This window comes from Ruthenibacterium sp. (assembly GCF_017421385.1).
Classification (GTDB): domain Bacteria; phylum Bacillota; class Clostridia; order Oscillospirales; family Ruminococcaceae; genus Ruthenibacterium; species Ruthenibacterium lactatiformans.
Window position 1 is genome coordinate 1 of the sequence record NZ_JAFOIN010000022.1, and the last position, 54693, is coordinate 54693.

65 protein-coding genes (1 of these 65 only partly in view) are annotated in these 54693 nt (G+C 57.8%); 14 read left to right on the top strand and 51 right to left on the bottom strand.

Going from position 1 to position 54693, the window contains the following annotated elements; translation table 11 throughout:
• The first annotated feature begins 237 nt into the window (after window positions 1-237).
• Genes IIY41_RS14125 through IIY41_RS02440 form a run of 3 tightly spaced genes read left to right on the top strand, consistent with a single transcriptional unit; the run spans window position 238 to window position 2256 of the window.
• The gene (locus IIY41_RS14125) at window positions 238-516 is read left to right on the top strand and encodes a recombinase family protein (protein ID WP_502709814.1); all 279 of its coding nucleotides are present in this window, start codon (window positions 238-240) and stop codon (window positions 514-516) included.
• The gene (locus IIY41_RS02435; RefSeq protein ID WP_502709815.1) at window positions 513-1901 is read left to right on the top strand and encodes a DUF4368 domain-containing protein; all 1389 of its coding nucleotides are present in this window, start codon (window positions 513-515) and stop codon (window positions 1899-1901) included. The genes IIY41_RS14125 and IIY41_RS02435 overlap by 4 nt, the downstream gene beginning before the upstream one ends.
• A gap of 28 nt (window positions 1902-1929) precedes the next feature.
• Entirely contained in the window at window positions 1930-2256 is a 327-nt protein-coding gene (locus IIY41_RS02440; protein ID WP_287399547.1) for a hypothetical protein, read from the top strand.
• A gap of 67 nt (window positions 2257-2323) precedes the next feature.
• On the opposite strand, the gene IIY41_RS02445 is transcribed toward IIY41_RS02440, so the two are convergent.
• The 5 genes from IIY41_RS02445 to IIY41_RS02465 all read right to left on the bottom strand — a co-directional run bounded on the left by IIY41_RS02445 (window position 2324) and on the right by IIY41_RS02465 (window position 10069).
• On the bottom strand, window positions 2324-2767 hold the full coding sequence (locus tag IIY41_RS02445) for a PH domain-containing protein (RefSeq protein ID WP_009322295.1): 444 nt from the start codon (window positions 2765-2767) through the stop codon (window positions 2324-2326).
• Window positions 2768-2780: 13 nt separating this feature from the next.
• Window positions 2781-4385, bottom strand: a complete 1605-nt coding sequence (locus IIY41_RS02450; RefSeq protein WP_287399549.1) for a hypothetical protein — start codon at window positions 4383-4385, stop codon at window positions 2781-2783.
• Window positions 4378-5103 (bottom strand): ABC transporter ATP-binding protein, encoded by a 726-nt coding sequence (locus tag IIY41_RS02455; protein ID WP_287399597.1) that lies wholly within the window; start codon window positions 5101-5103, stop codon window positions 4378-4380. Before IIY41_RS02455 ends, IIY41_RS02450 begins: the two co-directional genes overlap by 8 nt.
• Before the next feature lie 679 nt (window positions 5104-5782).
• Window positions 5783-6937, bottom strand: a complete 1155-nt coding sequence (locus tag IIY41_RS02460) for a Gfo/Idh/MocA family protein (RefSeq protein WP_287399551.1) — start codon at window positions 6935-6937, stop codon at window positions 5783-5785.
• Window positions 6938-6964: 27 nt separating this feature from the next.
• On the bottom strand, window positions 6965-10069 hold the full coding sequence (locus tag IIY41_RS02465; RefSeq protein WP_287399553.1) for an alpha-mannosidase: 3105 nt from the start codon (window positions 10067-10069) through the stop codon (window positions 6965-6967).
• 307 nt (window positions 10070-10376) lie between these two features.
• Between IIY41_RS02465 and IIY41_RS02470 the strand changes: the two genes are divergently transcribed.
• From IIY41_RS02470 to IIY41_RS02500, 7 genes are all read left to right on the top strand, one after another.
• Window positions 10377-12128, top strand: coding sequence for a sensor histidine kinase (locus IIY41_RS02470; RefSeq protein WP_155202592.1), 1752 nt, complete (start codon window positions 10377-10379; stop codon window positions 12126-12128).
• A 20-nt stretch (window positions 12129-12148) separates the two neighbouring features.
• Window positions 12149-13195 (top strand): response regulator transcription factor, encoded by a 1047-nt coding sequence (locus IIY41_RS02475; protein ID WP_050004782.1) that lies wholly within the window; start codon window positions 12149-12151, stop codon window positions 13193-13195.
• A gap of 279 nt (window positions 13196-13474) precedes the next feature.
• Window positions 13475-14809: an ABC transporter substrate-binding protein gene (locus IIY41_RS02480; RefSeq protein WP_139056065.1), complete on the top strand. Its 1335-nt coding sequence runs from the start codon at window positions 13475-13477 to the stop codon at window positions 14807-14809.
• Between the two features lie 164 nt (window positions 14810-14973).
• Window positions 14974-15897, top strand: coding sequence for a carbohydrate ABC transporter permease (locus IIY41_RS02485; protein WP_172726133.1), 924 nt, complete (start codon window positions 14974-14976; stop codon window positions 15895-15897).
• Window positions 15898-15904: 7 nt separating this feature from the next.
• Window positions 15905-16768: a carbohydrate ABC transporter permease gene (locus tag IIY41_RS02490; RefSeq protein WP_050004784.1), complete on the top strand. Its 864-nt coding sequence runs from the start codon at window positions 15905-15907 to the stop codon at window positions 16766-16768.
• Window positions 16769-16801: 33 nt separating this feature from the next.
• Window positions 16802-18697 (top strand): glutaminase domain-containing protein, encoded by a 1896-nt coding sequence (locus tag IIY41_RS02495; protein ID WP_058723175.1) that lies wholly within the window; start codon window positions 16802-16804, stop codon window positions 18695-18697.
• A gap of 135 nt (window positions 18698-18832) precedes the next feature.
• Complete coding sequence (locus IIY41_RS02500; protein ID WP_009322284.1) at window positions 18833-19888, top strand: Gfo/Idh/MocA family protein; 1056 nt, start codon at window positions 18833-18835, stop codon at window positions 19886-19888.
• Window positions 19889-20140: 252 nt separating this feature from the next.
• Here IIY41_RS02500 and IIY41_RS02505 read toward each other — a convergent pair whose 3' ends face one another.
• The 5 genes from IIY41_RS02505 to IIY41_RS02525 all read right to left on the bottom strand — a co-directional run bounded on the left by IIY41_RS02505 (window position 20141) and on the right by IIY41_RS02525 (window position 25425).
• Window positions 20141-21055 (bottom strand): glycoside hydrolase family 43 protein, encoded by a 915-nt coding sequence (locus IIY41_RS02505; protein ID WP_009322283.1) that lies wholly within the window; start codon window positions 21053-21055, stop codon window positions 20141-20143.
• An 863-nt stretch (window positions 21056-21918) separates the two neighbouring features.
• On the bottom strand, window positions 21919-22422 hold the full coding sequence (locus IIY41_RS02510) for a hypothetical protein (RefSeq protein WP_009322282.1): 504 nt from the start codon (window positions 22420-22422) through the stop codon (window positions 21919-21921).
• Between the two features lie 71 nt (window positions 22423-22493).
• Window positions 22494-23672, bottom strand: a complete 1179-nt coding sequence (locus tag IIY41_RS02515; protein ID WP_050004789.1) for a cation:proton antiporter — start codon at window positions 23670-23672, stop codon at window positions 22494-22496.
• 35 nt (window positions 23673-23707) lie between these two features.
• Window positions 23708-24040, bottom strand: a complete 333-nt coding sequence (locus IIY41_RS02520; RefSeq protein ID WP_009322280.1) for a P-II family nitrogen regulator — start codon at window positions 24038-24040, stop codon at window positions 23708-23710.
• Between the two features lie 161 nt (window positions 24041-24201).
• On the bottom strand, window positions 24202-25425 hold the full coding sequence (locus tag IIY41_RS02525; RefSeq protein WP_009322279.1) for a 6-phosphofructokinase: 1224 nt from the start codon (window positions 25423-25425) through the stop codon (window positions 24202-24204).
• A gap of 260 nt (window positions 25426-25685) precedes the next feature.
• Between IIY41_RS02525 and IIY41_RS02530 the strand changes: the two genes are divergently transcribed.
• The 3 genes from IIY41_RS02530 to IIY41_RS02540 are packed head-to-tail and all read left to right on the top strand — an operon-like array spanning window position 25686 to window position 27651.
• Entirely contained in the window at window positions 25686-26711 is a 1026-nt protein-coding gene (locus tag IIY41_RS02530) for a DUF4349 domain-containing protein (RefSeq protein ID WP_055079618.1), read from the top strand.
• A gap of 31 nt (window positions 26712-26742) precedes the next feature.
• A complete protein-coding gene (locus IIY41_RS02535; protein ID WP_055079617.1) occupies window positions 26743-27357 on the top strand; it encodes a hypothetical protein in 615 nt (204 codons plus the stop codon).
• Window positions 27358-27378: 21 nt separating this feature from the next.
• Window positions 27379-27651, top strand: a complete 273-nt coding sequence (locus IIY41_RS02540) for a hypothetical protein (RefSeq protein WP_154524070.1) — start codon at window positions 27379-27381, stop codon at window positions 27649-27651.
• A gap of 182 nt (window positions 27652-27833) precedes the next feature.
• Here IIY41_RS02540 and IIY41_RS02545 read toward each other — a convergent pair whose 3' ends face one another.
• The 3 genes from IIY41_RS02545 to IIY41_RS02555 are packed head-to-tail and all read right to left on the bottom strand — an operon-like array spanning window position 27834 to window position 29449.
• The gene (locus tag IIY41_RS02545) at window positions 27834-28406 is read right to left on the bottom strand and encodes an AAA family ATPase (RefSeq protein WP_155201614.1); all 573 of its coding nucleotides are present in this window, start codon (window positions 28404-28406) and stop codon (window positions 27834-27836) included.
• 39 nt (window positions 28407-28445) lie between these two features.
• Window positions 28446-28991: a flavodoxin domain-containing protein gene (locus IIY41_RS02550; protein WP_009322274.1), complete on the bottom strand. Its 546-nt coding sequence runs from the start codon at window positions 28989-28991 to the stop codon at window positions 28446-28448.
• Entirely contained in the window at window positions 28988-29449 is a 462-nt protein-coding gene (locus tag IIY41_RS02555) for a MarR family winged helix-turn-helix transcriptional regulator (protein WP_009322273.1), read from the bottom strand. Before IIY41_RS02555 ends, IIY41_RS02550 begins: the two co-directional genes overlap by 4 nt.
• 119 nt (window positions 29450-29568) lie before the next feature.
• Here IIY41_RS02555 and IIY41_RS02560 point away from each other — a divergent pair, with 119 nt between their 5' ends.
• Window positions 29569-29838, top strand: coding sequence for a GNAT family N-acetyltransferase (locus IIY41_RS02560; RefSeq protein WP_009322272.1), 270 nt, complete (start codon window positions 29569-29571; stop codon window positions 29836-29838).
• A 67-nt stretch (window positions 29839-29905) separates the two neighbouring features.
• On the opposite strand, the gene IIY41_RS02565 is transcribed toward IIY41_RS02560, so the two are convergent.
• From IIY41_RS02565 to IIY41_RS02750, 38 genes are all read right to left on the bottom strand, one after another.
• Window positions 29906-30358, bottom strand: coding sequence for a hypothetical protein (locus IIY41_RS02565; RefSeq protein WP_009322271.1), 453 nt, complete (start codon window positions 30356-30358; stop codon window positions 29906-29908).
• 28 nt (window positions 30359-30386) lie between these two features.
• Window positions 30387-32645 carry a transglutaminase-like domain-containing protein gene (locus IIY41_RS02570; RefSeq protein WP_287399566.1) on the bottom strand — a complete coding sequence of 753 codons (2259 nt, stop codon included), beginning with the start codon at window positions 32643-32645 and terminating at the stop codon, window positions 30387-30389.
• A 139-nt stretch (window positions 32646-32784) separates the two neighbouring features.
• Window positions 32785-33765, bottom strand: a complete 981-nt coding sequence (locus IIY41_RS02575) for a DUF58 domain-containing protein (protein WP_287399568.1) — start codon at window positions 33763-33765, stop codon at window positions 32785-32787.
• Complete coding sequence (locus tag IIY41_RS02580) at window positions 33762-34679, bottom strand: AAA family ATPase (RefSeq protein ID WP_287399570.1); 918 nt, start codon at window positions 34677-34679, stop codon at window positions 33762-33764. Before IIY41_RS02580 ends, IIY41_RS02575 begins: the two co-directional genes overlap by 4 nt.
• Before the next feature lie 626 nt (window positions 34680-35305).
• Window positions 35306-35647: a 50S ribosomal protein L17 gene (gene rplQ, locus IIY41_RS02585; protein WP_009322266.1), complete on the bottom strand. Its 342-nt coding sequence runs from the start codon at window positions 35645-35647 to the stop codon at window positions 35306-35308.
• A gap of 21 nt (window positions 35648-35668) precedes the next feature.
• Complete coding sequence (locus IIY41_RS02590; RefSeq protein WP_009322265.1) at window positions 35669-36622, bottom strand: DNA-directed RNA polymerase subunit alpha; 954 nt, start codon at window positions 36620-36622, stop codon at window positions 35669-35671.
• 81 nt (window positions 36623-36703) lie between these two features.
• Window positions 36704-37330, bottom strand: a complete 627-nt coding sequence (rpsD, locus tag IIY41_RS02595; protein ID WP_009322264.1) for a 30S ribosomal protein S4 — start codon at window positions 37328-37330, stop codon at window positions 36704-36706.
• 17 nt (window positions 37331-37347) lie between these two features.
• Window positions 37348-37758 carry a 30S ribosomal protein S11 gene (gene rpsK / locus IIY41_RS02600; protein ID WP_009322263.1) on the bottom strand — a complete coding sequence of 137 codons (411 nt, stop codon included), beginning with the start codon at window positions 37756-37758 and terminating at the stop codon, window positions 37348-37350.
• Window positions 37759-37779: 21 nt separating this feature from the next.
• A complete protein-coding gene (gene rpsM, locus IIY41_RS02605; RefSeq protein WP_009322262.1) occupies window positions 37780-38148 on the bottom strand; it encodes a 30S ribosomal protein S13 in 369 nt (122 codons plus the stop codon).
• A 101-nt stretch (window positions 38149-38249) separates the two neighbouring features.
• Window positions 38250-38363, bottom strand: a complete 114-nt coding sequence (rpmJ, locus tag IIY41_RS02610) for a 50S ribosomal protein L36 (RefSeq protein ID WP_009322261.1) — start codon at window positions 38361-38363, stop codon at window positions 38250-38252.
• A 34-nt stretch (window positions 38364-38397) separates the two neighbouring features.
• Complete coding sequence (gene infA / locus IIY41_RS02615) at window positions 38398-38616, bottom strand: translation initiation factor IF-1 (RefSeq protein ID WP_009322260.1); 219 nt, start codon at window positions 38614-38616, stop codon at window positions 38398-38400.
• A 4-nt stretch (window positions 38617-38620) separates the two neighbouring features.
• Complete coding sequence (gene map, locus IIY41_RS02620; RefSeq protein WP_287399573.1) at window positions 38621-39379, bottom strand: type I methionyl aminopeptidase; 759 nt, start codon at window positions 39377-39379, stop codon at window positions 38621-38623.
• Window positions 39376-40014 (bottom strand): adenylate kinase, encoded by a 639-nt coding sequence (locus IIY41_RS02625; RefSeq protein ID WP_009322258.1) that lies wholly within the window; start codon window positions 40012-40014, stop codon window positions 39376-39378. The genes map and IIY41_RS02625 overlap by 4 nt, the downstream gene beginning before the upstream one ends.
• 32 nt (window positions 40015-40046) lie before the next feature.
• On the bottom strand, window positions 40047-41366 hold the full coding sequence (secY, locus tag IIY41_RS02630; RefSeq protein ID WP_009322256.1) for a preprotein translocase subunit SecY: 1320 nt from the start codon (window positions 41364-41366) through the stop codon (window positions 40047-40049).
• 1 nt (window position 41367) lies between these two features.
• Window positions 41368-41805: a 50S ribosomal protein L15 gene (gene rplO, locus IIY41_RS02635; protein ID WP_287399574.1), complete on the bottom strand. Its 438-nt coding sequence runs from the start codon at window positions 41803-41805 to the stop codon at window positions 41368-41370.
• 21 nt (window positions 41806-41826) lie between these two features.
• On the bottom strand, window positions 41827-41991 hold the full coding sequence (gene rpmD / locus IIY41_RS02640; RefSeq protein WP_040909768.1) for a 50S ribosomal protein L30: 165 nt from the start codon (window positions 41989-41991) through the stop codon (window positions 41827-41829).
• Window positions 41992-42257: 266 nt separating this feature from the next.
• A complete protein-coding gene (rpsE, locus tag IIY41_RS02645; RefSeq protein WP_009322250.1) occupies window positions 42258-42758 on the bottom strand; it encodes a 30S ribosomal protein S5 in 501 nt (166 codons plus the stop codon).
• Window positions 42759-42769: 11 nt separating this feature from the next.
• A complete protein-coding gene (rplR, locus tag IIY41_RS02650; RefSeq protein WP_009322248.1) occupies window positions 42770-43129 on the bottom strand; it encodes a 50S ribosomal protein L18 in 360 nt (119 codons plus the stop codon).
• Between the two features lie 18 nt (window positions 43130-43147).
• Window positions 43148-43693: a 50S ribosomal protein L6 gene (rplF, locus tag IIY41_RS02655; RefSeq protein WP_009322246.1), complete on the bottom strand. Its 546-nt coding sequence runs from the start codon at window positions 43691-43693 to the stop codon at window positions 43148-43150.
• Window positions 43694-43709: 16 nt separating this feature from the next.
• Window positions 43710-44108 (bottom strand): 30S ribosomal protein S8, encoded by a 399-nt coding sequence (gene rpsH, locus IIY41_RS02660; RefSeq protein ID WP_009322244.1) that lies wholly within the window; start codon window positions 44106-44108, stop codon window positions 43710-43712.
• Window positions 44109-44163: 55 nt separating this feature from the next.
• Complete coding sequence (locus tag IIY41_RS02665; protein WP_009322242.1) at window positions 44164-44349, bottom strand: type Z 30S ribosomal protein S14; 186 nt, start codon at window positions 44347-44349, stop codon at window positions 44164-44166.
• 15 nt (window positions 44350-44364) lie between these two features.
• Complete coding sequence (gene rplE / locus IIY41_RS02670) at window positions 44365-44904, bottom strand: 50S ribosomal protein L5 (protein WP_009322240.1); 540 nt, start codon at window positions 44902-44904, stop codon at window positions 44365-44367.
• A gap of 18 nt (window positions 44905-44922) precedes the next feature.
• Window positions 44923-45237: a 50S ribosomal protein L24 gene (gene rplX / locus IIY41_RS02675; RefSeq protein WP_009322238.1), complete on the bottom strand. Its 315-nt coding sequence runs from the start codon at window positions 45235-45237 to the stop codon at window positions 44923-44925.
• A gap of 14 nt (window positions 45238-45251) precedes the next feature.
• Window positions 45252-45620 carry a 50S ribosomal protein L14 gene (gene rplN, locus IIY41_RS02680; RefSeq protein ID WP_009322236.1) on the bottom strand — a complete coding sequence of 123 codons (369 nt, stop codon included), beginning with the start codon at window positions 45618-45620 and terminating at the stop codon, window positions 45252-45254.
• Between the two features lie 30 nt (window positions 45621-45650).
• On the bottom strand, window positions 45651-45905 hold the full coding sequence (gene rpsQ, locus IIY41_RS02685; protein ID WP_009322234.1) for a 30S ribosomal protein S17: 255 nt from the start codon (window positions 45903-45905) through the stop codon (window positions 45651-45653).
• Window positions 45906-45921: 16 nt separating this feature from the next.
• Window positions 45922-46122: a 50S ribosomal protein L29 gene (gene rpmC / locus IIY41_RS02690; RefSeq protein ID WP_009322233.1), complete on the bottom strand. Its 201-nt coding sequence runs from the start codon at window positions 46120-46122 to the stop codon at window positions 45922-45924.
• Window positions 46123-46545, bottom strand: coding sequence for a 50S ribosomal protein L16 (gene rplP, locus IIY41_RS02695; protein WP_009322231.1), 423 nt, complete (start codon window positions 46543-46545; stop codon window positions 46123-46125).
• A complete protein-coding gene (rpsC, locus tag IIY41_RS02700; RefSeq protein WP_009322229.1) occupies window positions 46545-47252 on the bottom strand; it encodes a 30S ribosomal protein S3 in 708 nt (235 codons plus the stop codon). The genes rplP and rpsC overlap by 1 nt, the downstream gene beginning before the upstream one ends.
• Window positions 47253-47266: 14 nt before the next feature.
• Entirely contained in the window at window positions 47267-47602 is a 336-nt protein-coding gene (rplV, locus tag IIY41_RS02705; RefSeq protein ID WP_009322227.1) for a 50S ribosomal protein L22, read from the bottom strand.
• 22 nt (window positions 47603-47624) lie between these two features.
• Window positions 47625-47900: a 30S ribosomal protein S19 gene (gene rpsS, locus IIY41_RS02710; protein ID WP_009322225.1), complete on the bottom strand. Its 276-nt coding sequence runs from the start codon at window positions 47898-47900 to the stop codon at window positions 47625-47627.
• A 14-nt stretch (window positions 47901-47914) separates the two neighbouring features.
• Window positions 47915-48745 (bottom strand): 50S ribosomal protein L2, encoded by an 831-nt coding sequence (rplB, locus tag IIY41_RS02715; protein WP_009322223.1) that lies wholly within the window; start codon window positions 48743-48745, stop codon window positions 47915-47917.
• Window positions 48746-48855: 110 nt separating this feature from the next.
• Complete coding sequence (gene rplW / locus IIY41_RS02720) at window positions 48856-49152, bottom strand: 50S ribosomal protein L23 (RefSeq protein WP_009322221.1); 297 nt, start codon at window positions 49150-49152, stop codon at window positions 48856-48858.
• A complete protein-coding gene (gene rplD, locus IIY41_RS02725) occupies window positions 49152-49775 on the bottom strand; it encodes a 50S ribosomal protein L4 (protein WP_009322220.1) in 624 nt (207 codons plus the stop codon). The genes rplW and rplD overlap by 1 nt, the downstream gene beginning before the upstream one ends.
• Before the next feature lie 14 nt (window positions 49776-49789).
• The gene (rplC, locus tag IIY41_RS02730) at window positions 49790-50422 is read right to left on the bottom strand and encodes a 50S ribosomal protein L3 (protein WP_009322218.1); all 633 of its coding nucleotides are present in this window, start codon (window positions 50420-50422) and stop codon (window positions 49790-49792) included.
• A gap of 117 nt (window positions 50423-50539) precedes the next feature.
• A complete protein-coding gene (rpsJ, locus tag IIY41_RS02735; protein WP_009322216.1) occupies window positions 50540-50851 on the bottom strand; it encodes a 30S ribosomal protein S10 in 312 nt (103 codons plus the stop codon).
• A 449-nt stretch (window positions 50852-51300) separates the two neighbouring features.
• On the bottom strand, window positions 51301-53064 hold the full coding sequence (locus IIY41_RS02740; RefSeq protein ID WP_050004798.1) for an Rqc2 family fibronectin-binding protein: 1764 nt from the start codon (window positions 53062-53064) through the stop codon (window positions 51301-51303).
• Window positions 53065-53469: 405 nt separating this feature from the next.
• Window positions 53470-54216, bottom strand: coding sequence for a Nif3-like dinuclear metal center hexameric protein (locus tag IIY41_RS02745; protein ID WP_287399581.1), 747 nt, complete (start codon window positions 54214-54216; stop codon window positions 53470-53472).
• Window positions 54204-54693: the 3' portion of a class I SAM-dependent methyltransferase gene (locus IIY41_RS02750; RefSeq protein WP_287399583.1), read on the bottom strand. Its footprint extends 215 nt past the window's final position; 490 of the gene's 705 nt are visible here — the last part of the coding sequence; its start codon lies beyond the right edge, outside the window; it ends in the stop codon at window positions 54204-54206. The genes IIY41_RS02745 and IIY41_RS02750 overlap by 13 nt, the downstream gene beginning before the upstream one ends.

Genomic DNA, 54693 nt, shown 5'->3' on the forward strand with positions numbered 1-54693 from the left:
ACCATCCGCACTGCCCCCGCCTTGAAGGCCTCATCGTAACGCGGCGGCGCTGGGTGCTTTCGTTCTTTGGTTGACATTTTTCATTACCCCTTTCCATTATACAGATTGTTTTTCTGTCCGGCAAATCGGGTATGGGGGCAAAACGATAAAGCTGGATAACAGCCCGTGTTTGTGGTATGCTGTGGGTGCAGGAAAATTTCCAAACGCGGGTTGTTTCACATCGAAGGAGGTTCTTTTTTGAAACAGCCTATCTACAATACAGCATTATATCTAAGACTGAGCCGTGACGATAAAACCTACGGCGACAGCGTAAGCATTGAAACGCAGCGTGCCATATTACAGCAGTATGCACAGGATAACGGTCTGCATGTCGTGGACGAATACGTGGACGATGGATGGAGCGGTACAAATTTCGAGCGTCCAGATTTCCGGCGTATGATGAAGGATATCGAACTCGGGAAAGTCAACTGCGTGGTCACAAAGGATCTCAGCAGGTTGGGCGTGAACACATCATGATGGATTACTACCTTGAGTTCATATTCCCGGAAAAGCGCGTTCGGTACATTGCGGTGGCTGAGAATGAGGATACGGAAAAAGTTCTCAGTGATTTCGTTCCTTTTAAAAACCTGTTCAATGAATGGTTCGCAAAGGACACCAGCCGAAAAGTGAAGGATGCGTTACGCACCAAATTCAAAAACAAGGAGCGTGTCTGCGCATATGCCATCCTCGGATACAAAAAAGACCCGTCTGCCAAGAACCGGATCATCCCCGATGAGGAAACAAGGTGGATCGTGGAAAAAATCTATGAGACTGCCTATTACGGGGCCGGTGTGGCGAAAATCACACGGATACTGACAGAGGAAAAGGTGCCCACTCCCAGCTGGCTGAATTACCAGCGGTACGGGAATTTTGCGAATATCTACAAAAATGCGCCGGAGTCCAAAAAGTATGCATGGACGATCGCCCAGGTCAAGAGCATCCTCAAGGATGAGACGTATATTGGAAACACCATCCATTACAGAGAAACAAACATCTTATATAAAAACAAAAAGCGTATCCGTAAGCCACAGGAACAATCGCTACGGGTCGAGGGAACGCATGAGGCGCTTATTTCCAGAGATGTATTTGACCGTGTCCAGGACTTGAGCGCGAAGCGACGCAGAAGCCAGAAAAACGCGGTCACGCAGATTTTTGCAGGGCTGGTAAGATGCGCGGACTGTGGATGGTCGATGCGGTTCGCTACGAACCGGCAGAACAAAACGCCGTACAGCTATTACTCCTGTACCTATTACTCACAGCATGGGCGTGGTTGGTGCTCCTCTCACTATATTCGCTATGATGTTCTGTACGCTTATGTGCTTTCCCGTCTCCAATACTGGTGCCGACAGGCGCAAATAGATCGCAAACGGCTGCTGGAGAAAGTGAAAGACAATGTTGGGGGCGAGTGCACAGCACAGACCAAAGCAAAACTGACAGAACTCAACCGTCTGGAAAAGCGTCGGAGTGATGTAGATTCCCTGTTCACACGCATGTATGAGGATCGGGCTGCAGACCGAATCACGGAACGCAATTTCACCATGCTGCTGGAGAAATACCAAGCAGAACAACAGCAGCTGGAGATCCGGATACAGGACCTCAAGGCGGAACTCTCACTGCAAAAACAAGCGGCGAACAACGCCGAAAAATGGCTGGCCATTGTGGAGAAATATGCGACTCCCACGGAACTGACCGCCGAACTGCTTAATGCCCTTATTGACAAGATCCTTGTCCATGAGGCTGAGGTGGGACCCGATGGCATTCGCCAGCAGGAAGTCGAAATTTTTTACCGCTTTATTGGCCGTTTAGACGGCCAATCCCTCAGCCGTTCCTCTATCCCCGACCCGGTGTCTTTGCCTGTGTGATACCGGACTGAATTATCCGGATATTGTATTGTTCCAGCCCATCTCCGAGTTGCTTGGGCGTCCGCTTTTGCAGCTTTTCTGCAAGGACGGGCTTTCCGCCGAGCAGGCCGTGGCGGCGGCGGCGGCGCTTTCCGCACAGGAAAAGCAGGCCGTCAGGCGCGACATGAAATGGCACGCGGTATTCCGCCTGGCGGCCGCCCTGACGCTGTCCGCTGCGCTGGTCTATGTTTCCCGCGTGCTGGATCTGCACGGCATTTACGGCTGGCCGCAGGGGTGTACCATGGGAATGCTGCCTTTCACCGGCTGGCTTGCGGGCGACGCTGTTTTTACGCTTCGGCAGATAAAAAAGCTCTGACAGGGTGGAAGAACGCCAAAAGGCCCGGCGCTGTTGCGCCGGGCCTTTTGGTGAGCGCCGCACCGGATTATGTCTTTGCGCGCGATGCCAGCTCTTCATAAACTTCCTTTGTCTTTTCCTCTGTTTCGCCGTTGAATACAGTGGTCTCATCCGCTCCGTGCCGCACGACAACGGCGCAGCGCACACGGTTGTGGAGGTACAGCCGGTATGCGCCGAATTCATCATTGGTAAAGGTACCGCTGGATATTTTTCCGGTCCCGGTCCCCCAGGTACGGCTTCCCTTGTCAAAAACATCGCGCCATTCCACGCCGGTGATCTCCGTGTATGGGATAGACGCCCTGTCCCCGATCCCTCCGGAAAGCTCCAGCGCCGTTCCGGTGAGCTTTACACTCACACCGGAAAACACGACGACGGCCATGGCGAACACGATGGACGCAATGCCGATCACGCCGCCGATCACTCCGCCGGCCTTCTGTATCCGCGCCTCCCGTTTTTTCATGTTCTCCGCCACTGTTCCCGCCTCCTTACAGCTTCTGCAGGATACGCGCGCCGGAACCGCACAGCCAGTGCCAGCCCAACGCCGCGCCCGCCAGCAGCACCGCGGCCGCGGCCAGGCTGAACCACACGAAGCCCAGCAGCTTGCCGCCAACAGCCCACAGCAGTGCGCCAAGCCCCACGACCAGCATGCCGCCGAAAATGCCGATCATTGATGAGGCAGACTGCTTCACCACAATGGTGTCGTTTTCACAATCCAGACGCGGCAGCCACAGGTTGACGGCCAGCCCCGCCACCGGAATGAACAGTCCCATGCACACACACAGTGCCAGCAGCGCCAATGCGTCCGGCGCGGACAGGCCCAGCCCAAACCACAGCAGAAGCACGCTCAGCGTCGCGGGCACGTCGGACACCAGCACGTTCACCAACGCCTTTGCGCCAAACAGCTCACGGGGCGGGACGGGCGCTTCCTTCAAAATCCACAGCGTACGGCCCTCTAGACTGATAGAGACACACGCGGGATTCACTGTCGCCTGCATCAGGCAGACAACGGCCGCCAGCATGGGAGCCACCGCCTGCACGCCGCCCATCTGCGCAACAAGCAGCGCCGCCTGTCCCCGCACGAACAGCACGTATACCGAAAAGCCCAGCAGCATCACCGCGCCGATCCCGGTGTTCAGCAAATAGATGGTGGTGCCAAAATAGCGGCCGCATTCCTTTTTGAACAGCGCCGCAAACCGGCCTCCGGCCTTGACCTCACGCAGCCTGTAATCGCTGCGCGTCACATGGCTGGCAAGGCTGGACAGGATTCGCTTGTACTGCGTGCTCATACCCCAGACAAGCGCCAGGAAGGGCGCCAGGCTGATGAGCAGAAAGCCCAGCAGCGCGCCCCAGCTGCCCACAAGGCCGTCCAGCAGCAGGCCCAGCGGCAGCAGCCAGGTATGCAGCGTGCGCCGCACGCCCTCGATGTTTTGCAGCAGCGCCGCCGCCAACGCATTGATCTGCAGGCTCCCCACCAGCACCACCCCCGTCAGCACGATGCTGAGCACCGTGCCCACCAGGGATTTGTGCTTCATACGGCCGGAAAAATAGGCGATCACCCAGCCCCCCAGCAATGCCAAAACGGAAGGCAGCAAAGGCAAAAATAATGCGGCGGCAAGCAGCCGCACACAGAAGCCCGCAGCCTGCCCCGCTCCCAGCCCCGCATACACCAGATAAGCCGCGCCTGTGGGCAGCATCCACAGCCCGCAGAACACAAGATTTTCCAGGTACAGCGCCAGGATCTTGCTCAGCATCACGGTAAAGGCCGGCACCGGCAGCGCCAGCACGATATCGCTGTCCTTGCCGCCGAACACAAGACCGCTGGCTGCGAATAATGTAAACATCAGCGACATCACGCAGGCCATCAGCGCCATCAAAGGCAGCACCATCTCCACGATGCCCACCTCCGCCAGCATGGAGGCCAGCAAAAAGCTGTACACGCCGGAAAGGTACAGCGCCAAAAAGGCCATCAGCAGCAGCGCGCCCAGGCCGCCCGCGGCCTTCTTTTTGCTGCTGCCCGCTCCGCTGCGAAACGAAAACGCCCGCAGCATCGCGCGGAAATTCAGCTTCAAAAGCACCCACAGTTTACGCATATGCACCGCCCTCCTGCGCCAGCTCCAGGAACACCTGTTCCAGACTCTCATCTCCAACAACGGACGCCGTGGTGCCCATTTTCACCAGTCGGCCGCCTTTTATAATGGCAATGCGGTCGCACAGCTTTTCCGCTACCTCCAGTACGTGCGTGGAGAAAAACACCGCGCCGCCTGCCGCGCAGATCTCGCGCAGAAAGCCCTTGAGCACGAACGCGGCCTGCGGGTCCAGCCCGACAAAGGGTTCATCCAAAATCAGCAGCCGCGGCGCGCGGATAAGCGCCGAAATGACAGCCAGCTTCTGCTTCATGCCGTGGCTGTATCCGCCGATGGGGCTGCCCAGCGCGCCCGTCAGCTCGAAGGCATCCGCATACTTGCGGATACGCTCTTCGCGCACGTCTTTCGAGATACCGTAGATGTCCGCAATGAAAGCCAGATATTTGATGCCCGTCAAAAATTCGTACAGATCCGGATTGTCCGGCAAAAACGCCGTCACCTGCTTTGCCGCCACGGGTTCGTCCTTTACGGAATGCCCGTCGATGACGATCTCTCCCTCGGTAAAATCCAAAATGCCCGCCACGGCGCGCAGTGTTGTGGTCTTGCCTGCGCCGTTGTGGCCGATAAAGCCCATGATCTCGCCTGCATTGACGGTCAGCGACAAATTGTCAACAGCCTTTTTGCCGCCTGCATACGTTTTTGAAAAGTTGGTGATGGTCAGCATGATACCCTCCGTTCCGTCCGGCTGTGCGGACAAAAGGCGCGGCATTTTGCCGCGTCTCATTTAGATGAATTTCTAAATGTAGTATAACACAAAACCCGCACCTGTCAATAGGTGCTGCACGATAAAGACGCATTATAAATATGGGGATATACTGTTTTGGGAAGACGCAGGCAGCAGAGTTACCCGCACCGTTCTTCCGCTATACCGCAGCGGCAGTGTCAAACAGGTGATTCTCCATATTCAGTTCTTCATCGGGGAGCTTTCATCCCCTGATCGGAAAGCTGTCCTTTCCCTTCGCCTCCGCTACAAGCCTACATTTTCCCTCGGCGTTTTTCTATATTTTATTCCTGGCGCTCACACATACATTCGCAAATAACCAGAAGAAGGGGCCGTGGCCAACCGCATAGCTTTCTTCATGGCGCCGATGCCGTGGAACATGCGGGCCAGCCCGACAAACGGGTACGCGCCCGGCTCATACTTGCCAAAGCCAGGGGTAGGTCACATAGGCAGCGGCCGAGCAGGGGCTGGACAAGTTCATCCTGTCCCGCCCCTGCCCGGCCGCTCTCCGACTCACCCAATCAAGAAACCTGGAATGAAATTTCATGTGGCATCTGTGTCTCAATTTACAAAGGCAGGCCAAACGGGGCCTGCCTTTGTAAATTGTTGAAATGGCGCGCTGTCAACCCAGCTGAATCCCCAGCTCGGAGGGCAATGCCCGGTTTTCCGCACAGTGAACCAGCATCTGCTCCAGATTTTTAACACAATAGAAATCATCCGTATCCGTATGCACCGGCTGCACCAGCTCGGAACGCACCGGAGTGATAGGGTTTTGCTGCACCAGACGTACCGCGTGGATATGCGGCAGATCCGCTTCCACACCGCAAAGTGGCGGGTCACCGCTGTCAACCGCCTGAATCGCATCCATCAGCTTCTGCATATCGGCGCCTGGGGCCACGCCGCTGTAATCAAAGGCGCTTCCATCCGCCATCACTCCGCGAAATACCGGCTTTTCCCGGGTGTAAGTGATGGTGGCGTTTTCAAATTCCAACACGCCCACCGGCCCCCAAAACTCTGTGCGGATCGGGTGCGCCGTATAGTACAGGAGCGGCAGCCCCTGTGCCGTTTGAAACCGCAGCGCGGCAATGTCATAGTTTTCAATCGTGGGATTCGCGCGGTACAGCTCCGCCTGCACGCTCTCGATGTCACAGGCTGTACGCATTGTCGGTCCCAGCAGAAAGGTCAGCATCTGAAAATGATGGGCACACGCGTTTGTAAAGGGACTGTCGAATACTTCCCGCCCCTGGCAGGTGATCCGCCCGGCCCAATTGTTGCGTGCATAGTAAGCGGCGCCGCGGCGGAAGCCATGGTAGACGGCGATGTGCTTTGCCTTGCCGAAACGCCCAAGCAAAATATCGCGCTTGAACGCCTGTACGTCCCGGCGGTAATTGAGCTGATAGCCGATGCAAAGGAATTTTCCCGTCTTTTTACTGGCTTCCTGCATGGCGGCGGCTTCCTTTACGGTCAGGCAGAGCGGCTTCTCGCACAAAACGTTCACGCCATGCTCCAGGCAGGAAAGTACCATATCGGTATGGAAATGCACCGGCGATACGAGCACCGCCAAATCGGCGCTGTCTTTGGCAAAAAATGCGTCCAGAGTAGGATAAACAGGGATCTGCCGCTGCCGTATCTGCGGCACGCGCTCTGCAAGATTGGGATCAATATCACAAATGGCCGTAAGCTCCGCCCCCATATCCTGAGACGTCAGAGCTTCTACATACAGCCTGCCGTATCCGCCCGCCCCTACAAGCACAACGCGCGGCCTTGTTTTTGACATAGCAATCTTCTCCTTCTTTCCAATTGGTTATTCCCGCAGCTTTATGCGGTAGGTGCTCACTTCAAAGGGCCGGACGTGCAGCTCGGCCTTCAAGGCTGCGGCCCTGCCGACAGGCGTTTCCAGCAGGTCGCAGGGTATCAGCGTCTCCACCGGCAGATCGGAGCGGATGTGGAAATACGTATCAGCCTTCTTGCTTTCGTACAGGCGCAGGATCAAATCTCCGCTTTCATCATCCGCCCGCTTCACCGTGTCGATGACAACGTTCGCCGCGTCGGTGGAAAAGGCAGAAAAGGCCTGCAGGCTTCCCGCTTCAAGCCAGACGGGGTCGTTGAAGGCCGCCGCCTGCTGTACAACAGGCGCCTGTGCAAAGCTCTCGCTCCAAGCCGTAAACCCGTAGCGGAAGCGATGCTCCCCCTGGTCACTGGCCATCTCCGGAGAGGCCGCAGCCCGCAGCAGCGTCAGCTCAATGCTGTTCTGCTCTACTCCGACGCCGTATTTGCAGTCGTTCAAAACCGCACATCCATGGCTGTTATCGCACAGGGCCGTGTAACGGTGGTTGCATACCTCAAACCGCTGCTGGTCATAGCCGCGGCTGCGATGCGTCGGACGTTCCACATAGCCGAACTGAATCTCATGGATCGCATTTTCAGCCCGCACGTCTACCGGGAATTCCACCTTCAGCAGACGGTGAAGCTCCCGCCATTGAATCGTGGTGTCGAACTCCGCCACCGGACTTCCTGTACGCAGGGTGATGACCTGCGTAACCGCCGAGCGGCCAATGCTCCCGGTCCAGCGAACTGAGACGGAAAAGCCTTCCTCTTTCAGCAGTTCAAGCGTGTCGGCCCGTGCGGTGCAGGCCTCTTGTTCGCGGTAGTTGCTGTCAATGTCCCATGCGTCGAAGATGCGGGGTACGTCCTTGTACATCCGCAGGACGTTCATCGGACGGCCCGCCGCCATCTCACGCCCATCCAGCGTATAGGAGATCACATGTCCCTGCCGGTCCACCTGCATCGCCACGCGTTCGTTCTGCAGAAGGACGCCAGTCTCCAACTGCTTTGCAAACGCCCTGGGCTGGCTTTGGCCGCCCCCTGCGGGCAGCAACGTCACCGCCCCCAGAGCGGGCAGCGTTACCAACGCCTGCGTGCCGCACACTGCAACCGGCTCACCCTCGGCAGTCTGCGCACCGTGCGCGAAAGCCCGGGGCAGAGCAACGAGTTCCTCGCGCGCAAAGCTCAAGCCGTTGAAGACCGTTACGGCATCGTCCTGTTTCACAGGGCGGAGCAAGGCCCGGCGGGCGTCGGTGCACAGCGTCTGCGCGTCCCGCTGTAACGCTTCAAGCGCCTGGTTCGCTTCATTATATACCCTGGCAATGGAAGACCCCGGCAGAATGTCGTGAAACTGGTTGAGCAGCAGCGTTTTCCATAGCCTCCGCGCCTGTTCGGCATCATATGGGTGGCCGTGCCGCGCCGCCAATGCACCCCACAATTCCATGTGGTGAAGCGCGCGCTCACTGAGGCGATTGTTTTTCTTCACAGAAGCCTGTGTGGTGTATGTACCGCGGTGAGCGTTGAAGTACAGCTCTCCATCCCAGGTGTTTTGAGGCCCGCCCTTGGCCTGCAGGGCCTCAAAGAATTCCAGCGGGGAACACATCTCTACCTTGGGCATCCCTTCAAGGTCGCGTTCCCGCAGGGCATACTCAATGTGGTCCCGGCACGGGCCGCCGCCGCCGTCTCCGTAACCGAAGGGGATCAGGAAATCTTCCAGATGCCGCTTTTGCACCCGCTTTTTCCAAACGCCGCATAATTCCTTCGGATCGGTCCGGTAGGTGTAATTGGTAGGCAGAAAGGACACGACCTGGCTGCCGTCCATGCCCTTCCAATTGAAGTAATGATAGGGAAACGGGTCGCCTTCGTTATAGCTCCAGAAAATTTTCTGGGTAACCAGATACCGAACGCCGCAGCCTGCCAAAAGCTGCGGCAGAACCGCGGAGTAGCCGAACGTGTCCGGCAGCCACAGGACCTGGCTGTCAATACCCAGCTCATCGCGGTAGAAGCGCTTGCCAAACACCAGCTGCCGCACCAGCGCCTCGCCGGAAGGGATGTTGGTATCCGGTTCCACATACATGGCGCCCTCCGCGATCCAGCGGCCGGACCGGACGGCGCTGCGGATGCGTTCATACAGCTCGGGGTAATGCTCCCGGCACATCTCGTAGGCGGCCGGCTGGCTTTGGATATAGCGGTATTCCGGATATTGTTCCAAAAGACGCAGCTGGGCGGCAAATGTACGCGCCGTCTTTCGGTGAGTCTCTTGCATAGGCCACAGCCAAGCCAGATCCAGATGAGAATTGCCCACTGCCGCCATCAATGGTGCCGTGGAACCATTGTGGCATTCCAGCAGAGGCCGCAGCGAGGCACGGGCTTGGCGGTAACACTCGTCCCGCGTTTCAGCCGGTTGTTCAAAATCGACGATGCGCGTATACCGCTCCAGGCCGTCGGCGATCTGTGAAGCCCGCAGCGAATCTTCCGGCAGCTCATCCATCAGCATGGACAGAGTGGAAACATCCATCCAGAGCTGGTAAGCATTTTCGTTCCAGATGCCAAAGGTATTGCGTCCCATCCGGCTGCGGCAGCCTTCCGCCGCAGGGTCCTGCAAAGTTCCGGGAAGCACCGGTCCTGTGCTGCAGCCTCCCACATCCGGAAAATAATGCCCCGCGTACACCTCAAACAGAAGTGAAAAACGCTCCCCCGGTTGGGCACAATGGGTCAAAATATTGTCACAGATATAATGGTGCGGTACACTGACCCATTCGGCCCGGCGGGTGCCAAACGCTTTTCCGTTCACAAAGAGCGTGGCCTCGCCTCCAAGGTCCAGCTCCATGGCAACCGTTTTGTTGGCTGCCGCTTCCGGCAAGGTGATGTCGGCGCGGCACCACATATATTCCCAAGTGTGCCCCCAGGCCATTCCTTCCTCCATCGGGCAAAACGGTCCCTGCGCGGCCTGGCCGGGCGTAAGATGCCGTATGGTGGTAAAACCGTCAAATTGGATGCTTTCAAGCGGACTGTAAAAATCGCTGGCCAAGACACGCTGCCAATGGGCCAGCCGATCCCTGTATTCGGAATGAAGCAAAGACATGGCGTATTCCCCCTTAAGATATGTGTGATACGGAAAGGCCTTCCGACACTGGAAAGCGGATTTCTGATATGATACAATTTACATATTAAATTCAATAAAACCTCTCCGGGCATAGCATACAGGAGATTATAGGGATACACAATTCACAAATTCGTAAATTGTTGACAAAATTTCGACTTTGTCTTTCGGAGGCATGCTTTTGGGCAGCAGGATGCGAAAAGGCTCGAAAAAATGAACAGAAAACCGAAAATCTGAATTGACATTGATATACCCGCTTATTTATCCTAATATAAAAAGGAAGAAGTTTATGCAAAAATTGATTCGGTTCTGGCAGAATCTGCGCTTACGCGCAAAGTTTTTGCTGATTCTGCTGGTTGGCATTGTGCCGGTCGGCATTGTCGCCATCGTGACCCTCTATATCCCGCTTCGAGCCTACGACAGACAGCTCTACAAAAGCAGCGCTCAGATGATTTCCCTGTTCGCAGAGCAGATTCAGGACGAACTGATGAACTTTGAGGATATCAGCTACCGCATCCTGACAGATACTGCCCTTCAGGAAAACCTGTCCATCATAAAGGAGGCAGCCCCCGGCACACTGACGTGGATCAATGCTCAGACAAAGGTCGCAAACCGGGTGGCCTATTACAGCCTGTGGTTTTCGAACGCCGTCAGCTTTCAGCTAAAAACCAGCAGGGGCAATTCTTACAATCACTTTTTTGAAGCATCTGCGGGCAGCGACGAATTGACAGAAGAACGGATCACCGCCGCTGTCAACCATCGGGGGCGTTTTGTCTGGCTTACGGAAGAGGGGGCGCAAACCCGTCTGTTTCTTGTACGGGAGATTCGTGAAATGCAGGATATGGACCTGGATACCCTGGGCTGCCTGCTGATCGAAGTGGATTTCCCCGCACTGGTGGAGCAATACAACCACAGCATGGCACAGATGGGCGTGATGCCGCGGTGCGCTGTTTATAATGACGGGCTTTGTCTGTACGCCAGCGACGCGGCCATCCAGACTCTCGGTGTGGGCGAAGACGGCTACACCTATATGAAGCTGGACGGCCAGCCGATGCTCTGTGTCCGTTACACGTCCAGCAATGGGATGAAGTATGTGACATTAGTGGATTACAGCGGCATCCGGGCCACCACGCTGGTAGCGGTCAGCGTTACCATCCTTTGCATTCTTGCCGCAGTACTTTTAACATTGGCCGTCAGCACCGGGTTGATCGATAACATTCTGAACGATCTGCAGCTCCTTTTGCAGAAATTTGACGCCTTTGCCATCAGCGGAGAGCCAATCACCACCCATAACAGCCCATATCAGGGGCGGCTGGACGAGATTGGCGACCTGCACCGCGGTTTTGATTGGATGACCCGCGTATGGACTCGAGTCAACCATGAAAAAGAAGAACAGCGTCATCTTTTGCAGGAAAAGCAGATCCAGCAGCTGCGTGCCCAAATCCGGCCGCATTTTTTATATAACACTTTGGAATCCATCTACTGCCTGGCCCAGAATCTGGAGGACCAGCGCATCGCAGTGATGACCAACGCTTTGGGCAAGCTGCTGCGTTCCTCCCTGAATGACAAGCGGGATGTAATTACCGTATCCGAGGACTTACAGGTCACGCGCGATTACCTGAGTATCCAGCAAATCCGCTATGGCGAACGGCTGCAGGTGGAGTATGATTTTCCGCAGGATATCCTAACCTGCCGGATTCCGGCCATGACCATCCAGCCGCTGGTGGAAAACGCCATTCACCATGCTGCCGAAAAAATGCTGGACGTCTGCGTCATTCGTGTCAGCGGTGCTGCAACGGCGGATGGTGTGGATATTATCGTGCAGGACAACGGCCCTGGTACAGACGAAGACATTCTTAACAAACTGGAAAGCGGCGAGGTGCAGCCGGAGGGGCTGGGCATTGGAATGCGCAACATCCACAAGCGCGTACAGCACGCCTTTTCCGAGCAGTATGGGCTGCGTGTCTGCAGTGAGGAGGGCCAAACACAAATTATCGTTCATTTGCCGGATACCCGGCCCGAGCCGCATAACAAAGCATGAAATAGAGAAATGAGGATACCGTGTATAAACTGCTATTGGTAGATGACGAGCCTATCATCCGTGAAGGGCTGGAACGGATTATTGATTGGGAAAAGCTGGATCTTAAGCTGACGGCCTCCTGTCCCAATGCAATTGCAGCACTGGACAGCATGACCGACGATATGCCGGATATTCTTCTGACCGATATCCGGCTGCCGGGCATGACCGGGCTGGAATTGGTTCAGCGTGCGGTGACGCTGCACCCCATGCTTCAAACGCTGATCCTCTCTGGCCATGATACCTTTCAGTATGCACAGCAGGCGCTGAAATACGGCGTTATCGAATATCTGCTTAAACCCTGCTCTCAGAAAGAGATGGAGGAAGCGTTGCTGCGCGCCTGCCAAGCCGTCGACCGGCAGCGGAAAAAGGTGCTTTATCTGTATGAAGAGCGGCGTCAGCGCATCAAATCGCTGGTAGACAGCTTCAATGCCTTGCGGGAGAGCGAGGCGGATGCTGAACAGCTGGAAAAGCAGGTCGGAGAGCTTGTCAAAACAGTGGAGGATCCCAGCCTGCTGCAGGAAACGCTGGTTGCCGTAGTGATCGGCTGCATGGGCGCGGGCCAGGCTGAATGGGGCATGAACATTATTACCGACGCCCTGCATGACCGAAGGTCTCTGGAGGAACTCATCAGCCGTACTTTGCTGCGGCTGCGCAGGGAAGGGAGCGCCGCTCGCAGCAACGATTTCGTGCAACAGATAATCTCCTATACGAGTGTCCATTATGCCGACGAGTCGCTTTCCTTACAATATCTGGCGGACAAAGTCGTGTATATGAACGCGGACTACATCGGCCGTGAATTTACCCGTGCCATGGGGCAGAAGTTCAGCAGCTATTTGTTGGGCATACGCATGGAGCATGCCAAATCGCTGATGCGCGCAGATCGCTCGCTTCACAGCTATGAGATTGCTGAGAAAGTTGGTTTGGGCGATAACCCCCACTATTTCAGCCAGCTGTTCCGTAAATATACCGGTACAACGCCTAAAGACTACCGCCGTTTTCTGGATGAACAGCCGGGCAGGCCGGAGTAAGGGATAACCGCGCCTTTCCCAAAAAGCATATCAGGATCCGTTCAGGCGGGGCCAAAGTATGGCGCGCTCTTTCTTTGGCCTTTTGGGGGCGCCGGGCAAAAAGGCAAGACAAAAACCCGAAAAAACGTACAAAAAAATCAGAAATATGAATTAAGTTTTAGGGAAATCACCGCTATAATATGGATATCGCGAATAGAGATGAGCCAAACGCATCTTCCGCGAGCGGGCTGTGTTTCCGCTCATCCCTATATCACAAATCATACGGAGGTGCTCTCTAAAGTGAAGAAGAAAATAATCGCTACCCTGTGCGCCGCGTTGATGCTTTCCGGCGTCATTACCGGCTGCAGCGGTTCTGCCTCCAGCGGCTCACAGGCCGCTGCCAGTACCGGCACCAGCGCCAACACCGCATCCGGCGCCGAAGGCAAGACCACCCTGAACGTTCTGTGGTGGGGTTCTCAGACGCGCCATGAAATGACGACTGAGATGCTGGAAAAATTTGAGGAGCTGAATCCCGACATCGACGTGGTCATGGACTACTCCGACTGGGACGGCTACTGGACCAAGCTTCCCGCTCAGGTTGCAGGCGGTCAGACGCCCGACGTGTTCCAGATGGACTACGCCAAGCTGGCGGAATATGTAGAAAACGGCGTTACCGCCGATTTGAGCAGCTATATTGCCGACGGCAGCCTGGATATGAGCAACGTAGAGCAGAATATTCTGGACTCCGGCACAGTGGACGGCAAAGTCTACGCGATCTCTACTGGTACGAATGCGCCTGTTATGCTGTATCGCAAGGACATTTTGGATGAGTTGGGCTTGAGCTTGCCGATGAATCCCACAATGTCCGAGTATATCGAGGTTTCCAAGAAAGTCTACGAGGCCACCGGCCTGCGCGACACGTTCGTGACGAGCTGCTCTGCCGATAACCTGCGCTTTATCGTGCGCAACTATGGCCTGAACCTTTACAACGAAGATGCCTCCGCGCTGGGCTTTGACGATCCAAAGTATGTCGTGGATATGTGGGAGCTGGCCGTACAGTCTCAAGAGGAAGGCTGGGGCTTGATGATCGGCGAAGAGACTGCTACCACCGCCTTTGATTCCATGGTATCGGATTCCTGGAGCCGCTATCAGAACTCCAACGAGCTGCAGGCGTACCGCGATGCCACAGGTAAGGATATCAGCATGGTCATGATTCCCAACCGCGACGACGCCACCGCTTCTGCTACTTACCTTAAACCCGCCATGTTCTGGTGCGTGGGCGCCGACAGCGACGTGAAAGATGCCGCGATCCGCTTTATCAACTTCTTTGCCAACAATGAAGCCTGCTACGACATTGTCGGCATCGAGCGCGCGGTTCCCATTTCCTCCAAGATGCGCGAATATGTTGCTCCTACGCTGGATGACGTCAGCGAGGAAGTTGTTGAGTTCATCGACTATGTCAGCCAGCCGGAGATGGCTTCCCCGCTGATGAATCCCGATCCTGCGGCGCACAGCAAAGTCTCCGATCTACTGACTCAGTACTCCGATCAGGTCCGCTACGGCGAGATCACCGATCTGGAAACGGCTGCCCAGCAGTTCATGGATGAAGCAAACGCGATTCTGGCTGCGGAATAAACGGCCTTTACAAGGCCAAAGGCGTCTGAGCCGCATCATCCAGGTCCGGCGTTCTCCATAAGGCCGGACCGGTATACAAAGATACGATGCTCTATCGCGCCGAAGGGAGCTCCTTCGGCGCGTTTCTTAAAGTCTCCCCAAAATCTGTGAAAGGAGCCGTTGTCATGACGAAAAACACCGGTCTCAAACACAAATGCGGCACTTTGCTGGATCGGGACAATGTGGCGGGGTACGTGTTTATCCTTCCTTTTATCATCGGTCTCGTCGTATTTACCGCCATTCCGTTCTTTACCTCGCTGTATCTGGCATTTACGAAGTACAACGTCTTGTCCGACCCCAAATGGGTGGGACTTGCAAACTTCAAAGAGATGTTTTTTGAGGACGAGCTGTTCTGGACCTCTTTTAAGGTAACCTTCAAGTTTGCCCTCATCCAAGTACCTGTCAAACTGACGGTTGCCCTGCTTGTAGCCATGGTCCTGGCCCGTGCGACCCGCGTGACCAGTTTCTACCGCGCGGCGTTCTATATCCCCTCGCTGATGGGCGGCAGCGTTGCCATCGCTCTGCTGTGGAAGCAGCTGTTTTCACCCAAGGGAGTCATCAATCAAATTTTGGGCTTCTTCGGCCTTTCGGATGATACGGCATGGCTTGGCAATCCCAAAACCGCGCTGGGAACGCTCATTGCGCTGGGCGTCTGGCAGTTCGGTTCTTCGATGCTGATTTTTCTGGCGGCCATTAAAAACATCCCGTCAAGCTATTATGAAGCCGCCATCGTGGACGGCGCCGGCCCTGTGCGCCGATTCTTTTCCATTACGCTTCCTCTGCTGACCCCCATTATCTTCTTCAACCTCATCAACCAGGTGATCGGCGCTTTCCAGGCGTTCAACTCCAGCTACCTGATCACCAAGGGCAAACCGCTGAACACCACGCTGTATTATGGAGTTCATCTGTACAACAAAGCCTTTAATCAGTTCGAGATGGGCTACGGAAGCGCCATGGCTTGGTTCATGCTGCTGATCATCGCTTTCTTTACGGCTCTGATTTTCCGCTCCTCCAGCGCCTGGGTTTATTATGAATCGGAAGGAAGGTAAAACAGAGATGATCAAATCTATCACACATAGCTTTTCCGCACAGCGCAAGCTCGGCACCTTTTTTTACCACGCTCTGATGATCGTCGTCAGCTTCCTGATGCTGTACCCGGTTCTGTGGCTGGTGGCCTCTTCTTTTAAACCCAACGGTGACATTTTTTCCACCGCTACGTCATTGTTCCCCGAAAACTTTACACTGGAGCATTATATCAACGGCTGGAAAGGCTTCGGAGGTTATACGTTCACAACTTTTTTCTCAAATTCACTTTTGGTAGCGCTTCTGTCTGCCGTGGGCATGATGGCTTCCTCCGCGCTTGTCGCTTTCGGCCTTGCGCGTATCAAATTCAAGGGCCGCAATATCTGGTTCGTGCTGATGGTCGTCACCATGATGCTGCCCGGCCAGGTTATGATGATCCCGCGCTTTGTGCTGTTCAACAGCATGGGCTGGGTGGGTACCTATCTTCCCATGATCGTTCCCTCCTTCTTTGCCAGCGGGTTCAATATCTTCCTCATCATGCAGTTCATTCGCGGCATTCCCCGTGATATGGACGAAGCGGCCAAAATCGACGGATGCAGCTGGTACGGTGTATTTTTCCGTATCATTGTCCCCATGATCGTGCCTTCGCTGGTAACGGTTGCCGTGCTGACCTTCATGTCCAGCTGGGAGGATTTCATGGGCGCTCTGCTTTACCTGAACAAACCGGAAACCTACACCGTCGCATATGCGCTGAAGATGTTCAACGACAGCTCCATGTCGGATTACGGCGCTACCTTTGCCATGTCCGCCGCCTCGCTGGTGCCGATACTGGTCCTCTTCTTCTTCTTCCAGAAAAATCTGGTGGAAGGCATCTCCATCCAAGGCCTGAAAGGCTGATTCTCATCAACGATAGACAAGGAGGCACATTTTATGCCTTGTATTGACCGGCTCCCTGCAATCCCTCTGCTGGCGTCCGACCCATACCTTTCCATTTGGATGCCCGCAGACACCATGACCCAAACAGACGCCTGCCACTGGAGCGGCCCCGCAAAGCCGATTCGCGGCGTGCTGACCGTAGACGGCGTGGCCTGCCGGTTTCTCGGTGCGGGCCCCGAGCCCGAGGCCGGCCTGACTGAGTTAAAGGTGACAGCCACCCGTACCTGTTTTACCAGTGAATTTGCCGGCGTGCGGCTTGAGACCTGTTTTGCTTCGCCGGCTCTTCCGCAGGATCTGGATCTGCTCAGCATGCCCGTCACCCTGGTGACGCTGTCCGCAGTTTCTCTGGATGGCGCAGAGCATGACGTTCGTGTGAAACTGCATCTGTCCGACCGGCTGTGCTATGATGGAGATATCCGCCCCGCCATGTCCGGCGCGTCTTTTGTTCTCAACGGCAAAAATACCGCCTGGTGCGGGCAGACTACCCAGAAGCCGCTGAGCCACTCCGCCGACCATTCGACCATCGACTGGGGCTATCTGTACCTGAGCGCCGACGGCGAGACCACGCTTGTGGGCGACGGCCTGCAGACCTGCTGTTCTCTCTCAGCGGGCGGCCCTGCCGCGCAGCTCATCATCGCCTACGATGACATCGCCTCTATCAACTATTTCGGCGATCTGTGCAAGCCCTGGTACCGCCGGGATGGCCGGCAGATCACCGATGCGATCCGTTGTGTGCAGGAACATTTTGACACGATCCTGAACGACTGCACCCGGCTGGACGCGCGGCTGGCAGAGGATGCCCGCAGCGCGGCGGGCGAGGACTACGAGCGGCTCGTCAACGCTGCGTGGCGCCACACCTTTGCCGCCCACAAGCTGATTGCCACGCCGGCGGGCGAGATGGCGTTTCTCTCCAAGGAGAACGACTCCAACGGCTGCATCGGCACCGTGGATGTGAGCTATCCTTCCATCCCGATTTTTCTGAAGTATTGCCCGGAGCTGGTCAACGCTCTGTGCCGGCCCGTGTTGGAATTTGCCTCTATGCCGGTGTGGACCGAGGATTTTGCCCCCCACGATGTGGGCCGCTATCCTCTGGCCACCGGCCAGGTCTATGCCGCCCGCAGGCACGTCGGTCAGGGGGAGTGCTATCCGCCCTACTACCTCTATCCCGCCGGGACCGATGTGTGGGACGTCCGCTATCAGATGCCGGTGGAAGAATGCGGCAATATGCTCATCATGCTGGAGGCAGGCCGCGCCTTTGGCGCAGACCCCGCGCTGGCCAAGCAGTATCGCTCCCTGCTGGACACCTGGGTGCAGTACCTTGTAAAATACGGGGAGGACCCCGACGAACAGCTTTGCACCGATGACTTTGCCGGGCATCTGGCCCACAACGTGAACCTGGCCGCCAAGGCCATCATCGGCGTGGCCTGCTATGCCCGCCTGACCGGCGAGGAGTCCTATGCGAAACAGGCTAAGACCATGGCGGAGCATCTGCTGGAGAAAATCGGCGACAAGGGCAATACGCCTCTGACGCTGGACGGCCAGGGCTGGAGCATGAAATACAACCTGCTGTGGGATAAGGTGCTGGGTCTCGGCCTAATGCCGGAGAGTTTTTACGCGGCGGAGACTGCCAGCTACCTGCCCCGCATCAACACCTACGGTCTGCCGCTGGATTCCCGCGCCGATTATACCAAGTCGGACTGGATCTGCTGGACGGCCCGCATGGCGGACGACGCGGCCGTTCGCACCGCATTGATCGCGCCCATTGCGAAGGAACTGCGGGAAACCACATCCCGCGTCCCCTTCTCCGATTGGTACGACACCAAAACCGGACGCTATGTGGCCTTTATCGCCCGCAGCGTACAGGGCGGCATCTTTGCACTGATGCTGTGAAATCCATAAAAAGCAGCCGCCGCACAGAACAGCTGTTCTGTGCGGCGGCGTCTTAAACGTTTGAAGCCTTAAGGGCGGGGACCGAGAGGAAACAGCTCCCCCCTTCCCCGCAAAATGCAAAGGAGATGCTATAAAATGGAACTGCATCTGCCCCCGAAGCCCACCCCCACAGTATTGCCGGGAGAATTTCGGTTTGCTGCGGCCGGATTGGCCCATGGACATATTTACGGCATGGTGAACGGCCTGCTGGACGCCGGAGCGGAGCTGGTGGGCGTGTGGGATGAGGACTTGAAGAAAGTTTCCGCATTCCAAAGTGCCTTTCCGCAGGCTCATGCTGCATCCTGTCTGGATGAGCTGCTGGATGCCCACGACATTTCCCTGATCGTCAGCGCCGCGGTTCCCAGCGAACGTTGTCCGCTGGGGCTTCGCGTCATGGCGGCAGGCAAGGACTACTTTGTTGACAAAGCCCCCATGACCACGCCGGACCAGCTGGCCGCAGCCCGGCGTGCCGTGGTGGAAACCGGCCGGAAATATATGGTCTATTATTCCGAACGACTGCACAACGAGGCTGCAACGCTTGCCGATGAGCTGATTCGCCGGGGCGAGATTGGACGTGTTCTGCATATGGAGGGCTTTGGCCCCCACCGGCTGGGAAACGCCCGGCCGGATTGGTTCTACCAAAAGGCCTGTTGTGGAGGCATTCTTTGTGATATCGGAAGCCACCAATTGGAACAGTTCCTCTATTTTACCGGAGCGGAAGATGCTGATATCACCTTTTCCCGCAAAGCCAACTACGCCCATCCCGGCCACCCGGAGTTCGAAGATTTCGGCGAATGTACAGCTGCCGCCTCCAACGGCGCGACCGGCTACTTCCGGGTAGACTGGTTCACACCGGACGGTTTGCGCAATTGGGGAGATGGACGCACCTTCATCTTGGGCACTGACGGTTATATTGAACTGCGCAAATATATTGATCTGGCCGCTGACAAAAAGCAGGAAAACATGGTTTATTGGGCCAACCGGAAGGGAGAATTTCGGTTTGATGCCACCGGACAGGTGGGGTTTCCCTTTTTCACCCGGTTGATCCGGGACTGTATCGACAGGACCGAGACCGCCATGACACAGAAGCATGCTTTCAAGGCCGCCGAACTTTGCCTAAAGGCACAGGCTCTGGCTGACGAAGAAATATAAGGCAATACCGCACAATTCTAAGTGTCGAATCGCGCCGGCAGATTTTTGTGACAGCTGCCGGAAAATCTGCAAGCGAGACGACCCTTAAGGCATCAGCCGTGAATTGTGCGGTGTTGCCATAATGCAAAAGCAAGGGCCGCCCTTCTAATTCCAGAAAGGCGGCCCGTTTTTTATTGCGGATATCCCTCTTGCCTCCGCGGACAGGGGACAGCTCACGAAGCCGAAAAAGAGCCGCATGCGGTTTCCCGTATTTTACTCGGTTTCAACAATCAGCTTTCCGTCCGGCGTGAAATGCGCGGGAGAGATAAATGCGATACGGTCCCGGCCGGTTGCCCTGGTCCGTCCGTGATAGCAAATCATCAGGGTACCATCCGTAGTGCGGAACATACAGCTGTGTCCGGTGCCCGTAACATGACGGCTCCGTTCCAGAATAGGGTTTTCTTCCGCTTTGGCATACGGGCCTAATGGGTGCGCTGAAGTAGCATAGCCCACTGCATAATCCGGCCCTGCAAAAAAATTGCCGGAATAGGTCATGTAATACCGGCCTTCATGCCTCATCAGATAAGAACCCTCATTCCAGCGCCGGCCGGTAGCCGCCGCGCTGCGTCCCTCCCATTCCTGCTCGGGGCGCAGCAGCAAAACAGGCTCTCCCTTCACACCGGAAAAATCCGAAGCCAGCTCAACACCATAGATCCAACTCTCCTCCAGGCCGTCGACCTTGTGCTCGTAGCAGCAGCGGGAGTAATACAAATAATATCGCCCATCTTCGGCGAATACGTTCGCGTCAATGATAGGGTAGCCGGGGTCAAAAATCGGATGGTCGGAAATATCCGTAAAGGGGCCGGACGGGGTGCTGGCCCGCGCCACGCCGATGCGGAAGTTTTCCAAAGCGCCGGTGGGGTTTACTTTCCAGTCTGCGCTGTAAAACAGATAGTATATGCCGTCAATCTCATAGCATTCCGGTGCCCAGAAGCATCCCACGCCCCAGCGGGAGGTTTCTTTGCCCAGAGCGGTGCCGCAACGCTCCCAGAGCTGCAGATCTTCGGAAGTGTAGATAGGAAAACCGCTGCCGTCCTCGCTCGTACAGTAGAGGTAATAGCGCCCATCCGCAGCGCACAGAATGAATGGGTCGGCGGCCGGGAACGGCAGTCGAATTGTTTTTTGCATATCGGATTCTCCTCGTTGCCCTAAAAAATCATTTCCAATGTTCCCATGCCTTCGGCGGCCCTGCCCATTATAACGCCGCTGCTGTCTTTCCGGCGGAAGACGGCTCGGCGTTTGCTCTGCTGGCTCTGGCAGCATCTTCTGTCGATAAAAAACGGCTCTGTTTGTCGGCCCAAATAGGAGCGCTGGATATGGAATTCTATGTTCGGAAAGATCATGAGCTATTTTTCCGATTTTGATTGTATCATGTAAAATACCGCAAAAACAATTCAAAAAACCTATATAGAAAAATTGTCTTTTCCATGCTTCGACTCAGCCTTATTCGAAAAGTGCCAACATACCCGATCTGTGGGGCCTTTTCCGCCATGCTTTGCTTATTTTCATAACCTATGTTCAATATTCCTGCGCCAAATCTTTGTTTTGCGCAAAACTCCCTTGCTGTTTCGCATGCCGTTAATTTTCCCTGGCTTAAACAGACTCTTGATTTCGAAAATAGCCGCAAATTGTTTTCAGGCCATTTGGGCCACTCTCCCGGCTGTGGCTGGCGCGATAAATTTTATTGCGGAGCAATAAAAAATTCAGAATGGGTTTCCCCCGGTTTATGAGAATCTATTCGGTACTCCCCAACATCTTTGGCGGCCAATCGGTCGATCAGTTTGGCCTGACAGCAACCGCTGTGTATCGGTTCCCTTCGTGTCCTGCAGCTGCACTTCCCCTCATTTTTCAAACGCAAAAATCCATTCGTCTCTTTGCCTGCAAGACAACAATGCAGACAGAGCGTTTGACGGTGCTTTCCTCCCCGGCTATTCCGTATCGGTTCGCTGCAACTTCGCTATAGCTCAAAAAACAGTCTTACCCGATTCCGCTTACAGATGCGGGCCGGGTTTTGGTAATTGTTCAGCGTTTTTTCCGTTCCGCCCGCACACACTGAAATATAGCTTCGCACCGGGCAGGAAAAACAGACAGGCCAATAGTCCCAGCTGTGCTGCCTGCCCTGCCAGAAACAGCGCCGCATAGGCTGCCGGGCCTCCTCCGTAAGAAAAATATTCCAGCAGCGCGGGCACCGTCTGCACAGCCGACACCGCCATGGCGAGCATGGCAAGCCCCGCAAGCGCACGCATGCCGGAAAGAATAAACGCGGCTACCAGAACACTGACGGCGAGCCCCACCGCTCCGCTGATCCAAAAATCCGCGTTCTGCGGGCCTGCCAGCAGCGCCGCGGGCATCAGCAGCGCGCGCACCGCCAGCCACGCGCCCAGCAGTACAAGCACCTGGCGTTTTGCCATTGCAAGCGCCGGGTCGCGGCGCGCCGGCCGCGGCAGGGCCGCGGCCTCCTCCCGTTCTGCATCAAAGGCCTGTCTGGGTTTCATTTTCTTTCGCTCCCCCCGGTATTTGCTTGTCGCACTTTACCGGCGCGGCCGCACAGGCCGCACCTTGCCCGTTATTGTCCCGGCTCGATCTCTCCCGCCTTCTGCAGCGTCCATTTTGCGACACCCGGGCCCACAAGCTCATAGATCAGCGTACCGCACAGCACCACGGCGCGCACGACCTCGGCATATTGCGGTACGACCTGCTGCGCCACCACGGTAAGGCCAATGGCAACGCCCGCCTGCGGTATGAGCGCCGGGCCAAGCCAGCGGCGCACATTGTGGTCCGCCTTCATAACGGTGGCGCCAAACCATGCGCCCGCCATTTTTCCCATCACGCGCAGCACCACATAGATCACGCCCACAACGCCGATGGACGGCAATATCGCCAAATTCAGCCCCGCGCCGGAAAGCACAAAAAACATCATAAAAACAGGCGGCGTCACATGATCGCATAAGGACATGACCTCGCTCGAGTTTTTGCACAAATTGGCGAACACTGCCCCCATGGCCATGGTCGTCAGCAGCGCCGAGATATTCAGCGCGTTGGCCACAGCGCTCGTCACCAGCACAAAAGCGATGGCCAGCACCATGCGGTTTGACTGTACCTTAAAGAACCGAAGCATCACAGTGAACAGCACGCCCAGCAGCGCGCCGCCCAGCAGCGCCTCGGCAATCTCCAGCACGGGCTTCAAGATGCTCAGCACCAGCGAAACGTCCGCCGTGCTGGTCAGCGTCTGCGCCACGGCCACAGCAATGCCGAATGCAATGAGCGCCGTAGCGTCGTCGATGGCGACAACACTGAGCAGCGTTTCGGTAACGGGCCCTTTGGCCCTGTACTGCTTGATGACCATAATGGTGGCTGCAGGCGCGGTAGCCGCCGCAATAGCGCCCAACACCAATGAAAACGGCAGCGTCTGCCCGCTGAGAACCAGCCCCAGCGTCACGAACAAAACAGCCACAAAGCTCTCAAATATGGCAATGACGATGGGCGTCATGCCCACACGCTTGAAATAGCTGAGCTTGAACTCACTGCCGATGGAAAATGCGATAAAGCCCAGCGCCACGTCCGATACGAGCGAAAGCCCGGCCACCGCGTCCGCCGAAAGCAGGCCCAGCACTGACGGCCCTATGATGAGCCCGCCGATGAGATAGCCCGTCACGTCCGGCAGTTTGAAATAGCGAATAATCTTTGCGAAGATCAAGCCGCAGAACAGCAGGATCGCAAAGTTAAAAAGCGTACCCAATTCCATTGTCTCTCACACCATAACGTCCGCAGGGGCTGCCCTTACTGGATGCCTTTCACAAAATCCACCGGCAGCGTAAACGCGATGCCGCTGTTGGGGGTATTGAAGCTGCCCGCCACCTCTTCCACGGCGGCAACGGCACGCTCCACATCCTCGTCTTTCAACACCATAAATACCGTCCGGTTCTCCTCACGGTCCGGCTCCATCATGGCCCGCAGCGAACCCAGAAACGAACCGTCGCAGTATTTGTCCAACGTCATGGCCATACCCCGGCTGGAGAGCACAGTCGCTCCGCGCAGGCCTGCATGCTCCAGCTTATTCAGTGCAGGCTCCAGCTTTTCTACCCGGTTCAGCACAAAAATCAGCATTTTCATATTCCCGGTCTGACCCCTTCCGATTCTTTATCCCTGTTTCCATCTATCAGTATAGCACTCTGCCGCACAAAAAAAAAGGGCTGCGGCGCGTACAGGCGCAAAAACAGCGCGCCGCAAGTCAAATTTTTGTATGCGGCGCGCCTGTTTTTTGATGCCGTGTCCTATTTGATATAAATGTGGCGCGGCAGGCCGTCCACATAAATAGGGGTAAGCTCCGCCTGAATGAGCGGCCGCATATATGCCAGAAATTCCTGTGTCACACCTACGCCGTCCGGTGTGATCCACTCGCCCGGAACCTTTTTTTCAAAATTCGCGATGGTATGGATATCGTGCAGCTCGGTGGTGCACTGGTACGGGTCGTTGGAAAGGCGGCGCAGGCCCACCATCTCGCCGCTGTGCCCCTCGAAAGCAGCCTTGGCCGCCGCGCCGCCCACCTGGAACGCCTCGGTGATGTCCACACGGCTGGCCATGTGGCTGCTGCACCGCTGCAGGGTGGAAAGCTCGATGGCGCGTGCCTTGCAGCCCAGCTCCCGCACGGCTTTGTTCGCCAGAAAGCGCGCCGCGCCCGTCAGCGTTTTGTGCCCGAACGCATCCACCGGGCCAAGCTCTTCCGTCAGCTCGCATACATAACGGCCGTCGTGTACGCGCACGCCCTCAGACACCGCGATGACCACGCCTGCCTTGGCGCGCTGCAGGACGTCCAGCCGCTCGATGAAATGGTCGATGTCAAAGGCCACCTCCGGCAGGCAGATCATATCCACGCCTTCGCAGTCCTCCGCTTTGGCCAATGCCGCCGCACCCGTCAGCCAGCCCGCATTACGCCCCATCACCTCAACAATCGTGACGTTGCGCGTGCCGTATACCAGGCTGTCGCGGGTGATCTCCTTCATAATAGCGCCGATGTACTTGGCCGCGGAGCCGTAGCCCGGCGTGTGGTCGGTGTTCATCAAGTCGTTGTCGATGGTCTTGGGCACGCCCATGAACTTGATGTCGCTGCCTGTCATGCAGGCATAGTCCGAAAGCTTGGAGATGGTGTCCATGCTGTCATTGCCGCCAATATAGAAAAAGTAGCCCACATCCAGCTTTTTCAAAATACCAAACAGCTTTTCATACAAAGCCGGGTCCTCTGCCGGGACGGGCAGCTTGTACCGGCACGAGCCCAGGTATGAGGCGGGCGTGCGCTTGAGGATCTCAATGTCCAGATTATCCCGCAGCGTGTCCGAAAGGTCCACCACCTGTTCTTCCAGCAGGCCCTTCACACCGTACCGCATGCCGTAAACATGCTGTGCACCGCGGCTTTTCGCCGCCTGGAACACACCCACCAAACTTGAATTGATAACCGCGGTGGGGCCGCCGCTCTGCCCGACGATCGCATTTCTACCCATTTTTTCCACTCCTTTGCGTTCCGCGCCCGGCCGGCATTTTCCGGCAAAGCGCGCCCTTGTCGCGGACGCACGGCACGCCCGCCCTGTTTTTTTACGTGTTCCAGTATAGCATGTTTTTCTCCCTGCCGCGAGTGCGCACGCCAAAAAATACACGCTTGTTACAAATTTGATAACGATTTGACATCGTTCCGACGCAATATCTGCGGCTTGTACGCCGTATATAGAGTAGCAGAACCTGACACAGAAAGGAAGGGAACTCGATGAAAAAGACGTTGTTCAGTATTCTTTTTTCACTGGCGCTCGCCGCCTCTCTGGCGGGATGCGGAGGCGCGGCCAGCAGCACGGCCGCGGCCCGTGCTTCTTATTCCTCGATGGACAGCGCGCCCCAGGCATATGCCGCGGATGCAGGCGGAACCGCCGCCGAAGCGGCCGGGACCTCGGACCCGTCCGACGCCGTGCAGAACAGCGCGGATCTGCTGCCCCAGGACGGGCGGAAGATCATCCTGAACGCCACGCTCTCCATCGAAGCGCTGGACTTCAACGCCACCTGTACGGCGCTGGCGCGGGCCGCCCAGTCCTGCGGCGGATATGTCTCCTCCACCAACATCGATACGCCCGCTTACGAGGGTGCATACCGCACCGCATATTATCAGTTCCGCATCCCGGCAGAGCAATACAGCGTCTTTCTGGAGGGCGCCGGCAGCGCCGGCAACCTGGTGAGCAAGCAGGAATCCACCCAGGATGTGACCAGCGCTTATGTGGATGTGGAGGCCCGCCTGAAAAGCCTGAAGCTGCAGGAGGAGCGCCTGTACGCGATGATGGAGCAGGCCGGTGATCTGGAAACGCTGCTCGCCATCCAGAACCAGCTCACAGAAGTGCAGTACCAGATCGAGAGCTATACCGCCCAGCAGCGCACCTATGACGATCTGATTTCTTATTCTACCGTAGATGTAACGGTAGAGGAGGTAAAGCAGATCACCGAAAAAACCGAGACGTTCGGCGACCGCGTATCCGACGCCTTCCGCCGCAGCTGGCGCGACTTCGGCTACGGTGCACAGGACTTTGCCGTGGGCTTTGTCGCTGCGCTGCCCACGCTGCTGGTGTTGGCCGTACTGGCCGCAGTGGCCGTGACGGCCGCACGCGCGGCCGTCCGCCTTCATAAAAAAAGGCTGGCCGGCCGCCCGGCTCCTGCACCCCGCACGCCCGCCGACTATGCGCCGCAGAACGGCAATGAGGCTGAAACAGGCAAAGACGCTCCGCCGTCCACACCGCCCAAATACAAATAAACGTACAAAAGTACACCGGGAGGGCAGTTCCATGAAACGCACGACATTCGCTGCAGCTTGTGTGCTTTGCCCTGCTTTGCTGCTGGCTGCATGCGCGCCGCAAGGCGCGGCTTCCGCCTCCGCATTCGGCGACAGGCCTCCCATGGACGAAAGCATTTCCGCCTCCAGCGCCGACGCTCTGCCTGCGGAAGACGGGTCGATCCTGCTGGCGGAGGGTGCCGTGACGCTGATGCTGTCCGCCGAAAACCTTCCGCCGCCTGGGGAAGCTTCTTCCGATGCGTCCGGCCTTGCGGAAAGAGACAGCTCTATCTCCTACACCATCACCAACACCAGCGGGCTGGAGCTGGGCGTCATACTCATTCCCCGCCTGGAACGCTGGACGGATGGCGGCTGGGAGGCTGTCCCCTGCGATGCCGTCTTCTGCGGAACAGCCGATCCGCTCGAAACAGAACGTTCCGGCCGCTTTCCGTTGGAGTGGTACCCGGCGCTTACTCCCGGCACATACCGCCTGGGTCTCCAGCTGGAGGATTATGGCCGGGGCTGCCTGCCGGAGGACGCTTGGGTGACCGCCTGCTTCACCCTCACGGAAAATACTGTCGAGCCTTCGCAGATGTGCGCATATCCACGGACTTCGGGGGAATCCTAACTGTGGAGGCGAAATATTACTATGAGTATATTAAGCAGTTTATATCACGGAGAAGTCCACAACAAACCCAACGATGTGCACAACACTCCCGAAAAAAGCACGGGGCATACGGACGGCAGCGCTGTGCTGCCCGCTCACGCCCAGCGGCGCATGCAAGCGCTGCGGGACGGCAACCTTCGTCCGCCGCTGTACTACACGCAGCAGGAGCAGACGCCCTGCGCCAACGGCGTGTGGGAATCTCCGCACACGGTGGCCAGCAAGCTGGAAAGCAAGGAAGAATTCCCCCAGGGATAATGCAAAAAGGCTCCGTTTGGAGCCCTCTCCGTAAAGAAGTAATCAATCCCACATCTGCATAGATGACGAGCATCGGATTTTGTCCCTAAAAATTCACAGAAAAGCACCATCTAAAGTAAATTCTTTAGATGGTGCTTTTTGCGCCCGCGCAAGGAGGACAGTTATAAACTGAAATACACTTTTTATATCTGATTTATGATAAAATCTACATTTTCTTCAACGGGTTTTGTTCCGTCAATTCTTAGGATAGGACAACTTAATAGCTGTATCCATTCTTCAACCGTACTCTCTGGTCTGGATGTAACAAACTCAAAAAACTTTTCTTCCTGTTCATGCAAATCTCCACCTGGCAGCATTCTATTGCCAAACTTCTGAAAAGAGCGCTTTTTAACCCGTTGCACCCGAATGTCCTTTGGAGTATCAATCAATACAGCATACTGAAAAAAGGGATAAATCGCTTCTCCATAATCTCCTTTTACAGCAGCAAAAACAAAATTTTCATGTACCTTAATCGCATGAAAAAGCATTTTTTCAGCCTCCTCACGCGTGCGTGGAGAAGCATAGATATAATTTGGGTCTGTCTTAGGGAAAAACAGATCTTCATTATCTATAAAATAAAAATCCAATTTCTCAGCAAGCGCTTTTCCCAATGTACTCTTTCCAGCACCGTTTAATCCGCATATCACAATTCCTGTTCCCACAAAACCCACCGTTAACCCGATTTTCTGTTTCGCCCCACTTCTATGGCCCTTCATTTTCTGCCGTCGCTCCGTTTGGCTTACGGCCCGACGGCGTTATGCTTCGTCCCTGCACCAGGCGATAAGCGGGGCAAGCGCGGCCCTGTCTGTAAAGTCCACCGGCCTGTCATATGCGGCCAGCAGCCCTTTTTCTTCCGTACTGCGCTCGCTCTCCGGTTTTTTCAGCAGCATTTTTTTCAGCATTGCCATCATCGCCTTGTGTACAGGCCTCATATTCCGGTAATCCATCCCGCCGCGCAGGTGGAAAAAGCAGATATTCTCCAGCATTTCCGGCGTAAAGGCCCGGGCCGCATCCTGCATGATCTTTTTCACATTTTCCGGGTCGCTCGGGTCCGACAGCCCCACTGTAAACATTGCCAGACGTTTCCCCTGCAATGCGCCATACAGCTTTGCCATACGCGCAGCGCCGGCAATGCTCCCCGCATACAGGCCGCCGCCAAATATCACGCATTCATAGTTCTGCACAAGGCGCGCGTCCGCCTGCCTTTCCTCCGCAGCATCGGCATCCAGCGCCTGTGCCAGCCATTGAGCATACCGGCGTGTACTGCCATAATGGGAACGGTATACCACCAGCGTTTTCATTCCAACCCCTCCTCCACCGTTTGCATCTTCTCCAGGTTTTGCAGCATACGGGCCAGCACTCCGGCAGCCTGTTCAGCCTCGTCTGCACGGATGCCTGTATACAGCGCCCGCATAAATTCCTGCTGGCGTGCGCCGTATTTTTCCGGCAGCTCCGCGCACTTTGGGGTTCGGTGCACGCGGTTCTTGCGTGCGTCCCGCCCGTCCTGCGCCAGAGCCACATATCCCTTTTGCTGCAGCTTCAAAACCAGCTGCTTCACGTTTTGATGCGAACTTCCCACACCGCGCGCCAGCTCGCCCAGTGTTGGCGGAGCTGAAAAGTTCTCCAGCACCGCCAGCACAAACCACTGCTTTGTCGTGATCTCATCGTAAAACCGGTCCCCGGCGGCTTGCAGGCGGTTTCCCATTGCCAGCAGCGAGCCAAAAAGCACATAGGGTGCGGGATAATTTTTCAGCTCCATGCAAAGTCTCCTTCTGAATTTATATAACATATTACATTTTTATGTAATATATTACACAAATAAAAAATTGTCAAGTTCCGCGCGATTTGTGCTATACTATGGACAGAGAGGTGATTTGTATGCCGTTCATTCTGACGGAAAACCGTATTGCATATGTGCAGGAGGGCCAGCTGCTGGCAGAGGCCACTTTTCCTGAATTCGCGCCGGGCGTTGTAAACATTGACCACACCTTCGTCGACGAAGCGCTGCGCGGGCAGGGTGTTGCCGCACAGATGATGGAACGCATCGCCCGCTCTTTGCGCGAAACGGGCCGCAAAGCCATCCCCACCTGCAGCTATGCAAAAAAATGGTTCGGCCAGCATCCGGAATATGCCGACGTGCTTCGCTGAACGCTCATACCCAAAACGCGCCTTCCCTGAAACGGACATCCGCTTTGGGGAAAGCGCGTTTTCTGTTTTATTTCTCCGGCAGCCGCTTCAGAGCGGCGCGAATATCCCGTTCCAGCAAAGAGGCCATGCTTTCGGAGTAACGGGAAAGGTCCGCGCACAGGAGCGCCTGTCTGGCTCGCGGAAAGCAGCCCGGGCAGGCTGCTGCAAACTGGGGCAGCCGTTGAACGCACCAGCGTGCAGCGGCCGCCTTTTCGTCTGTGATGTGGGCAAGATACCGCTCCAGCATCTCCATTACCTGCTCAGGGCCCGCCCACTGTGCGTTGCATGCCAGCAGGACCATGCCCCGCATGCGTACATAAGTGCGTTTATCGTCCAGCATTGCCGCAAAAGCATCCCAAAAGACACACACCGCGGCCGAAGCTTCACTTTCCGCCTCCAGCGTACACAGGGCTGCATATGCGGCGTCGTTGTTCTTCCCTGTCAGCTTTTTCACCTGCGCTGCAATTTGCTCATGCTCCATTCCGAAGCCTTCTCCTTTCTTTTTGCGGTCAGTACAGGCATAAGATCCATTTTTCCCAAAAACGGCGCAGCGGCCCGCTCTCTTTCTCCCGTCGGGCCGCGCATTGGCCGGCATATTCGGTCAGCGCCCCAAGCTCCTCCGGTGTCAGCACATGATTGCTGAACTTTGCTTTTTCCGCCAGTTCCCTCAGACGCGCGGGCGGCGGCGCAGCGCCCCGGCACAGCCGTTCCAGATAGACCCACGTGTCCAGCGCCGCCCGGCTGCGGGCAGGGCCCTGCATCCTGCGCGCCCTGCGCGCCAACACAAGGCGGCGGCGCAGCCATACGGCAGCCGCCAATGCGGGCAGCGCCAGCAGCCACAGCGCCTGCACCGGCAGCTGCCACGAATCCGCCCCCGCGGCCGCCGGCCCCGACGTGTCCGGCCGGGCCCCGCCCGGCTCCTCTTCGGAGCGTTCTGTTCCCGGCGCGCGGTCCGGGCCGTTCACCGCAGGGTCTGCTCCCTGTTCCTTTCGTCCTTCCGTTTCGGATGACGCAGTGTCGCGGGAGGAGGCATTGCTTTCCCCGTTCTCCGGCACGCCTTCACCGGAAAGCAATGCCTCCGGCAGCACACTGGTTTCGCGCGCAAAACCCGGCGTCGCTTCCAAAGGCAGCCAGCCGAAGCCGTCCAGATAATATTCCACCCATGCATGGGCGGCGCTGTCCGGCACATCGGCCCTGCCGCCCTGTACAACAGCGACATAACCGCTCACATACCGTGCCGGGATATCCAGCGCGCGCAGCATAACCGCTGCTGCCGAGGCAAAATGCACGCAGTAACCCTGGCGGGACTGCGTCAGAAAATGCAGCACAAAGTCTTCATCCCGCGGCTGGACAGGCGTATCCAGACTGTACCGGGCCGCACTTCCGATGTATTGCGCCACCTGCCGGGCTGTCTCTGCCGTGCCGCCGTCGGTGCGGATGCCCGCCCTCGCCGCCAGCGCCTGCATTGCCTGCGCCGTATCCGCGGGCAGCGCGGTATATTCCCGATAGACGGCCTCTCTATAAAAGCGCTCCGGCTGTTCCAGCTCCGGCAGCAGCGGCAGTTCCAAATAGATCCGTTGTTCCGTCCATTCCTGCTCATCCGGCGGTACGCCCGCCAGCCAATATTCGCCGTAAAATTCCGTTGTCCAGCTCTGCGTGTCCAAATCATGCGTCACACTGCCATCGGAAACATATGTCATCCCCGGCACAGCCAAAGGATAGTACGGCAGATAGCACAGATCCGTACCATCTCCGACGCTTGTCACCGTCATCTGCTCGCCTTCGCCGCCCAGCGCCCCCAGGTTCAGAGCGGGCAACTGCAGCGGGTGCGGCGCAGGCTCTGTGCCCTCCGCCGCAAGCTGCACCGCACCCAGGCTGCAATCCTTCCATGCACGGCCCGTATAATCACCGGCGGACGCGCCGCGCAGATAAAACACACCGTCAATTCCGCATTCCACCCGCAGCACTGTACGGCCTGTGTAAACACGGGGACCTGCTGTCTCCAGCCGCAGTCCGCCGCCGGAGGATGCACGCCACGGCAATGCAGACGGCGTATTTCCCTGCACCAGAGCGATCACGTCCCGTTGCATCCTGCCCGCCCAGGACGGCCGGATAAAGTCTCTGTCCGGCAGAAAAATCTGCAGCCCCAGCAGCAGCGCCAGAGCGGGCGCCAACAGGCCCCAGGTAACACGGCCGGCCTGCGCCGGGCTGGAGCGCCGCAGCGCATGTGTCAGCAGCAGCAGCGTCCAAAACAACAGGCACATCAGCTGCGGAACGGGCGCGGCAGCCTGCGTTACTACCAGCGGCAGGCAAAACGGCGGCACTGTCAGCGCGGCCGAAAACAAAGCCGAACGCTGCCACAGCAGAGCCGCGCCCAGCAACCCCGCCAAAATCGCCGCATAAGCACAAAAAAATATTGTCAGGGAACGGTTTTCCAACGTCATTGGCACATCGGAAAACCACACGGGGACCGCCGGAAAATATGCATGGTACGCCTGTGTGATATTCTGTGCAGTCAAAACCGCACCGCGCAGGGCGTTTTCCCCTGCGGACGCCAGGAGCGCCGCTCCCAGCAGCAGCGCAGGAAGGCGCAGCAGGCGCGCCGCACGCAGCGGCAGCGCCAAAAACCATACAACAGCCGGAACCGCCGCACAGCTCAGCGCTACCGCTCCGCGCCCAACCGGCAGGTCAAAGCCTGTGATAACGGCAAATACCGTTCCTCCCACGCCCAGCCACAACAACAAAAGGCTGGAAAGCGCGCTCCACAACGGCGCTTTTCTTGGAGCGTTGTGCCGGTCTGTCCTGCGCCAAAAGGGCGTCCCGGCTTTTCCGGCGCCGGCGTGCCCCGGGGCAAGGCGGGTATGCCGCCCCGCAGCAGAAAGCGAAATACCGGGCGCCTTTCGCCGTTTATCCCGCATCATCCGCCGCCTCCTTTTCCGCGCGCAGGGTATAGCTCCATTCCGCCTGCGGCGGCGCCCAACCCGGCGCCCAGCCGTCCGCACCGTCCGCCGGTTCAGCCAAAAGACGGTACAGCAGCGCATCCAACTGCCCGGCCTCATCCACCAGCGCCGTGTGCACCACGCCGTTTTCACCGGGCCACAACACAGTGTGAGACACTCCCTGCTGCGTCAGACGCGCGGACAACCAGCACAAATGCTCCAATACCCGGTCCAGCGCGTCAGGGCCGCCCCGCCTCTCCACCAGCAGAAGGGCGCGCGCCCGGCAGGGCACCAGCGCCTCCCGGACGATCATCTCCCCTGTTTTTGCCGTCAGCTTCCAGTGAACCGTGCGCATAGGGTCTCCCGGGCGGTAGGGCCGCAGCTCATGCTCCTCGGCATACGCGCCCACCCGGGGCTTCATCGGTCCGCCGGATACGGCCCCCGGCAGCGGCGGCTCCGGCGAAAGGGCAACGGGCCGCGGCCGCACGGTGACAATGACCGCGCCCGGCCTGCGCACAGGCAGGCGGAACAGGCCCAGATAATCATATACCCACGCACGCCGCACGCTGCACCGCAGTGCCGCGCAGTGCGCAGTGTCCAGATCCCATTCCGCAGGAGCCTCCCCGCGCAAGTGAAGCCACCGCGCACAGTCCTGGCCCGGATGCGTCCGGTCCTCCACCGAAATACGTACTTCCATACGCGCGGCAGGCATCCATCCCAGCATATATACCTGTAAAACACAGGTTTTTTCCCGCTCTACCGCCGCGGGCGCGTGCAGCACGATACCCGCTGTCAGCATCGCCGGAAGGCTTACCACAAGGGAAAACAAAGGCAGGCAGACGGCCAGCATCAGAACATACCATGCCAATTGGCCGAAATAAAAGCAATAAAACAGCACGGCCCCGCCCAGCGCCAACCCATAGACCGTGCGCGCCGCCCACACCCTCATTTGAGCTGCGGCGCGCTTATACTGCGCATCAGATCGTCCAGCAGCGCGTCCACATCCCTTGTCTGCGGCGCGGGGATCAACCGGTGTGCCACCGTACAGTGAAAGATGCGCCGCACATCCGCAGGCGTGACATAATCCGCGCCCCGGGCAAGCGCCGCGGCCTTTGCCATAGCGGCCACAGCCAGTGTGGCGCGCGGGCTCGCCCCCTGTACCAGTTCCGGCAAGGTCCTTGTTCCCGCCACGAGCCGTACAATATAGTCCAGTACTTCGTCGCTCACATAGACCTGGTCTGTCTGTGCGCGCAGCGCCGCCAGCCCGGCCTTGTCCAGAGCCTGCTGCACGCCATCCAGGGGATTGCCCTTCTGTTTCCGGCGCAGCATGCGCAGCTCATCCTGCGGTTCCGGGTATCCGAGGGACAACTTCACCATAAACCGGTCCATCTGGGAATCCGGCAAAAGCTGCGTCCCCGACGCTCCGGCGGGATTCTGTGTTGCAATAACGATAAAAGGGCGGGGCAGCGCATGCGTTACGCCGTCCACGGTCACTTGCCCCTCCTCCATGGCCTCCAACAGTGCGGCCTGTGTGCGGCTGGTCGCACGGTTCAGCTCATCGGCCAGGAACAGGTTGCACAGCACGGCGCCGGGCTGGTATTCCATTTTCCCCACAGCTTTGTTGTAAAGAGAGAAACCCGTCACATCTGAGGGCAGCACGTCCGGCGTGAACTGCATACGGTTATAGCGCAGGCCCAGCGCCTTGGAAAAAGCCAGCGCCATCGTTGTCTTACCTACGCCCGGCACATCCTCCAGCAAAATATGGCCGCCCGCAAGGATGGCCAGCACCGCACGCAGCAGCACCGCATCCTTACCCACCACAGCCTTTTTTACTTCGTCCATTACTTTGCCGATGCCCGCCATATCCGCACTTCCCCGCTCCCGATTTTCTACATTTTATCATAAAACGACAGCCCCCGCCACCGCAGGGGCCATTGCTACCTGTCCAAACATGTAAAAGTTTTCGCACCGCAGCGCGCAAAGGCCAAATATTGCAGGATGGTAAAGGCTGTATATCCGCTGTGCAGCAATATTTGAAAAATAACCGCAGGCTATTTTTCAGGCCATGCGGGCCGTCCCCGGCCCGCGGCCATCGGGATAAGCTTTTTTATTGCGGGGCAATAAAAAATGGCCTGCGGCCGCTCCGGCCCATATGGCCGTCAGGACGGGGCTTTTATTGCGCAGTCATAACCACCAGCTAAGCTGGTGGCTTGAGTAGGCTCTATAAGAGCCTATTACCGACAAGCGTCTTAAGACGCACTGAAATTTATTTCGCTTGCATAACTTGCCCCACAGCCCGTAAATGGGCGATTGCTGTTCTAACGGAAGCTTTCTATTATTGAAAGCTTTCTGTTAGCAGCTCGCTTCGCTCGATGCTTGAAGCTAAAGCTTTTTACGGGACACCTCCACCGGCAGAGCCGGTGGTTTCCGTAATCAATAAAAACATCCCCCGTGCCGATTTCCTGCACGAGGGATGTTTTAAACAGAACTTAAACCAGTTCGATGATCGCCATTTCGGCGGCGTCGCCGCGGCGCACACCAGTCTTGATGATACGGGTGTAACCGCCGTCGCGGTCGGCGTATTTCGGGCCGATCTCGTCGATGACCTTCTTTGCCACGCTCTCTTTCGTGATGAAGCCGTACACCTGACGCTTCGCATGCAGGTCTTCACGCTTGCCGAGGGTCACCATCTTCTCCGCCATCGCGCGCACTTCCTTTGCACGCGTCGCCGTGGTCTCGATCTTGCCTGTCTCAAACAGGAAAGTCACCATAGCGCGGAGCATCGCCTTGCGGTGGTCGCTGGTTCTGCCAAGTTTTCTTGTACCGGGCATCCCATTTCACTCCTTTGCAGTTTACTCGTCGTCTTTTGTAAGGGTAAAGCCGAGGGAATCCAGTTTCGCCATAACTTCCTCCAGGCTCTTGCGGCCGAGGTTGCGCACTTTCATCATCTCGTCTTCGGATTTGTTGATCAGGTCTTCCACGGTATTGATGCCGGCGCGCTTCAGGCAGTTGAAGGAACGCACGGAAAGGTCCAGCTCCTCAATGGTCATCTCGAGAGCCTTTTCCTTGCCCTTGTCGTCCTTTTCCACCATGATCTCGGCGTCCATCGCCTCCTGCGAAAGCGTGACGAACAGGTTCAGATGCTCGGTCATGATACGCGCGGCAAGGCTCACGGCCTCCTTCGCGCTGATCGTGCCGTCCGTCCAGACCTCAAGCGTCAGCTTGTCGTAGTCGGTGATCTGGCCCACGCGGGTGTTCTCCACCGTGTAATTCACCTTGAGTACAGGGGTATAGATGCTGTCGACAGGCAGAGCGTTCAGGGAAGCCTGCTCCGCAGCCTGCTTGTTGCGTTCCGCCGGGACATAACCGCGGCCCTTGTCGAACACAAGCTCCATGATGAGCTTCGCGCCGTCCGCCAGGGTCGCAATGTGCCAATCAGGGTTCAGCACCTCGATCTCCGCATCCTGCTGGATGCTGCCGGCAGTTACCTCGCCCTCACCGCTCGCTTCGATGCGAACGGTTTTCGGGGTATCGGAATAAAGCTTTGCGGTGATGCCTTTGACGTTCAGGACGATCTCGGTAACGTCTTCCTTCACGCCCTCGATCGTGGAGAACTCATGGACTACCCCGTCGATTTTAATGCTGGTGACTGCCACGCCCGGCAGGCTGGAAAGCAGCACACGCCGCAGGCTGTTGCCCAAGGTGGTACCGAAACCGCGCTCCAGCGGCTCCACGACGAATTTGCCGTAACGGCCGTCTGCGGAAAGGCTGGCGGTATCGATCTTGGGTCTCTCAATCTCCATCATTCTAAAACCCTCCTTAGTTCAGGCAGGCGGCGGCACGCCGCCTGCCAAAATGTTCGCATACGGTGATGAGGATCACGGGGATTATTTGGAGTACAGCTCGACGATGAGGTGCTCCTCGATGTCGAAATCGATGTCGGCACGCTCGGGCAGCTTCGTGACGTTGACAGTCATCTTCTCAGCGTCCTTGTCCAGCCACGCAGGCACGGGGCGGGCGCTGTTCTTCTCGATGCACTCTTTGATCTTGTCGCAGTCCGTGGTGCGGACGGCGACCTTGTCGCCCTCTTTCACGAGGTAGGAGGGGATGTTCACGGTCTGGCCGTTCACGGTAAAGTGACGGTGCAGCACCAGCTGGCGGGCTTCCTTGCGGCTCATCGCAAAGCCCGCGCGGTAGACGATATTGTCCAGTCTGCTTTCAAGGATCCTAAGCAGATTCTCACCGGTGATGCCGGATTTGCGCTCGGCCATTTCAAAGTAATGGGCGAACTGGCTCTCCAGAACACCGTAATAGCGTTTTGCTTTCTGTTTCGCGCGCAGCTGCAGGCCGTATTCAGAGACCTTCTTACGGGCCTGGTTCTGGCCGTGCTGGCCCGGCACGAAGCTGCGGCGGGCGAGCGCGCATTTGTCGGAGTAGCAGCGGTCGCCCTTCAGGAAGAGCTTCTGGTTCTCACGACGGCACTGGCGGCAAACTGCGCCTGTATATCTTGCCATTGTTTTTCCTCCTTCAATTAAATGCGGCGGCGCTTGGGCGGGCGGCAGCCGTTATGCGGAATGGGGGTAACGTCCTTGATCATATTTACCTCCAAGCCGGTGGCCTGCAAAGCACGGATAGCGGCTTCACGGCCGGAACCAGGGCCTTTCACATAAACTTCTACCGACTTCATGCCATGCTCCATCGCGGCGCGGGCGGCCGTCTCGGCAGCAGTCTGCGCGGCAAACGGCGTGCTCTTGCGGGAACCGCGGAAGCCCAGGCCGCCTGCGCTGGCCCAAGACACGGCATTGCCCTGCACGTCCGTAATGGTAACAATGGTGTTATTGAATGTGCTCTGGATATGCGCGCAGCCACGTTCAATATTTTTGCGCTCACGGCGTTTGCCACGCACGGGGGCGCCTTTTTTAGCAGCGGCTTTTGTTGCCATCTAACTGTCCTCCTTGTTGGATTACTTCTTCTTGTTGGCTACAGTGCGCTTCGGACCTTTGCGGGTACGGGCGTTCGTTTTGGAACGCTGGCCGCGCACGGGCAAGCCCTTGCGGTGACGCGTGCCACGGTAGCACTGGATCTCGACAAGGCGTTTGATGTCGAGCGCGGTGTTACGGCGCAGGTCGCCCTCAACGGTGAAGTTTTTATCAATGTAGTCACGGATAAGCGCTTCTTCGTCCTTGGTCAGGTCCTTCACTCGGGTATCGGGATTGATCTTCGTGGCGGCGAGGATCTCGTCCGCAGCACTGCGGCCAATGCCGTAGATATAAGTGAGGCCAATTTCGACTCGCTTTTCCTTGGGCAAGTCAACTCCGGCGATACGTGCCATGGTTTTAGCACCTCCTGATTTATTTATCCCCTTGGTGGATCATGCCGCAGAAGGCCGGCGGGATAAGAACGTCCTTGTGCGGCTGGAATGCTGTTTGTCGATTAACCCTGGCGCTGTTTGTGCTTCGGGTTCTGGCAAATCACCATGACGCGGCCTTTGCGCTTGATGACTTTGCACTTTTCGCAAATCGGTTTCACGGAAGGTTTCACCTTCATACTTGGTACCTCCTTCAAGCTGCGCCCTGAATGGTTACTTCGAGCGCCATGTGATGCGGCCCTTCGTCAAATCGTAGGGGCTCATCTCAAGTGTGACTTTGTCTCCCGGCAGGATGCGGATGAAGTTCATGCGCAGCTTGCCGGAAATGTGTGCCAGCAGGCGGTGCCCGCCCTGGATCTCCACAAGGAACATCGCATTGGGCATGGCCTCTACCACGACACCTTCTACTTCGATGACGTCTTCTTTGGACAAGCTTCTACACCCTCCTTGGCTGTGTGAGGATGACCGGCCCGTTCGGCGTGATGGCGATCGTATGCTCAAAATGAGCCGCGAGGCCGCCGTCAACGGTCTTGGTCGTCCATCCGTCTGACATGGTTTTTACGACGTGGCTTTTTTCGTTTACCATCGGTTCGATGGCAAGCACCATCCCGTTCACGAGGCGCGGCCCGCGCCCCGCCGTGCCGAAGTTCGGCACCTCCGGGTCTTCGTGCAGCTCGCGGCCCACGCCGTGGCCGACGTAGGTGCGCACGACGAAAAAGCCGGCGTCCTCCACGTACTGCTGCACCGCCGCGCTGATGTCGCCCACACGGTTGCCTGTCTGCGCGGCCGCAATGCCGCGCATCAGCGCCTCCTTCGTAACGTCCATCAAGCGCTGCGCCGTTTCGGAAACTTCGCCGCACGCGAACGTGGCGGCGTTGTCGCCGTTCCAGCCATGGACGGCGGCGCCTGTGTCGATGCTGACGATATCGCCTTCGTGCAGCACGATGCCATGGGACGGAATGCCGTGGATAACGACGTCGTTCACAGAGATGCATGCGCTGCCCGGGAAACCGCCCAGGCCCTTGAAATTGGGCCGGGCTCCCTGGCTGACGATATAATCGTAAATGATCTTGTCGATCTGAGCCGTCGTAACGCCCGGCTTGACGGCCTCGCCGCCCAGCCGCAGCGCCTCTGCCGAAATCTGGCAGGCCGGCTTCATGGCCTCGACTTCTTTTGCTGTTTTAACGAGGATCACAGGCTGACCCCCAGCTTCTCAAGCAGGAGCCTTGTGGTATCGGCCACTTCTTCCTGCCCTTCCACCACCACCAGCTTGCCCCGTTCGCGGTAAAAATCCACCAGCGGCTCGGTAAGCTCGTGATAGACCTTCAGGCGTTCGAGAATGGTGGCCGGCTCGTCGTCCTTGCGCACGATCAGCGCGCCGCCGCAGCGGTCACACACATCGGGCTTGACGGACGGCTTGGCCGTGGTGTGGTAGCTCGCCCCGCAGGCCGAGCACACCCGGCGGCCGGACAGCCGCTGGATGATACGCTCGTCCGAAACTTCGATGTCCACGACCTTGTCGATGCCGACGCCCATCTCCTCGAGGGCCTCGGCCTGCGCCACGGTGCGGGGCACGCCGTCCAGAATAAAGCCGTTTTTACAGTCGTCCTGCGCGAGGCGTTCTTTGATGATGCCGATGATCACGTCGTCGGGGACAAGCGCGCCGGAATCGATAAAGGCCTTGGCTTTCACGCCCATCTCGGTTTCGTTTTTCATCGCTTCACGAAGAATGTTACCGGTGCTGATGGCCGGGATGTTCAGCTTGTCGCATACGATCTCGGCCTGCGTGCCCTTACCGGCGCCGGGCGCGCCTAAAAGGATCAGTTTCATAATGCCTTTCCCCCTTCAACAGTTTGCCGTGCTCATTCAAGGAAACCCTTGTGATGGCGCATCAGCATGTAAGATTCAAGGCTGCGGGACGTATCCAGCGCAACGCCGACAACAATCAGCAGGCTGGTGCCGCCCAACGAGATATTCTCGCCCGTGACATTGCCCAGCACAATGGGCATCACCGCAACGACGCCAAGGAACAGGGCGCCAATGAAGGTGATCTTGCCCAGCACCTTGGTGATGAAATCGCTGGTCGGCTTGCCGGGACGGTAGCCAGGAATGGTGCCGTTGTTGTTGCGCAGATTGTTGGCGATCTCCACAGGGTTATACTGCATCGCCACATAGAAATAGTTGAACGCGATGATGAGCAGCAAATAGATCGCCGCATACACCCAGCCGTTGGTGCTGAACATCCCCAGGAACGGGGCGGCAAACGGATGCAGATCCGGGTTGTACAAGTTCGGGAAGAAGCCGCCGATAGTCCCCGGGATGGAGGCCAGCGCACTGGCGAAGATGACCGGCATAACGCCGCTCATGTTCACCTTGATGGGGATGTGCGTGCTCTGCCCACCGTACATCTTGCGGCCAACAACGCGCTTTGCGTACTGAACCGGGATGCGGCGCTCGGCGGCGTTCAAAATCACGATGAACACAATCACCGAGATGGCAAGAACGACGAACACTGGAATCAAGAAGTAATATTTCACTTCGCCGCCCGCCGCAAAGCCCAGCCAGGTCTTGATGGTGGTGAAGATACTGGTCCAGCGGGAAACGATGCCCGCGAAGATCAGAATCGAGATACCGTTGCCGATGCCCTTCACATCGATCTGCTCACCCAGCCACTGAATGAGCAAAGAGCCCGCAGTGAACGCAAGGATCACAACGATGGCAGAGAACACCTGCGCAAACATCTGCGCGCCGCTGCCATAAACGAGGGCGCCCTGGCCGCGCAGCAGGAAATAATATCCAATGCCCAGCGCCAGCGCGATGCCCGCGCCCGTGTAGCGCGTGATGCGCGTCAGCTTCTTGCGGCCATCCTCTCCCTCTTTGGACAGGCGCTCCAGCGCCGGGATGGCGACCGTGAGAAGCTGGATGATGATGGATGCGTTGATATACGGCGTAACGCTCAGCGCGAACAGCGTCGCGCGGGAAAACGAACCGCCGGTGAGCATGTCGATGTAACCGAGCATGCTGCCGCTCTGTCCGGCCACCCAGCCCTGCAGCGCCTCAGGGGCGATGAAGGGCACGGGGATGGCGCAGCCGAGACGGAAAATGACGATGACCAAAAGTGTGTAAAGCAACTTCTTGCGCAGATCTTCGATCTTCCACGCATTGCGGAATGTTTCAAACACTTTAGATCACCTCAGCCTTCCCGCCTGCCTTCTCAATTTTCTCCTTGGCGGAGGCGGAGTAGGCGGTGAGTTTCACATTGAGCGCCTTCGTCAGCGTACCGTTGCCGAGGACCTTGACGCCGTCAAGCGTCTTTTTGATGATACCCTTTTCGATCAGGGCGTTCGCGTCTACCGTACTGCCGGCCTCGAACTTTTCCAGGTCGCTAACCTTAATGGTAGCATATTCGGTAGCGAAAATATTGTTGAAACCGCGCTTGGGCAGACGGCGCTGCAGCGGCTTCTGGCCGCCTTCAAAACCGGCTTTCTTGGCGCCGGAACGCGCTTTCTGGCCTTTGTGGCCGTAACCGGCCGTCTTGCCGTTGCCCGAACCGGCGCCGCGGCCCTTGCGTTTCGCAGCCTTGCTCGCGCCCTCGGCGGGCTTTAATTCATGAAGCATCATTTCGAGTGCACCTCCTTGCTTTTACGCTTTGGTAACCTCTACCATGTGAGAGATTCTGTTGATTTTGCCGTGCGTGGCGGCATTGTCGGGCTGTGTGGTCACATCGCCGGCCTTCTTCAGACCCAGAGCCTTCGCGGTGGCGATCTGCTTCTCACTGCGCCCGATCAGGCTCTTAACGAGCTTGATGGTGAGGCTGCCTTCAGCCTTCGCGGGTGCCTTCTTTGCGGGTGCTTTCTTGGCCGGAGCCTCGGCGTCCGCTTTCGCGGCAGCCTTCTTGGCCGGGGCCTTCTTTGCGGCCGTTTCGCCGTCCGCCTTTTTGGCGGGGGCTTTCTTCGCGGCGGGCTTCTTTTCCGCAGCGGGCTTGGCGGCAGCTTTCTTAGCGGGAGCTTTCTTCTCCTCTACGGCCTCTTCGGCCGCGACGATCTTCTCTTCAGCCATTGGTCACTGCCTCCTTAACCCAGAATTTCTTTCACGGTCTTGCCGCGCTTCGCAGCCACCTGCTCGGCGCTCTGCAGGCTGCACAGGCCGTTCACCGTGGCGGTAACCACGTTGCAGGGGTTGTTGGTGCGCTGGCACTTCGTGCGGATATCCTTGATACCGGCAACCTCCAGCACAGCGCGCACAGCGCCGCCGGCGATCACGCCGGTGCCTTCGGGCGCCGGACGAAGCAGCACGCGGCCCGCGCCGAACGCGCCGACGGTCTCGTGCGGGATGGTGGTTCCCTTCATGTTGATGCGGTGCAGATTCTTCTTGGCGGCCTCGCAGCCTTTGCGGATCGCCTCGGGAACCTCGGCCGCCTTGCCAAGGCCGAACCCAACGATGCCGTTGCCGTCGCCCACGACGACCAGAGCGGAGAATTTCATCACACGGCCGCCCTTAACGGTTTTGGATACACGGTTGATGGCAACAACCTTCTCTTGTAAATCCAAAGTGGATGCGTCAATCATTTCCATTTGTATCCTCCTTACAGCTCCAGGCCGCCCTCGCGGGCGCCCTCAGCCAAAGCCTTGACACGGCCGTGATATACAAAGCCGCCGCGGTCATACACCGCTTTCGTGATGCCCTTGTCAGCAGCACGCTTCGCGATGGCCATACCGACCTTCTTGGCAGCCTCGATATTGCCGCCGAACCCTTCAAAATCTTTATCCATGCTGGACGCGGAAGCCAGCGTCACGCCGGCCACGTCATCGATAAGCTGGGCATAAATATGTTTGGAGGAGCGGAACACATCGAGACGCGGGCACGCTGCGGTGCCGGAGATCTTGCCGCGTACACGGCGGTGTCTGCGCAGACGAGACACATTCTTGTCCGGTTTATTAACCATTGTCGTTCACTCCTTCTCTTATTTAGCGCCCTTGCCGGCTTTACCCTCTTTGTGGGCGACATATTCGCCCGCATAGCGGATGCCCTTGCCCTTGTAGGGTTCAGGCGGACGTTTCTCGCGGACTTCCGCGGCAAACTGGCCGACACGCTGTTTGTCGATACCGTTGATGACGATCTTCAAGGGATCGGGAACGTCAATCGTGATACCGTCGGTCTCAGGCACGATGACCTGATGGGAATAACCCAGGTTCATCACAAGGTTTTTGCCCTGCTTTGCGGCGCGGTAGCCCACGCCCTGGATCTCCAGCTCCTTTTTGAAGCCGTTGGTAACGCCCTCCACCATGTTGCTGATGAGAGTGCGGGTGAGGCCGTGCAGGCTGCGGGCCTCCTTCTCGTCATTGGGGCGGGTAACCACTACTTCACCATTCTCCACTTTGGCTGTCATCATGGGATGGATCTTGGAATCGAGCGTACCCTTGGGGCCCTTCACGGTAATGTTGCTGCCATCGATCTTGACCTCAACGCCCGTGGGAATGACGATGGGTTTTCTTCCAATTCTCGACATTGTCTATGCCCCTTTCTTACCACACAAAGGCGAGAACTTCGCCGCCAACGTTGTTCGCGCGGGCCGCCTTGTCCGTCATAACGCCTTTCGAGGTGGAGATGATCGCGGTGCCAAGGCCCTTCATGACCTTCGGCATATCTTCACAGTTGGTGTAGATACGCAGGCCGGGCTTGGAAACGCGGCGGATGCCCGAGATAACGGGAGCGCCGGTCTCGGTGTATTTCAGTGCGATGCGGATGACGCCTTGCTTGTCATCGGCGATGACCTGAACGCCCTTCACATAGCCTTCTTCCAGCAGAATGTTGGCAATCGCCTTTTTCAAGTTGGAAGCAGGGATGTCCACAGAAGGGTGTTTGGCAGTACTGGCATTGCGGATGCGGGTGAGCAGGTCCGCGATAGGATCAGTAATATTCACGCCACTAACCTCCTAAATTCATTGTAAAATCTGTTTGTGCCGGCAGCCGGACGGCTTACCAGCTGGCCTTCTTAACGCCCGGGATCTCGCCCTTGTAGGCAAGCTCGCGGAAGCAGATACGGCAAATGCCGTATTTGCGCAGATAAGCGTGGGGCCTGCCGCAGATTTTGCAACGGTTGTAAGCACGGGTGCTGAACTTCGGCGCCATCTGCTGTTTGATCTTCATGCTTGTCTTAGCCAAATCTCATGCCCTCCCTTAGTTCGCAAACGGAGCGCCCAGAGCCTTCAGCAGCTCTTTGGCCTCTTCGTCGGTCTTAGCGGTGGTTACGAAGCAGATGTCCATGCCGCGCACGGCGTCGATCTTATCGTAATCGATCTCAGGGAAAATGAGCTGTTCCTTCACACCGCAGCTGTAGTTGCCGCGGCCGTCGAAGGAGTTGCCGTTGATGCCGCGGAAGTCGCGCACACGGGGCAGAGCCACGCTGAAGAAGCGGTCCACGAATTCGTACATGCGTTCGCCGCGCAGGGTGACCTTCGCGCCGATGGGCATGCCTTCGCGCAGCTTGAAGTTTGCGACGCTCTTCTTGGCCTTGCAGACGATGGGCTTCTGGCCCGTGATCTTCGCCAGGTCGGAGAGGATCGCGTCCATGATCTTCGGATTGTCGCGGGCTTCGCCGCAGCCGACGTTGATCACGACTTTATCCAGCTTCGGGATTTGCATCACGCTTTTGTAGTTGAATTTCTTCATCAGAGCGGGAGCAATTTCCTTGGCGTAGGTTTCCTGTAATCTTGCCATTCTTTTCTACTCCCTTTCTTAAAACTCGGCGCCGCATTTTTTGCAGACGCGAACTTTTTTGCCGTCCTTTTCGGTGTGGCCCACACGCGTGGCCTTGCCGCACTTCGGGCAAACCGGCATGACCTTGCTGGCGTACATGGCGCCCTCGGCCTTGACGATACCGCCCTGCTCGCCCTGACGGCGGGGTTTCACGTGTTTGGTCACCATATTGCGGCCTTCCACGATCACTTTGCCTTCCTTGGGGCTTACCTGCAGTACCTTACCGGAGTTACCGCGGTCTTTGCCGCTGATAACCATAACGGTGTCGCCGGTTTTAACATGAACTTTTGCCATTCTGTTAAACCTCCTTACAGCGATTCCGGAGCAAGGCTGACGATCTTCAGGTAGCCATTGTCACGCAGCTCGCGCGCGACTGGTCCAAAGATACGAGTGCCCCTCGGGTTTTTGTCGTCGCGGATGATGACCGCGGCGTTTTCGTCGAAACGGATATAGGAACCGTCCTCGCGGCGCAGGCCCTGTTTGCTGCGAACCACAACAGCCTTGACCACATCGCCTTTTTTCACTTGGCCATTGGGCGCCGCTTTCTTCACGGAAGCTACGATCACGTCGCCAATGCCGGCATATCTCTTGCGGGAGCCGCCAAGCACGCGGATGCACATGATTTCCTTCGCACCGGTGTTGTCAGCCACTTTGAGATAGCTTTGCATCTGTACCATAAGACAGAATCTCCTTTCAAAGCTGCTCGCTTATTTCGCCTTTTCGATGATCTGCACCAGGCGCCAGCGTTTGTCGGCGCTGATGGGGCGGGTCTCCATGATTTCCACACGGTCGCCCACGCCGCACTCGTTTTTCTCGTCGTGCGCTTTGAACTTCACGGTGCGTTTCATGATCTTTTTGTAGAGAGGGTGCTGCACACTGTCCTTAACGGCGACAACGATGGTCTTATCCATCTTGTCGGACACAACGACACCCACGCGGGTTTTTCTCAAATTGCGTTCCATGTCTTTCCTCCCTCTCTTATTGTGCGTCTTTCAGCTCATTGCTGCGCATAACGGTCTTCACGCGGGCAATGTCTTTTTTGACGGTTTCGATACGGCCGGGATTCTCAAGCTGGTTGATCGCGTGCTGGAAGCGCAGGTTGAAAAGCTCTTCTTTCAGCTCGGCCAGTTTCTTGGTCAGCTCGGCCGCGCTCATATCACGCAGTTCATTCGCCTTCATTTACGCTTCCTCCAATCCTTCACGTTTCACAAACTTGCACTTGACGGGCAGCTTGTGTGCGGCAAGGCGCAGGGCCTCGCGCGCGGTCTCCTCGCTCACGTCCGCGATCTCGAACAGAACGCGGCCGGGCTTTACCACGGCCACCCAGTACTCGGGGCTGCCTTTACCGGAGCCCATTCGGGTCTCGGCCGGCTTCTCGGTAACGGGCTTATCCGGGAAGATCTTGATCCAAACCTTACCGCCACGTTTGATGTAGCGGGTCATGGCGATACGGGCCGCCTCGATCTGGTTCGAGGTGATCCAGGACGGCTCCAGGGCAACAATGCCAAAATCGCCCTGAGAAACTGTATTACCGCGCATGGCCTTGCCGGTCATACGGCCACGGTGCACGCGGCGGTATTTAACGCGTTTCGGCAGTAACATTATTTGTTGCCTCCTTCTTTCCGTGCTCTGGGCTTCGCGCCTTTCAGCACTTCGCCCTTATAGATCCAAACCTTGATGCCGATCTTGCCGTAGGTGGTGTCCGCCTCGGCAAAGCCGTAATCGATGTCCGCGCGCAGCGTCTGCAGGGGAATGGTGCCCTCGTGATAGCTCTCGCTGCGGGCGATGTCGGCGCCGTTCAGACGGCCGCCGATCTGGATCTTGATGCCCTTCGCGGCAACCGCGCCGGAGCCGCGGCGGGGGCTCATCGCATTGCGCATGGCCATCTTCGTGGCGCGGCGGAAAGCGATGCGGCGCTCAAGCTGGGACGCAATGTCCTCGGCCACAAGCTGCGCGTTGGTGGACATGTTGTTTACTTCCACGATGTTCACCAGCACGTCCTTGCCGGTCATCTTGGAGAGCTGAGCCTGGATCTTCTCCTTCTCAGCGCCCTGACGGCCGATGACCATGCCCGGCTTCGCGCAATGGATGGTAACGCGGATGCGGGGCTTGCTGGTGGCGTTGTCGATCGTGCGCTCGATCTCGATCTTAGGCACGCCGGCATTGTAAAGCTGCTTTTTCAGCACCTTGCGGATCTTGTAATCTTCAACCAGGGTGTCGCCGAATTCGCGCTTGGACGTAAACCAGCGGCTGTCCCAATCTTTGATGACGCCCACGCGAAGTCCGTGGGGATTGACTTTCTGACCCATACTGTTTTACCTCCTTACTCTTTCTCTTTGAGCACGACCGTGATATGGCTCGTTCTCTTCAAGATACGGAACGCACGGCCCTGCGCGCGGGGCATCACGCGCTTCAGCGTGGGGCCCGGGGTGACGAAACACTCGGCGACGTACAGGTTGTTCTTATCCATATTGTGGTTGTTTTCCGCATTGGCGGCGGCAGATTTCACCAGTTTGTAAAGGAGCTCAGAGGCGGCCTTCGGGGTGTACTGCAGAATCGCCAGCGCTTTGTCAAGGTCCTCGCCGCGGATGAGGTCCAGCACGACGGAAACCTTGCGGGGCGCGATGCGGGCGTATCTAAGATGTGCCCTTGCTTCCATTGTAATCCTCTCCTATCCTTCTTTATCGACCGGTGGTCTTGCCGCCCGCGTGGCCCTTAAAGGTGCGGGTGGGGGCGAACTCGCCCAGCTTGTGGCCAACCATGTCCTCGGTAACGTATACGGGAACATGCTTGCGGCCGTCATGCACAGCGAACGTGTGGCCGACAAAATCCGGGAAAATGGTAGAGGAGCGGCTCCAGGTTTTGAGCACGCGCTTCTCGCCCGCTTCGTTCATCGCTTTCACGCGTTTCAGCAGCACCGGCTGTACAAAAGGTCCTTTTTTAACACTTCTACCCATGACAGCTCTCCTCCTTACTTCGTGGCGCGTTTCACGATGAACTTATCGGAACGCGCGTGATGTTTGCGTGTCTTGTAACCCATAGCGGGCTTGCCCCACGGGGTGACAGGGCCGGGACGGCCCACCGGGCTCTTGCCCTCGCCGCCGCCGTGCGGGTGGTCGCAGGGGTTCATGACGGAACCGCGGACGGTCGGACGCCAGCCCATATGGCGCTTGCGGCCGGCCTTGCCGATGTTCACGTTCTCATGGTCGACGTTGCCGACCTGGCCGATCGTGGCGATGCAGTTCACGGGAACGTTGCGCATTTCGCCGGACGGCAGGCGCACCAGAGCGTATTTGCCCTCTTTCGCCATCAGCTGCGCCATGTTGCCGGCGCTGCGCACCAGCTGCGCGCCCTTGCCGGGGTACAGCTCGATGTTGTGGATAATGGTGCCGACGGGGATATTGGCGAACGGCAGGCAGTTGCCCGGCTTGATGTCGGCGCCTGCGCCGCTCATCACGGTGTCGCCCACCTTCAGGCCTTCCGGAGCAATGATGTAGCGCTTTTCGCCGTCCTCATACTGCACCAGCGCAATGTGCGCGGAACGGTTGGGGTCGTACTCCAGCGTCTTGACAACGGCGGGCATATCCACCTTGTCGCGCTTAAAGTCAATGACGCGGTACTTCGTGCGGTTGCCGCCGCCGTGATGGCGGACGGTGATGCGGCCCAGGTTGTTGCGGCCGGCGGATTTTTTCATCGGCTCGAGCAGGCTTCTCTCGGGCTCGACCTTGGAAAGAACCGAATAGTCGGTCACGGTCATGCCGCGGCGGCCCGGCGTAGTCGGTTTATACTTTTTGATAGCCATGTTCTTTCTCACTTTCTTGTCTTATGACATTATTATCGGAGTCATATCTCCATAGGCGGCCCCTCTGGGGCCTTGGCGCCTTCTTATGCGGCGCGCGCACCCATGTGCGCTTAGACCATGGATTCGAAGAAGTCGATGCCCTTGGAATCCTTGGTGAGGGTGACGATGGCTTTTTTGGACGAAGCCGTGTAGCCTGCGTGGGCACCCTGGCGGCGGAAACGGCCGCGCACGGAAATGGTGTTCACCTTGGCGACCTTCACGCCGAACAGCTCTTCAGCCGCGCGGGCGACGTCCACCTTGGTGGCGTTGGTGGCAACCTTGAAGGTGTACTTCTTCAGCGCGATGCCAGCCATGGAAGCCTCGGTAATGACCGGGGCGAGGATGATGTCCTGAGCGGGAGTTTTCATTACGCAAATACCTCCTCGAGTTTCTTCGCGGCATCCACGCTGATGACGAACTTGCCGCCGTTCAGCACTTCATAGGTGTTGATGCTGTCGGCCGTAGCGGTCTTGACGCCCGGGATGTTGGCGGCGCTCTTCACGAGCTTCGCGTCCACAGCCGGGGTGACGATGAGCGCCTTCTTGTCGGCGCCGATGGCCGTGAGCATGTTCACGACGGTCTTGGTCTTGTACTCGGCGGCCTTCAACTCGTCGATGACGATGATGTCGCCGCTCTGGGCCTTGCTGCTCAAAGCAGACAGCAGCGCCAGACGCTTGACCTTCTTGTTCAGGCGGTAGCTGTAATCGCGGGGCTTGGGGCCCAGCGCTACACCGCCATGCGTCCACTGCGGGCTGCGGGTAGAGCCCTGGCGCGCACGGCCGGTGCCCTTCTGGCGCCACGGCTTGCGGCCGCCGCCGGACACTTCGCTGCGCGTCTTGGTGCTCTGCGTGCCCTGACGCTGATTGGCGAGGAAATTCACAACAGCCGCGTGCATAACTTTTTCATTGGGAGTGATGCCAAAGACGGCGTCGGAAAGCTCAACCGTGGATACCTTCTTGCCGTTCATATCTAAAACGTCAAATTTTGCCATGATGCTTTCCTCCTTTACGCCTTCACGCTGTCAGAGATGCAAACCACGCTGCCCTTGGGGCCCGGGATCGCGCCTTTGATAGCGATCAGATTATTTTCTGCGTCAACCTTGACGACCTTGAGGTTCTGGATGGTAACGCGCTCGGCGCCCAGATGGCCCGGCAGGCGTTTGCCCTTGAACACGCGGGACGGCGTGGAGCAGGAGCCCATGGAACCGGCGTGGCGCGCCACAGGGCCGGTGCCGTGGCTTTCACGCAGACGGTGCTGGTTCCAGCGCTTGATGGCGCCGGCGTAGCCCTTGCCCTTGCTGGTGCCCACAACGTCGATGCGGTCGCCCACGGCGAACACGTCGGCCTTGAGGATATCGCCCACGTTCATGGCGCTGATGTCGTCCAGGCGGAACTCACGCAGCGTGCGCTTGGGCGCGACGTCCGCTTTATCAAAGTGGCCCTTGGCGGGCTTCGAAACCTTCTTGGCCGAAATATCGCCGTAGCCCAGCTGAACGGCCACATAGCCGTCGCTCTCCACCGTTTTCTTCTGCACGACCGTGCAGGGGCCTGCTTCCACGACAGTGACGGGCACGACTTTGCCGTTCTCGTCAAAGATCTGGGTCATGCCCATCTTCTTGCCGATGATACCTTTTTGCATTTCGTTTTGCCTCCTAACAGGTTATTGGTTGATGCCGTTCACGGGGCACCAACATGACCTCTCCTACGAGAGCTGACAAAAGGGGAACCCGCTGCATTGTCCTTTTATAAAAAGGAATTACAGCTTGATCTCGATGTCAACGCCGGCGGGGAGCTGCAGGCTCGTAAGAGCCTCGACCGTCTTGTTGGACGGCTTCAGGATGTCGATGAGACGCTTGTGGGTGCGGTTCTCGAACTGCTCGCGGCTGTCTTTGTACTTGTGTACCGCGCGCAGGATCGTGATGACCTCTTTGTCAGTGGGAAGGGGGACCGGGCCGGACACGCGGGCGCCTGTGCGCTTCGCCGTTTCCACGATTTTCTCCGCCGCGCTGTCGATGAGGGACGCATCGTAGCTCTTCAAACGAATCCTGATTTTCTCCTTGACTGCCATTTGTTTCGCCTCCTTAAAATTTTGCGTGGGACGAACCATTCGATAAATACTGAACACTGCGCCGGGTGTTTCACGCCATTGCATCAGAAAATCCGGTGAACCGCCATGCAGTTCCTCCGGAAGCACTTTCAGCAAATTAGCGTGGACATTGGTTTGAGGGGAGCAACTTCCCGCAAACGTATCCCTTTGCATTCAGTATTCTTTCGCCCGGTTCATTGATCGGACATACTCGGCGGAAAAACCGGCACAAAGTGCCGCAACCTCCCGCGTCAACGCATATCGCTGCCCTGCGAAAATGCAGGGCATTCGCAGTCGCCTAATAATAATACCAAAAACCCCTGCGCAATGCAAGGGTTTTTGATAAATTTTATAAGAAGTTTTCGATTTTACGCTTTGCACAGAACCCCCGATTTTCACCGGGCGGCGCTTGGTTATTTTACCGCGCCTGCTCATTTCGCCCGCAGGCGCTCCGCCAGCGCCGGGTCCGGCGTGACGACGGCCGTCTCGTAAGGGTCGTACAGCACCATGCCGGGCTTTGCCCCGTTCGCCTTCCAGACGTTCCGCACCTCGGTATAATCCACCTGCACCTTTGCGCCGCCGTTCTGGCTGGAGTGCACCGCCGCAAGGACGGCCGCCTCCGTCTTGGTGGTGTCCGGCACGGGCTGTCCGCCGCTGAGCACCACCGCGTGGCTGCCGGGCGCGTTCTTCACATGGAACCAGACATCCCTACCCCGCGCGGTCTTGAGCGTCAGCCTGTCGTTTTGGGCATTGTTCCGTCCCACCAGGATGGGGAAGCCGTCCGAGGACACATACCGCAGAAAATCCGCAGGCTTCTGCTTTTTGTCCTTCGCTTTATAATACTTCAGGTATCCCTGACTCTTCAGCTCGGCGCGGATCTCCGCCAGCGCGGCCTCGCCCTCGGCCGTCTCCACCTCGTATTGCACCGTAGCCAGATACTCCGCCTCCGCGTCGCTTTCCGCGATCAGCTCCGTCAGCATGCGGGCGGCCGTCTGTTTTTTCTTGTATTCCTTAAAATACTTCTGGGCATTGGCGCTGGGCGAAAGGCGCACATCCAGCGGGATCGTCACTTCCTTACCGTCATAGTAATTCGTCAGCGTCACGTTTTTCGCGCCGCGCTGGATGGCCCACAGATTGGCACTCAGAAGCTCACCGTAAACGCGCAGTTCCTCCGAGGCCGCACTCTGCGCCTGTTCCTCCCGGCGGGCGGCGGCTTTGCGCACGGCACGCTCGTGCAGATTGTGCACGGTCTTTGCCAAATCGCGGCTCTTCTGACGCAGGCGCTCCGCCTTGTCCTTGGCTGCGTAGTAGCTCTCCAGCAGTTCCGAATAGCTGCCGTATTCCACAAGATCCGCCCCGCTGTACTGCGTCAGCGGCAAAAAGCTGAATTCCACCGGGCGCCCGTCCACCACAACCGCCACCGGCGTGCCGCCGTCCGCGTAAGCCGCCTGAACAAAGGTCACCGCCTCCAGCAGAGCCGCCTTTTCCTGCTCCGTCATCCGGCTGGCGGTCACGTCCCGCCCGCCGAAAGCGCGGTACGCGGCTTCGCGGCAAACCACCGGGCCCACGCCGCCCGTTGTCTTGATGAGTGCCTCCGCTACGGGCAGTTCTTTCTGCGACACCGCCGCCACGATGCCCGCCGCGCTGACGCCCAGAAACGACGCCTTCTGCGGCTGGGGCGGCAGCGTGTAAGCAAGGCCCGGCAAAAGCTGCCGAACCTCGCTGTCCTCAAAGTCCACGCGTTTGAGCGCGTCGATGATCTTCCCCTCCGCCGCCGGGTTTGCCGGGTTTTTCGTCTGCACCAGCACCAGGTTGGAATACCGGCCCATCAGCTCGGCCGCCATCGTGTTCACCACGGTGTCGCCCATTTCGTTGGTGCACTGGAAGTCAAAAAACAGAATGCGCTCGTCCGGCAGCGTGCGCACCTCCAACAGCCGTCCGCCCGTGAAATGCTTGCGCAGCAGCATGCAAAACGAGGGCGGCGTCTGCGGATTCTCAAACGTCTCTTTTGTCAGGCACGCGCGGGCCGAGCCGCTGCGGGCCGAAAGGAACAGGCGCGGATTGTCCGTGCGCGTGCGCAGATTGAGTACGACCTCGTCCCGGGTCGGCTCGAATATTTTATCGATCCTCGCGTCCGCCAGTGCGGCGGACAGCTCTTTTGCGCACAGCGCAAGGGCAGCGGCGTCTAAAGCCATTGTTTTCTCCTTTTTCCATCCGGGCCAAAGCATTTCATCCCGCACACGCCCGGCAGCGGTTTCACCGGCGCGTTATCACTCACGCCGCAGATATTTCACAAAGCATACGGCCCCAGCACATACCGCGCTGTGGGAAACACCGAAAAAATCATCAGCATTCCAGCCTCATCCATCTTCTTCAGATCTCTTTCCATCGGCCGGAACCGTCGTTCGTCCGGCGCGCGCCTGTTTTTGGCATATTACTCTTTGCTGTCTATCATTACATTATATAATATATAACGCAAGCGGTCAAAGACCGTCTCTGCGTTCCAAAAAATCTTATATATGCAGGCAGGCCAAGGCTCCGCCCGTGCGGCCGCGTCAAAAGCAGCGATGCGCCTGCCAAACGACCGCGCTTCCCCGTTGTTAAAAATAAAGGAAAGGGTCCGCATCCGCAGCGCTGCGCTGTACACGCAGGCCCGGGAACGCTTCGGCGATCCGGTGCGCCAGTACACCGGCAATGGCTGTCTCCGTGGCAAAATGCGTCGCGGCTATCAGCGTGACGCCTGCCGCCAATGCATCCAGCGCGTCATGGTGCCCGGCCTCGCCCGTCACAAGGCAGTCCGCGCCCGCGGCGGCCGCCTCTGCGGAAAAATCGCCGCCGCTGCCGCTCACAACGGCCACGCGGCGCACCGGGCCGTGGGCGTCCGCCCATTTCACGGGCGCGGCAAGCGCCTTGCCCACAAATTGCGCAAACGCGGCCGCTTCCATCGTTTCCGGCAGCACGCCGACACGTCCGATGCCTCCGGCAAACGGCTCTGTGTCCCGCAGGCCCAGCGCCTGCGCCAGCACGTCGTTTACACCGCCCTGCGCCTTGTCCAGATTCGTATGCATGCATACGGCGGAAACGCCCTCCCGCACCAGCAGGGCGGGAACGTCATCCTGGCGAAGCTCCTTCAAAGGGCGAAATATGACCGGGTGGTGCGAAACAATTGCATTGCACCCCACAGCACGCGCTTCCCGCACCGTGGCGGGGGTGATGTCCAGCGCGCACAGCACGCCCGTCACCTCCTGCGCGCAGCGCACCAAAACGCCCACGTTGTCCCAGCTCTCCGCAATCTGCGCCGGGGCGATGCTTTCCAGATAAGACGCAAGCTCTGTCAGGCTTGGCATGTATTCGCAGCCTCCTCCACCGCGGCGGCAAGCGCCAGCAGCCGTTTTGATTCCTCCGGCGCGGCTCCCCGCGCCTCCTTTTTAAGAAGCATGGCCTCCCGGGCAAGATAGCCTGCCGCATGCGGTCCGCGCCCGGCACGGCCCACGACGCACCACAGAGGATCGGGCGTCTTTGTTCCGCCAGTATAAGCCGCGTGCATCACGGTATAATACCGTCCGGCGGCCAAAACCGGCGTCTCATCCAGCAGCGCAAAGCCGTGCTGTGCCAGCCAGCGGCGCAAAAAAGGGTGCTTTGTAGCCGGGATGAAGATGAAGCGCATGTCGGGTTTCGCGGCATAGAACGCTTCCGGAGCCTGCTCCAACATCCCGCACACCGTCACGCCCGAAACGCCCGCAATGACGATATCGTCCGCTTCGCCCGGGCGCAGCACAGAAAGCCCCGCGCCAAGGCGGCATTCCACCACGTCCCCGCAGCCA

What these genes read in the sequence shown, in the direction of transcription:
- IIY41_RS02495 (WP_058723175.1), top strand. Translation starts at nt 16,802, where the DNA reads ATGCCTTGTATTGACCGGCTCCCTGCAATCCCTCTGCTGGCGTCCGAC.
- rplF (WP_009322246.1), bottom strand. Translation starts at nt 43,693, where the DNA reads ATGTCGAGAATTGGAAGAAAACCCATCGTCATTCCCACGGGCGTTGAG.
- rpmJ (WP_009322261.1), bottom strand. Translation starts at nt 38,363, where the DNA reads ATGAAGGTGAAACCTTCCGTGAAACCGATTTGCGAAAAGTGCAAAGTC.
- rplC (WP_009322218.1), bottom strand. Translation starts at nt 50,422, where the DNA reads ATGCAAAAAGGTATCATCGGCAAGAAGATGGGCATGACCCAGATCTTT.
- IIY41_RS02540 (WP_154524070.1), top strand. Translation starts at nt 27,379, where the DNA reads ATGAGTATATTAAGCAGTTTATATCACGGAGAAGTCCACAACAAACCC.
- IIY41_RS02545 (WP_155201614.1), bottom strand. Translation starts at nt 28,406, where the DNA reads ATGAAGGGCCATAGAAGTGGGGCGAAACAGAAAATCGGGTTAACGGTG.
- IIY41_RS02590 (WP_009322265.1), bottom strand. Translation starts at nt 36,622, where the DNA reads ATGATGGAGATTGAGAGACCCAAGATCGATACCGCCAGCCTTTCCGCA.
- rplV (WP_009322227.1), bottom strand. Translation starts at nt 47,602, where the DNA reads ATGGAAGCAAGGGCACATCTTAGATACGCCCGCATCGCGCCCCGCAAG.
- rplO (WP_287399574.1), bottom strand. Translation starts at nt 41,805, where the DNA reads ATGATGCTTCATGAATTAAAGCCCGCCGAGGGCGCGAGCAAGGCTGCG.
- IIY41_RS02520 (WP_009322280.1), bottom strand. Translation starts at nt 24,040, where the DNA reads ATGAAAATGCTGATTTTTGTGCTGAACCGGGTAGAAAAGCTGGAGCCT.
- IIY41_RS02565 (WP_009322271.1), bottom strand. Translation starts at nt 30,358, where the DNA reads ATGGAGCATGAGCAAATTGCAGCGCAGGTGAAAAAGCTGACAGGGAAG.
- IIY41_RS02455 (WP_287399597.1), bottom strand. Translation starts at nt 5,103, where the DNA reads ATGCTGACCATCACCAACTTTTCAAAAACGTATGCAGGCGGCAAAAAG.
- IIY41_RS02515 (WP_050004789.1), bottom strand. Translation starts at nt 23,672, where the DNA reads ATGGAATTGGGTACGCTTTTTAACTTTGCGATCCTGCTGTTCTGCGGC.
- rplP (WP_009322231.1), bottom strand. Translation starts at nt 46,545, where the DNA reads ATGTTACTGCCGAAACGCGTTAAATACCGCCGCGTGCACCGTGGCCGT.
- IIY41_RS02500 (WP_009322284.1), top strand. Translation starts at nt 18,833, where the DNA reads ATGGAACTGCATCTGCCCCCGAAGCCCACCCCCACAGTATTGCCGGGA.
- IIY41_RS02555 (WP_009322273.1), bottom strand. Translation starts at nt 29,449, where the DNA reads ATGGAGCTGAAAAATTATCCCGCACCCTATGTGCTTTTTGGCTCGCTG.
- rpsQ (WP_009322234.1), bottom strand. Translation starts at nt 45,905, where the DNA reads ATGGAACGCAATTTGAGAAAAACCCGCGTGGGTGTCGTTGTGTCCGAC.
- IIY41_RS02485 (WP_172726133.1), top strand. Translation starts at nt 14,974, where the DNA reads ATGACGAAAAACACCGGTCTCAAACACAAATGCGGCACTTTGCTGGAT.
- IIY41_RS02505 (WP_009322283.1), bottom strand. Translation starts at nt 21,055, where the DNA reads ATGCAAAAAACAATTCGACTGCCGTTCCCGGCCGCCGACCCATTCATT.
- rpsK (WP_009322263.1), bottom strand. Translation starts at nt 37,758, where the DNA reads ATGGCAACAAAAGCCGCTGCTAAAAAAGGCGCCCCCGTGCGTGGCAAA.
- IIY41_RS02435 (WP_502709815.1), top strand. Translation starts at nt 513, where the DNA reads ATGATGGATTACTACCTTGAGTTCATATTCCCGGAAAAGCGCGTTCGG.
- IIY41_RS02625 (WP_009322258.1), bottom strand. Translation starts at nt 40,014, where the DNA reads ATGAAACTGATCCTTTTAGGCGCGCCCGGCGCCGGTAAGGGCACGCAG.
- IIY41_RS02470 (WP_155202592.1), top strand. Translation starts at nt 10,377, where the DNA reads ATGCAAAAATTGATTCGGTTCTGGCAGAATCTGCGCTTACGCGCAAAG.
- IIY41_RS02740 (WP_050004798.1), bottom strand. Translation starts at nt 53,064, where the DNA reads ATGGCTTTAGACGCCGCTGCCCTTGCGCTGTGCGCAAAAGAGCTGTCC.
- IIY41_RS02575 (WP_287399568.1), bottom strand. Translation starts at nt 33,765, where the DNA reads ATGAGGGTGTGGGCGGCGCGCACGGTCTATGGGTTGGCGCTGGGCGGG.
- IIY41_RS02550 (WP_009322274.1), bottom strand. Translation starts at nt 28,991, where the DNA reads ATGAAAACGCTGGTGGTATACCGTTCCCATTATGGCAGTACACGCCGG.
- rpsD (WP_009322264.1), bottom strand. Translation starts at nt 37,330, where the DNA reads ATGGCAAGATATACAGGCGCAGTTTGCCGCCAGTGCCGTCGTGAGAAC.
- rplB (WP_009322223.1), bottom strand. Translation starts at nt 48,745, where the DNA reads ATGGCTATCAAAAAGTATAAACCGACTACGCCGGGCCGCCGCGGCATG.
- rpsC (WP_009322229.1), bottom strand. Translation starts at nt 47,252, where the DNA reads ATGGGTCAGAAAGTCAATCCCCACGGACTTCGCGTGGGCGTCATCAAA.
- IIY41_RS02535 (WP_055079617.1), top strand. Translation starts at nt 26,743, where the DNA reads ATGAAACGCACGACATTCGCTGCAGCTTGTGTGCTTTGCCCTGCTTTG.
- rplE (WP_009322240.1), bottom strand. Translation starts at nt 44,904, where the DNA reads ATGGCAAGATTACAGGAAACCTACGCCAAGGAAATTGCTCCCGCTCTG.
- rpsM (WP_009322262.1), bottom strand. Translation starts at nt 38,148, where the DNA reads ATGGCACGTATCGCCGGAGTTGACTTGCCCAAGGAAAAGCGAGTCGAA.
- rpmC (WP_009322233.1), bottom strand. Translation starts at nt 46,122, where the DNA reads ATGAAGGCGAATGAACTGCGTGATATGAGCGCGGCCGAGCTGACCAAG.
- IIY41_RS02465 (WP_287399553.1), bottom strand. Translation starts at nt 10,069, where the DNA reads ATGTCTTTGCTTCATTCCGAATACAGGGATCGGCTGGCCCATTGGCAG.
- IIY41_RS02560 (WP_009322272.1), top strand. Translation starts at nt 29,569, where the DNA reads ATGCCGTTCATTCTGACGGAAAACCGTATTGCATATGTGCAGGAGGGC.
- rpsS (WP_009322225.1), bottom strand. Translation starts at nt 47,900, where the DNA reads ATGGGTAGAAGTGTTAAAAAAGGACCTTTTGTACAGCCGGTGCTGCTG.
- rpsJ (WP_009322216.1), bottom strand. Translation starts at nt 50,851, where the DNA reads ATGGCAGTCAAGGAGAAAATCAGGATTCGTTTGAAGAGCTACGATGCG.
- IIY41_RS02745 (WP_287399581.1), bottom strand. Translation starts at nt 54,216, where the DNA reads ATGCCAAGCCTGACAGAGCTTGCGTCTTATCTGGAAAGCATCGCCCCG.
- IIY41_RS02490 (WP_050004784.1), top strand. Translation starts at nt 15,905, where the DNA reads ATGATCAAATCTATCACACATAGCTTTTCCGCACAGCGCAAGCTCGGC.
- IIY41_RS02510 (WP_009322282.1), bottom strand. Translation starts at nt 22,422, where the DNA reads ATGAAACCCAGACAGGCCTTTGATGCAGAACGGGAGGAGGCCGCGGCC.
- IIY41_RS02530 (WP_055079618.1), top strand. Translation starts at nt 25,686, where the DNA reads ATGAAAAAGACGTTGTTCAGTATTCTTTTTTCACTGGCGCTCGCCGCC.
- rplD (WP_009322220.1), bottom strand. Translation starts at nt 49,775, where the DNA reads ATGGCAAAATTTGACGTTTTAGATATGAACGGCAAGAAGGTATCCACG.
- rplN (WP_009322236.1), bottom strand. Translation starts at nt 45,620, where the DNA reads ATGGTACAGATGCAAAGCTATCTCAAAGTGGCTGACAACACCGGTGCG.
- rplX (WP_009322238.1), bottom strand. Translation starts at nt 45,237, where the DNA reads ATGGCAAAAGTTCATGTTAAAACCGGCGACACCGTTATGGTTATCAGC.
- rpsE (WP_009322250.1), bottom strand. Translation starts at nt 42,758, where the DNA reads ATGGAAATGATTGACGCATCCACTTTGGATTTACAAGAGAAGGTTGTT.
- IIY41_RS02450 (WP_287399549.1), bottom strand. Translation starts at nt 4,385, where the DNA reads ATGCGTAAACTGTGGGTGCTTTTGAAGCTGAATTTCCGCGCGATGCTG.
- rplW (WP_009322221.1), bottom strand. Translation starts at nt 49,152, where the DNA reads ATGAAAACTCCCGCTCAGGACATCATCCTCGCCCCGGTCATTACCGAG.
- IIY41_RS02525 (WP_009322279.1), bottom strand. Translation starts at nt 25,425, where the DNA reads ATGGGTAGAAATGCGATCGTCGGGCAGAGCGGCGGCCCCACCGCGGTT.
- IIY41_RS02580 (WP_287399570.1), bottom strand. Translation starts at nt 34,679, where the DNA reads ATGGCGGGCATCGGCAAAGTAATGGACGAAGTAAAAAAGGCTGTGGTG.
- rplR (WP_009322248.1), bottom strand. Translation starts at nt 43,129, where the DNA reads ATGGTTAATAAACCGGACAAGAATGTGTCTCGTCTGCGCAGACACCGC.
- IIY41_RS02460 (WP_287399551.1), bottom strand. Translation starts at nt 6,937, where the DNA reads ATGTCAAAAACAAGGCCGCGCGTTGTGCTTGTAGGGGCGGGCGGATAC.
- rplQ (WP_009322266.1), bottom strand. Translation starts at nt 35,647, where the DNA reads ATGCCCGGTACAAGAAAACTTGGCAGAACCAGCGACCACCGCAAGGCG.